Annotated in this window: 45 protein-coding genes and 1 tRNA gene (1 of these 46 running past the window's edge); 16 read left to right on the top strand and 30 right to left on the bottom strand. The window is 56.5% G+C overall.

Annotated elements, in window-relative coordinates; all coding sequences use genetic code 11:
* Nucleotides 1–206 precede the first annotated feature (206 nt).
* The 7 genes from KI367_RS07850 to KI367_RS07820 form a co-directional block, all read right to left on the bottom strand.
* A complete protein-coding gene (locus KI367_RS07850) occupies nt 207–1031 on the bottom strand; it encodes a M15 family metallopeptidase (protein ID WP_373316214.1) in 825 nt (274 codons plus the stop codon).
* Between the two features lie 169 nt (nt 1032–1200).
* A complete protein-coding gene (locus tag KI367_RS07845; RefSeq protein ID WP_212948844.1) occupies nt 1201–1932 on the bottom strand; it encodes a hypothetical protein in 732 nt (243 codons plus the stop codon).
* Between the two features lie 41 nt (nt 1933–1973).
* Nucleotides 1974–5057, bottom strand: a complete 3084-nt coding sequence (locus KI367_RS07840; protein ID WP_212948842.1) for a DEAD/DEAH box helicase — start codon at nt 5055–5057, stop codon at nt 1974–1976.
* A 239-nt stretch (nt 5058–5296) separates the two neighbouring features.
* The gene (locus KI367_RS07835) at nt 5297–7747 is read right to left on the bottom strand and encodes a glycoside hydrolase family 31 protein (RefSeq protein WP_212948840.1); all 2451 of its coding nucleotides are present in this window, start codon (nt 7745–7747) and stop codon (nt 5297–5299) included.
* Nucleotides 7748–7900: 153 nt separating this feature from the next.
* Nucleotides 7901–9187 carry an ABC transporter substrate-binding protein gene (locus tag KI367_RS07830; RefSeq protein WP_212948837.1) on the bottom strand — a complete coding sequence of 429 codons (1287 nt, stop codon included), beginning with the start codon at nt 9185–9187 and terminating at the stop codon, nt 7901–7903.
* A 170-nt stretch (nt 9188–9357) separates the two neighbouring features.
* On the bottom strand, nt 9358–10194 hold the full coding sequence (locus tag KI367_RS07825) for a carbohydrate ABC transporter permease (RefSeq protein WP_212948836.1): 837 nt from the start codon (nt 10192–10194) through the stop codon (nt 9358–9360).
* Nucleotides 10194–11075 carry a carbohydrate ABC transporter permease gene (locus tag KI367_RS07820; RefSeq protein ID WP_212948834.1) on the bottom strand — a complete coding sequence of 294 codons (882 nt, stop codon included), beginning with the start codon at nt 11073–11075 and terminating at the stop codon, nt 10194–10196. The genes KI367_RS07825 and KI367_RS07820 overlap by 1 nt, the downstream gene beginning before the upstream one ends.
* 153 nt (nt 11076–11228) lie before the next feature.
* Here KI367_RS07820 and KI367_RS07815 point away from each other — a divergent pair, with 153 nt between their 5' ends.
* On the top strand, nt 11229–13034 hold the full coding sequence (locus KI367_RS07815) for a cache domain-containing sensor histidine kinase (protein ID WP_212948872.1): 1806 nt from the start codon (nt 11229–11231) through the stop codon (nt 13032–13034).
* On the top strand, nt 13034–14647 hold the full coding sequence (locus KI367_RS07810; RefSeq protein ID WP_036708906.1) for a response regulator: 1614 nt from the start codon (nt 13034–13036) through the stop codon (nt 14645–14647). The genes KI367_RS07815 and KI367_RS07810 overlap by 1 nt, the downstream gene beginning before the upstream one ends.
* Nucleotides 14648–14760: 113 nt before the next feature.
* Here the strand turns inward: KI367_RS07810 and KI367_RS07805 are convergent, their stop codons facing one another.
* Nucleotides 14761–15450: an oxidoreductase gene (locus tag KI367_RS07805; RefSeq protein WP_036708902.1), complete on the bottom strand. Its 690-nt coding sequence runs from the start codon at nt 15448–15450 to the stop codon at nt 14761–14763.
* Between the two features lie 230 nt (nt 15451–15680).
* On the opposite strand from KI367_RS07805, the gene KI367_RS07800 reads away from it, so the two are divergent.
* The 5 genes from KI367_RS07800 to KI367_RS07780 are packed head-to-tail and all read left to right on the top strand — an operon-like array spanning nt 15681 to nt 19731.
* On the top strand, nt 15681–16088 hold the full coding sequence (locus KI367_RS07800; RefSeq protein WP_036708729.1) for a GntR family transcriptional regulator: 408 nt from the start codon (nt 15681–15683) through the stop codon (nt 16086–16088).
* Nucleotides 16085–16798, top strand: coding sequence for an ABC transporter ATP-binding protein (locus KI367_RS07795; protein WP_036708726.1), 714 nt, complete (start codon nt 16085–16087; stop codon nt 16796–16798). Before KI367_RS07800 ends, KI367_RS07795 begins: the two co-directional genes overlap by 4 nt.
* On the top strand, nt 16798–17562 hold the full coding sequence (locus KI367_RS07790; protein WP_036708723.1) for a hypothetical protein: 765 nt from the start codon (nt 16798–16800) through the stop codon (nt 17560–17562). Before KI367_RS07795 ends, KI367_RS07790 begins: the two co-directional genes overlap by 1 nt.
* Nucleotides 17563–17573: 11 nt before the next feature.
* The gene (locus tag KI367_RS07785; protein WP_246536748.1) at nt 17574–18545 is read left to right on the top strand and encodes an ABC transporter ATP-binding protein; all 972 of its coding nucleotides are present in this window, start codon (nt 17574–17576) and stop codon (nt 18543–18545) included.
* A gap of 43 nt (nt 18546–18588) precedes the next feature.
* Nucleotides 18589–19731 carry an ABC transporter permease gene (locus KI367_RS07780; protein WP_212948833.1) on the top strand — a complete coding sequence of 381 codons (1143 nt, stop codon included), beginning with the start codon at nt 18589–18591 and terminating at the stop codon, nt 19729–19731.
* A gap of 174 nt (nt 19732–19905) precedes the next feature.
* Here KI367_RS07780 and KI367_RS07775 read toward each other — a convergent pair whose 3' ends face one another.
* From KI367_RS07775 to KI367_RS07760, 4 genes are all read right to left on the bottom strand, one after another.
* Nucleotides 19906–20208, bottom strand: a complete 303-nt coding sequence (locus KI367_RS07775; RefSeq protein ID WP_212948831.1) for a hypothetical protein — start codon at nt 20206–20208, stop codon at nt 19906–19908.
* 171 nt (nt 20209–20379) lie between these two features.
* Nucleotides 20380–21918, bottom strand: a complete 1539-nt coding sequence (locus KI367_RS07770; protein WP_212948829.1) for an HD domain-containing phosphohydrolase — start codon at nt 21916–21918, stop codon at nt 20380–20382.
* Between the two features lie 197 nt (nt 21919–22115).
* Nucleotides 22116–22805 (bottom strand): ArsR/SmtB family transcription factor, encoded by a 690-nt coding sequence (locus KI367_RS07765; protein WP_212948827.1) that lies wholly within the window; start codon nt 22803–22805, stop codon nt 22116–22118.
* Nucleotides 22806–23320: 515 nt separating this feature from the next.
* On the bottom strand, nt 23321–24307 hold the full coding sequence (locus tag KI367_RS07760; protein WP_212948825.1) for a polysaccharide deacetylase family protein: 987 nt from the start codon (nt 24305–24307) through the stop codon (nt 23321–23323).
* Between the two features lie 123 nt (nt 24308–24430).
* Between KI367_RS07760 and KI367_RS07755 the strand changes: the two genes are divergently transcribed.
* Complete coding sequence (locus tag KI367_RS07755) at nt 24431–24769, top strand: L,D-transpeptidase (RefSeq protein ID WP_212948822.1); 339 nt, start codon at nt 24431–24433, stop codon at nt 24767–24769.
* Nucleotides 24770–24857: 88 nt separating this feature from the next.
* Here KI367_RS07755 and KI367_RS07750 read toward each other — a convergent pair whose 3' ends face one another.
* Nucleotides 24858–25226 (bottom strand): sensory rhodopsin transducer, encoded by a 369-nt coding sequence (locus KI367_RS07750; RefSeq protein ID WP_036708709.1) that lies wholly within the window; start codon nt 25224–25226, stop codon nt 24858–24860.
* Nucleotides 25227–25329: 103 nt separating this feature from the next.
* Nucleotides 25330–26067, bottom strand: coding sequence for a glycoside hydrolase family 73 protein (locus KI367_RS07745; protein WP_212948821.1), 738 nt, complete (start codon nt 26065–26067; stop codon nt 25330–25332).
* Nucleotides 26068–26366: 299 nt separating this feature from the next.
* Between KI367_RS07745 and KI367_RS07740 the strand changes: the two genes are divergently transcribed.
* Nucleotides 26367–26921 carry a GNAT family N-acetyltransferase gene (locus tag KI367_RS07740; RefSeq protein ID WP_246536747.1) on the top strand — a complete coding sequence of 185 codons (555 nt, stop codon included), beginning with the start codon at nt 26367–26369 and terminating at the stop codon, nt 26919–26921.
* 79 nt (nt 26922–27000) lie between these two features.
* On the opposite strand, the gene KI367_RS07735 is transcribed toward KI367_RS07740, so the two are convergent.
* The 5 genes from KI367_RS07735 to KI367_RS07715 all read right to left on the bottom strand — a co-directional run bounded on the left by KI367_RS07735 (nt 27001) and on the right by KI367_RS07715 (nt 31284).
* Nucleotides 27001–28500, bottom strand: coding sequence for a SulP family inorganic anion transporter (locus tag KI367_RS07735; RefSeq protein WP_212948819.1), 1500 nt, complete (start codon nt 28498–28500; stop codon nt 27001–27003).
* A 483-nt stretch (nt 28501–28983) separates the two neighbouring features.
* The gene (locus tag KI367_RS07730; RefSeq protein WP_212948817.1) at nt 28984–29862 is read right to left on the bottom strand and encodes a DUF4097 family beta strand repeat-containing protein; all 879 of its coding nucleotides are present in this window, start codon (nt 29860–29862) and stop codon (nt 28984–28986) included.
* Nucleotides 29863–30003: 141 nt separating this feature from the next.
* Nucleotides 30004–30288, bottom strand: coding sequence for a YolD-like family protein (locus tag KI367_RS07725; RefSeq protein WP_212948815.1), 285 nt, complete (start codon nt 30286–30288; stop codon nt 30004–30006).
* A 124-nt stretch (nt 30289–30412) separates the two neighbouring features.
* Nucleotides 30413–30883: a 2-thiouracil desulfurase family protein gene (locus KI367_RS07720; RefSeq protein ID WP_036708700.1), complete on the bottom strand. Its 471-nt coding sequence runs from the start codon at nt 30881–30883 to the stop codon at nt 30413–30415.
* 188 nt (nt 30884–31071) lie between these two features.
* Nucleotides 31072–31284 (bottom strand): hypothetical protein, encoded by a 213-nt coding sequence (locus KI367_RS07715; RefSeq protein ID WP_036708697.1) that lies wholly within the window; start codon nt 31282–31284, stop codon nt 31072–31074.
* A 391-nt stretch (nt 31285–31675) separates the two neighbouring features.
* Here KI367_RS07715 and KI367_RS07710 point away from each other — a divergent pair, with 391 nt between their 5' ends.
* Nucleotides 31676–32836 carry a hypothetical protein gene (locus KI367_RS07710; RefSeq protein WP_212948813.1) on the top strand — a complete coding sequence of 387 codons (1161 nt, stop codon included), beginning with the start codon at nt 31676–31678 and terminating at the stop codon, nt 32834–32836.
* Nucleotides 32837–32906: 70 nt separating this feature from the next.
* Here the strand turns inward: KI367_RS07710 and atpF are convergent, their stop codons facing one another.
* Nucleotides 32907–33347, bottom strand: coding sequence for a F0F1 ATP synthase subunit B (atpF, locus tag KI367_RS07705; RefSeq protein WP_212948811.1), 441 nt, complete (start codon nt 33345–33347; stop codon nt 32907–32909).
* A 345-nt stretch (nt 33348–33692) separates the two neighbouring features.
* Between atpF and KI367_RS07700 the strand changes: the two genes are divergently transcribed.
* Nucleotides 33693–33842: a hypothetical protein gene (locus tag KI367_RS07700; RefSeq protein ID WP_212948809.1), complete on the top strand. Its 150-nt coding sequence runs from the start codon at nt 33693–33695 to the stop codon at nt 33840–33842.
* On the opposite strand, the gene KI367_RS07695 is transcribed toward KI367_RS07700, so the two are convergent.
* Nucleotides 33834–33905 (bottom strand) — tRNA-Thr (locus tag KI367_RS07695). The genes KI367_RS07700 and KI367_RS07695 overlap by 9 nt on opposite strands.
* Before the next feature lie 101 nt (nt 33906–34006).
* Nucleotides 34007–34309 (bottom strand): MTH1187 family thiamine-binding protein, encoded by a 303-nt coding sequence (locus tag KI367_RS07690; protein ID WP_036708885.1) that lies wholly within the window; start codon nt 34307–34309, stop codon nt 34007–34009.
* 519 nt (nt 34310–34828) lie between these two features.
* Between KI367_RS07690 and serS the strand changes: the two genes are divergently transcribed.
* Nucleotides 34829–36121 (top strand): serine--tRNA ligase, encoded by a 1293-nt coding sequence (gene serS / locus KI367_RS07685; protein WP_212948807.1) that lies wholly within the window; start codon nt 34829–34831, stop codon nt 36119–36121.
* A 278-nt stretch (nt 36122–36399) separates the two neighbouring features.
* A complete protein-coding gene (locus tag KI367_RS07680; protein WP_212948805.1) occupies nt 36400–36924 on the top strand; it encodes a DUF1572 family protein in 525 nt (174 codons plus the stop codon).
* A 248-nt stretch (nt 36925–37172) separates the two neighbouring features.
* On the opposite strand, the gene KI367_RS07675 is transcribed toward KI367_RS07680, so the two are convergent.
* Complete coding sequence (locus tag KI367_RS07675) at nt 37173–37388, bottom strand: UbiA prenyltransferase family protein (protein WP_212948803.1); 216 nt, start codon at nt 37386–37388, stop codon at nt 37173–37175.
* A gap of 280 nt (nt 37389–37668) precedes the next feature.
* Here KI367_RS07675 and KI367_RS07670 point away from each other — a divergent pair, with 280 nt between their 5' ends.
* Nucleotides 37669–38142 (top strand): hypothetical protein, encoded by a 474-nt coding sequence (locus KI367_RS07670; RefSeq protein WP_212948801.1) that lies wholly within the window; start codon nt 37669–37671, stop codon nt 38140–38142.
* 23 nt (nt 38143–38165) lie between these two features.
* On the opposite strand, the gene KI367_RS07665 is transcribed toward KI367_RS07670, so the two are convergent.
* The 5 genes from KI367_RS07665 to KI367_RS07645 form a co-directional block, all read right to left on the bottom strand.
* Entirely contained in the window at nt 38166–39788 is a 1623-nt protein-coding gene (locus tag KI367_RS07665) for an NAD(P)H-hydrate dehydratase (protein WP_212948799.1), read from the bottom strand.
* Between the two features lie 98 nt (nt 39789–39886).
* Nucleotides 39887–40519, bottom strand: a complete 633-nt coding sequence (locus KI367_RS07660; protein WP_212948866.1) for an NAD(P)-dependent oxidoreductase — start codon at nt 40517–40519, stop codon at nt 39887–39889.
* A 386-nt stretch (nt 40520–40905) separates the two neighbouring features.
* On the bottom strand, nt 40906–42588 hold the full coding sequence (locus KI367_RS07655; RefSeq protein WP_212948797.1) for a glycerol-3-phosphate dehydrogenase/oxidase: 1683 nt from the start codon (nt 42586–42588) through the stop codon (nt 40906–40908).
* A 158-nt stretch (nt 42589–42746) separates the two neighbouring features.
* Entirely contained in the window at nt 42747–44222 is a 1476-nt protein-coding gene (gene glpK, locus KI367_RS07650) for a glycerol kinase GlpK (RefSeq protein WP_212948864.1), read from the bottom strand.
* Nucleotides 44223–44253: 31 nt separating this feature from the next.
* Nucleotides 44254–44817, bottom strand: a complete 564-nt coding sequence (locus KI367_RS07645) for a glycerol-3-phosphate responsive antiterminator (protein ID WP_212948795.1) — start codon at nt 44815–44817, stop codon at nt 44254–44256.
* A 417-nt stretch (nt 44818–45234) separates the two neighbouring features.
* Here KI367_RS07645 and KI367_RS07640 point away from each other — a divergent pair, with 417 nt between their 5' ends.
* Both KI367_RS07640 and KI367_RS07635 read left to right on the top strand, forming a co-directional pair.
* Nucleotides 45235–45888, top strand: coding sequence for an MgtC/SapB family protein (locus tag KI367_RS07640; protein ID WP_212948793.1), 654 nt, complete (start codon nt 45235–45237; stop codon nt 45886–45888).
* Nucleotides 45889–45959: 71 nt separating this feature from the next.
* Entirely contained in the window at nt 45960–46826 is an 867-nt protein-coding gene (locus KI367_RS07635) for a hypothetical protein (protein ID WP_212948791.1), read from the top strand.
* 140 nt (nt 46827–46966) lie between these two features.
* Here the strand turns inward: KI367_RS07635 and KI367_RS07630 are convergent, their stop codons facing one another.
* Together KI367_RS07630 and cysW are read right to left on the bottom strand one after the other, a co-directional pair.
* The gene (locus KI367_RS07630) at nt 46967–47194 is read right to left on the bottom strand and encodes a YezD family protein (protein WP_212948789.1); all 228 of its coding nucleotides are present in this window, start codon (nt 47192–47194) and stop codon (nt 46967–46969) included.
* A gap of 173 nt (nt 47195–47367) precedes the next feature.
* Nucleotides 47368–47685 carry the final stretch of a sulfate ABC transporter permease subunit CysW gene (cysW, locus tag KI367_RS07625; RefSeq protein WP_212948787.1) on the bottom strand. It continues 543 nt past the right edge of the window, so only the last 318 of its 861 coding nucleotides appear in the window; the start codon falls outside the window, past its right edge; the stop codon is at nt 47368–47370.

The following is a 47685-nucleotide window of genomic DNA, read 5'->3' as shown; positions in this document are numbered from 1 at the left end:
CAATTGAGCCTGAACATCTCAATTTTATCGGGATGGTCTTGTTGGTCAAACCCTCGTTCCCTCCACCCGCATAGCGGGTGGTTTTTTGTTTCGCACGCTTCGCGAGCTCAACTGGCTAAAGCCTAAACAAAAAAGGACGGATCAGGCTAACATGCCTGTCCGTCCTTTTCCTATATCCAAGAAAGCGATACCTTCCATCCTCTTGCCTACAGCTTGATATTCGCCTCGTCGAAATACTCCTCCAGCGTCAGGCCGCTTTTCGCCACGTCTTCCGCCAAGTCCACGCCGATGTAGCGGATATGCCACGGCTCGTACACATACCCCGTAATGTCCTCGCGGCCTTTAGGATACCGGATCACGAAGCCGTATTCCGGCGCATGCTCGGCAAGCCACTTGCCTTCCGGCGAGTCGCCGAACGTTTCCTCCAGCTCATTGTTGACGCTCGGGCTGGATACGTCGATCGTCAGGCCGGTCTGATGCTCGCTCGTTCCCGGCACCGCGCTTACGCGGGAAGCATATTCTTCGCCTTTGGTCCGTACGTTGTTTTCGTAAATGGATTTTTGCCGCTTGTACGAACGGTACCCCGAGACCGCCCGAAGCTCGATGCCGTCCTCTTTCGCGCCCGCAAACAGCTTTTCGAGGGCCTCGGCCGCCTCTTTGCGCATATGCCGTTTCTCGTGCGGCCCGTCGAAGGAAAACGGCACGTTCGGCTCCACAAGGTCGGACGGTTCGTATCCTTCCGGCAGGCTCCGCTGCTTGTTGACGATGACCGTCATCGCCTCCGGATTCGTGACCACTTCTTTTCCGTCCTCTTCCTTGATCGTCGCCTGCAGCGAGCTTTCGCTGCGTTTTTGCATGACGGGATCCGCCGGAACCTGATTTTCCTGTTCGCTGCTTCCCGCCCCTTTCAGGGCTTGTCCCTGCTCGCTGCCGGAACCGCCGGTCTTCTCGCAGCCGCTCAGCACGGCGGTCGGAAGCACAAGTGCGGTTACCAGCAGGCACGTCCATAATCCCTTTTTCCATGTTTGCATGCTCATGTCCATTCTCCTAACTCTGCCTCGCCAGTCATTTATGTCCATTGTACTTGATTCTTGGGGTTGCGGCAAAACAAGTCGAATTTTGGGAACAAGCGCATCGCGCATGGATCGTCGCGGGGCCGTTCGTCAACACCGAAAGCAGACTGCGGAACCCGTCAGCGGGTCATGGAGCCGGATTGTTTAATTTGTCCGCGCGTTCCCGCGCTTTATCGGCTGCATCGGACGCGATTTGACGAATGATCTGCTTCACGTTTTTCACCCGGGGCAGGAGCGCCGCCCAATCGTCGACTTCGAATTCGTCAACCGGCTCCGTCCGCAATGAAACAGCCACGTCGCGAAACCCCGCTCCCGGCTCATGCAGTTTCCCCTGCTCCGCAGCCTCGGCCAGCCATTCTCCCGCCAGCGGACCGCCTTTTCCTTTCTCCTCAAGCTTGCCCAAGGCATCGCCGTCCGAGGATTCGGCGGCCGGAGGCACCCGCTCGGCCCAATCCCGGAAGACGGCGTTCAGCAGCCGGTCCCTCGGCAGCCCCAGCAGCGCCAAACGGAGCAGCGGCTCCGCCCGGAACTTTCGCTCCGCTTCTTCCAAGACCAGCCGGATATGATCGCAGCCATCCTGCCCGCATGCGCATGTCGCCCGATCCAAATCCGGCACATACCGCGACATGACGTCCTCCTCGAGCCATAAAGGCATTTTCCCTTTCAGCAAAGCATGCAGTTCAAGCGGATGTCCGGCAAGCTCCCTAAGAATGTCCGCGGTTTCCTCCGCGGCAAAAGGAGCTGCCGGTATATGGGCCTCCCAGGGCGCACCTTGCCTGTTCTCCTTGGCCGGCGCCGCTGTGGCATGAATCCAGCCGGGGACAATGCTCAGCTCGAACGTATCCATGTTATTGGTCACCCGTACCCCTCCCGGTCTGCTGTGTTCTTACTTCTTGAAGGCTACATCCAATCTTCTCCCTGAAGCGTAATCAGTTCCCTGAGCTCGCTGTCGGACATTTCGGTCAGCCACGTTTCCCCGGAGCCGACGACCTGCTCGGATAACGCCTTTTTATGTTCGATCAGCTCGTCGATCCGCTCTTCCAGCGTTCCTTGACAGATCAGCTTGTGGACCTGGACGTTTTTCTGCTGGCCGATGCGGAATACGCGGTCCGTCGCCTGGTTCTCCACCGCCGGGTTCCACCACCGGTCGTAATGCAGCACATGGTTCGCCCGGGTCAGGTTCAAGCCGACGCCCCCCGCTTTCAGCGAAAGCACGAAAAACGGCGAACCCTTCCCGTTCTGGAACGCGCTGACCATCTGGTCCCGTTCCTGCTTGGAGACGCCCCCGTGCAAAAAGAACGGTTTGACGCCGTACCGCTGCTCCAGGCGCGCCACGATCAGATGCCCCATCGCCACGTATTGCGTAAAAATCAAAGCGGCTTCCCCCGATTCCTGAATCTGGTCAAGCAGCTCGCAGAGCCGCTCCATTTTGCCGGAGGATTCGCCCTTGGACCCTTTTTCTTCCCTGCCGAGCAGCTGCGGCGAATCGCAAATCTGCTTCAGCTTGGTCAGCGAGGACAACACGAGTCCTTTGCGGGCAATGCCGGTTTCGTTCCCGATTTGCTCCATCACCTGCTCGACGACGGCCTGGTACATGGCACCCTGAACCGGCGTGAGCGCGCAATACGACTTGATTTCCAGCTTCTCCGGCAAATCCTTGCGAATATCCGGGTCGCTTTTGAGGCGCCGCAGCATAAAGGGAGCGACCAGCTTATGAAGCTCCTGCAGTTTCTCCGTCCCTGCATCGCTGGCCGTATAACGCTGCCGGAACGATGTCGCGGTGCCAAGGTATCCCGGATTCAAAAAGTGAAAAATCGACCACAGCTCGCCCAGGCGGTTCTCCACCGGCGTTCCCGTCATCGCGATGCGGTGGGGGGCCGACAGCTTCATCACGCTCTGCGCCTGTTTGGTGCGGTGGTTTTTAATGTATTGGGCTTCATCCAACACGACGGACGTCCAGGCCATGGCGGCCAGGTCTGCTCCGTCCCTTCCCGCCAAGTGGTACGTGGTCAGCACCAGGTCGTGTTTGCCGGCTTCCTGCAAAAACTGTTCGCCGTGCAGCCGGCGGTTGCCGTGGTGGATATACAGGTTCAAATCCGGGGCGAACCGCTGCAGCTCGCGCTGCCAGTTGCCGAGCAGCGACGTCGGGCATACGATCAGGACCGGATTCATGCCCTTCCGGTGCTGTTCCAGCAAGCAGGTAATGACCTGAATCGTTTTGCCCAGACCCATGTCATCCGACAGGCAGACGCCGAAGCCCATGTCCCTCATGGCGGACAGCCATTGAAATCCCCGCTCCTGATACGGGCGCAGCACGCCGTGCAGCGATGCCGGCACCGGTCTGGCCGGCACTTTGCGCGGGCCGTCTTCGCCCAGCAGCGACTCAAGGTACCCTGCCGTTTCAAGCCCGAGCACCGGAATGCCTTTCCAGAACCGCTCCCCGCCTTCTTCCGCCGATAAATGAAGCCATTCCGAAAGGTCCATTTCGCCTTCGTCATGTTTTTTCAAATAGCGGAGAACCTGGCGGATTTCCTTCAAATCCAGCTCGATCCATTCCCCGCGGAACTTGACGTAAGGCAAGGAAGCTTCGGCCAGCTCGGCCAGCTCCTCGCTTGACAGCGTTAGCCCGTCAAGCGCCGCCTCCACGCGGAAGGAGACCAGCTGCTCCATGCCGACCACGGGGAGGCCCGGTTTATGGTCGTCGGTTTGCATTTTTAAGGACAACCCGACCCGCCGCCGGCCCTTCCGGCTCCATTTGGACGGCATCTGCACGGCCATTCCCGCCTTGTTCAGCCGCGGAACCGAATGCCTTACGAACGCCACCATTTCTTCGCTCGACAGCTCCAGCCCCTGGGGCGCAGGCACGGTAAGCGCCGCTGCGATTTCAGGGGAGAATTCGGCTGCTTCCCCCAGCAGGGTCAGCATTTGCTCCTGCACGTTTATATAGGTTTTCCCGCGCCGCTCAATGTCGCGTTCCTTGTATCCCCAGATCGCCGCGGCCGGCAGCCAGGCGCCGAATTCGTCCTGAAATTCCGCCCAAAAGGTAACCTTCCAGCGCTCCTGCTCCTCCGTATGGTTCGGAGCGAGGCGAAATCCGAGCCGCAGCCGGCCGGATCGGGAACGCTCCTCGTCCTGCGGGCCTTCGGGAACCGAAGTAAACCCCGCGGCCGCCACGTCCTCGGCCAAACCCGCGATTTCTTCCGTCGTTCCCTGAACGGAAATCGTCCGGCTCGCCGTCAGCAGGCTGTTCCACCAAAGCTCGGCCAGCGGCGACGTTCCGCGCCGGTAGTCGGCCTGGTATCGCGACAGCTTGCCTTCCTGCGCCCGCACGATTTCCTGCACGCTGGCATGGATCATCGCGCTGAGAAACGAATGCAGCACCGCTGCCCCCGCCTCATGTTTCGTCATCGGCTCGCTCCCAAGAAGCGCGGGCACGCCAAGCCCGACCGGCGGCATGGCGCCGGCAAGCTGCCTGAAACGCTCCACGTCATGCGGCTCGCGCAGCCTTGGCTTCCAGCTGCCCGTCAGCGCAAGCACGCCCGCGCGCCGCCGGGTGCCTCCCGCGGATACCTCGGCCGTTCCCGGCGCGATTTGGCCGCGAAGCAGCAGCTCCAGCGCAAAACGCGCAGCCTTGGCCCAATAGCCCATCTCCGCTCCCGGCCGAAGGCCGAGGCGCGAGCAGGCGGCTTCATCCAAAGCGAGCAGCATGTGAAAGGCATCGGCCGGCGAAAGGGCCAGCCCCTCCAGCGTTCTGCCCATCAGCTGCCGCTTTTCGCCGCGCCGGGCCGTTCGCTGGCCGGCGGACGGCGAAGGGTACCGAAGCTCCGCCAGCCGGAGAACCGCCTGCTTAAACGGCTTCGACCCGTCCGGAAGCTGGAGCGATTTGACGACCTTGCTCCACGCGTCTACCTTCGGTTCGGACATTTCTCCCGAAAAACAAAAAAACACGTCTCCTAGCCATACGCCATATAGCGGTTGATTCATGGTTGTCTCCTGTCGTTTCCGTGATTAAACATAATATCTTCATCTTATACGAAAACCTCCGAATTTAAAAACCTCAATCGTTATTTTTCGGCGCGTGACGAAGTTTTGTTTGGGAGCGGCGGCGCGGCGGGGCCCTGCCTCTGCAAACGGCTTCGAACGCGAAAGGGAAACGGTCTTGCATAAAAAAACCAAGCCTGTTCTCCCCGGGATTCCGGTTCAAAACAGGCTTGGCTCATGCGTTAGTTTGCGGCTGTGATCATCCAGCTTGCTCCGGACGGCCGGTCCGCCGCCTGGATGATCAGGCTGCCTTCTCCGTCCACATGCCAGCCTTCGGCTCCTTCGCCGAGCTGCTCGGCCGTAATGGCAGGCAGCCCCTGCACCCCGCTCGGAGCGAATTCCGGACGGCAAAGCTTAAACCGCAGCAGGCTCCGGTTCGCCTCGTATTGTCGATGCGCATAGGCATACGACAGCTTGAGGCCTCCCTCTTGGCCTTCAAGGCGCACATTCAAACGGGAGTAGGTTTGGTCGCGGTAATCGTAGGTGGCGCCGTCATCCTCGTAAAGGCTGTACTCCGCCTGGAATCCGCTTAGGGCTTCCGCGCCGTAGATATGGAACGTCAGGTTCCCGTCCGTCTGGTCGTCCGCATGCTGCGCAAGCGCGCCCTCGGGCACGATCGCCCCGGATTTGACGTACATCGGCATCGTATCCAGCGGGCAGGCGGCCAGAATATGCCGTCCCCCTTCGAGCTTTTCGCCCGTCCAATAATCGAACCATCGGCCTTCCGGCAAATAAACGGCGCGGTGATCCGTATCGGGGCGATAAACCGGCGCGATGAGCACGGCATCGCCGAGCAGGAATTGGTCGCACAGGTTCGTCACGTTCGGGTCATCCGGATATTCCAGCACAAGCGGGCGGATCACCGGCAGGCCTGTGGCCGCCGCTTCCTGGAACAGGTTGTAGATATGCGGCAGCCAGCGGTAGCGAAGACCGATGTACTTCCGGATGATCTCCTCCGTCTCCGCACCGAACGCCCAAGGCTCCTGACGCAGCGTATCGATTGCGGAATGGTTGCGGAAATACGGGAAAAACGCGCCCATCTGCGTCCACCGCACAAGCAGCTGTCCCGACGTATGGTGGGCAAAGCCGCCGATATCGGGACCGGCGAAAGGCAAACCCGACAAGCCCATGTTCAGCACCATCGGCATCGCCAGCGCCATATGCTCCCAGAAGCTGCGGTTGTCTCCCGTCCATACCGCCGCATAACGCTGAATGCCGGCATACCCCGCGCGGGTGAGGACGAACGGGCGGCGGTTGTCCAGCTGCCGCTTCAGCCCCTCCGCCGTCGCCTTGGACATCAGCAGCCCGTAAAGGTTATGCAGCTCCTCATGCGTCTTCAAATCGCCGTTGTTACGGTGGATGACGTCCAGGTCCATCGTTTTGCTTTCATTGAACACGGCCGGTTCGTTCATATCGTTCCAAATGCCTTCGATTCCGTTCTCCGTGTAAAAGGAATGGAGATCCCCCCACCACTTCGACGTCCGGTCATCGGTGAAATCCGGGAACGCGCTTGTTCCGGGCCATACCTCGTCGAAATAAATGTCGCCTTCGAGCTTGGTGCAAAAATGCCCCTGCTGCACGCCTTCCCTGTACACGCCGTATTTCGGATCCTTTTTGACGCCCGGATCGACGATCGGCACGATGCGGATGCCCATGCCGCGCAGCTCCCTGATCATCGCTTCCGGATCGGGGAAACGCAGCGGATCGAACGTAAACACCCGGTACCCGTCCATATAATGGATATCCAAATAAATGACGTCGCACGGTATGTTTTTTTCGCGGAAGGTGCGCGCGAGCTCCAATACTTCCTCCTGATCCATGTAGCTGTAACGGGATTGATGGTACCCGAGCGCCCATTTCGGCGGCAGCTCGATGCGTCCGGTCAGCGCCGTATAGCGCGTGACCACGTCCTTCACCGACGGCCCCGCGATGAAGTAGAGATCATAATCCCCGGTGCTGCAGCCCATCGTAAACGCATCGGCATGCGTTCTCATATCCACCTCGGTCCGGCCCGGGTTATCCAAAAAGAGGCCGCAGCTCGTTCCCCCGGCCATGTGGATCACGAACGGGATCGATTGGTACAGCGCCTCGATTTCCGGCACATGGGGCGCATAGACGTCGGTGTTCCAGTTCGTGTAACGCTCGCCGCGTTTGTCGAGGAAGCTGGATTTCTCCCCGAGGCCGTAAAAATGCGAATCCTGCGGCATGTCATATACCGCGTGCACGCCGCTCCGCGGTTGGCACACAAGGCGGGTCTGCCGGCAGAGAACCTTCCCTTCCTTGTCGCGGACCGTGAACGCAAACGTGGGTTTGTCGATTTCAAGCGCGATCAGGGAAGTACGAAGGATCACCCGGTCGCCGGTTTCCTCCAGCCCGATCCCGCTTTCGCTTTTTTGCCTGAACGCCGGGTCGATCGCCACCGTCGACGACAAGTCCGGTTCTCCCTGCCAAAAAAATTTGATCCGGAATATTCCGTCCGCCGGGAACAACACCGCCGCTCCGCCGCGTTCGGCCCGCAAAACAAACGTATCCCCGCGCCGCTCCACCCTTTGGAACGCGCCCAAGTATCTCCCTGTTTCCGTATGACCCGCCTCCGTGTATTTGTCCGGGCGGATTGCTTCGCTTCCTTCCATGTCTCTCGCTCCTTCTTCTTGATGCACATGATGCCGATTCCTTGCGTTTACCGTAGTTGTGACGCCTTTGTACGGATGCCCGGGATGGAAAGAGGCTCCTTTCGAATGTTCAAAGGGAGCCTCCTCTTATCGGCCGATGCCGCTTCGTTCTTTTTATTTTTTCAGGTTATCCCATGTTTTTTGGAAATCCGCCAGCAGCTGGTCTTTGTCCGATTTGCCTGCAATATAGCTTTGCATGCTCGAACCGAATTCATTCCAAGCGCCTTCAGGGAATCGGGCGAACTGCCAGCTGAGCACTTTGTTTTCTTTGCTGTATTTCAGGATTTCCGCGCCGAGCATGCCGAGATCCTGTTCCGTCGCGTCGATGCTCTTGAATGCCGGGATGAACTTGAATTCCTTGGTGATGTAGTTTTTGCCTTGATCGGACGTCACGAGCCAGTTCAAAAATTCCTTCGCGTCGTCTTTGACTTTGGAGTTTTTGTTGACGACCCAGTTGTTCGGCACGCCGACGAGCAGCTTGTCGTTTTCTTCCGCGTTATCGCTGATCGGCATCGGCAGGAGTCCGATGTTCATGTTCGGCGTAATGCCGTCGATTTGCACCTGCGTCCAGTTGCCCTGCTGCGTCATCGCGGCCTGGCCGTTTGCGAACATGGTCATTTCCGTGTTGTAGTCGGTCGTCAGCGGGTTTTTGTTGCCGTATTTCAGCGTCAGGTCAAACAGCTTCATCAGCCCGTCCATCTGCGGGTTGCCTGCGAATTTTTCCGTCCCCTTGTTCAGGCCTTCGATATAAGCGCCGGGGTCCTTCTGATGGGAAAACGCTACGTTCAGCGTATGCTGTCCCAAAATCCAGCCTTCCTGGTAGCCGTTGACGAACGGCGTGATGCCGGCATCCTGCAGCTTTTTGGCGGCTGCGTCCAGCTCCGTCAGCGTTTTCGGCGTTTCGGTGATGCCCGCCTTTTTGAACAGGTCCTTGTTGTAGACGAAGCCGTAGCCCTCAAGGTTCATCGGCATGCCGTAAATTTTGCCGTCTTTCGTGATTTGGTCTTTGGACACGTCCACCATGTCGCTGACCCATTTTTCGCCCGACAGATCCTCAAGCTTGTCCGCCCAGGTGTTCAGGTCCGTATACCCGCCGACGTTGAAAATGTCGGGTTCTTCGCCGGACGCGAATTTCGCTTTCAGGGCCGCGCCGTAGTCGGAACCGCCGCCGACCGTTTGGATATCCAGCTTGATGCCGGGATGGCTTGCCTCGTAATCGGCCTTCAATTTATTGAGCGCTTCCGCGATTTCGACTTTGAACTGGAAAATATGAATCGTTTTGGTGCCGCCTTGCCCTTCGCTTCCGCCGTCGGCCGTTTTGTCCGTTTTCGAGCCGCAGCCCGCCAGAACAACGGAAAGCGCAAGCATCGAAGCAAGCGTGATTTTGGAACGTTTTTTCATGAATGAGTCCTCCCTTTTTGCGGTGTGAACCGAAATCCTGCCATGTTTTTATCTTTGTAATCGTTTACTTCTTCATTATAAAAACCGGCGTCGCCAATGAGCACTTACGATATTGATCAAACAGGGGGAGCGGATTGACCTGTGAAGCCCCGCCCCGTTTCATGCATCCATCAGCCCTTGACCGCGCCCTGCGTAATGCCCTCCACGATATATTTCTGCATCGCCAGGAAAAATATGATGACCGGCAGGATGCCGAGCACAAGCGCCGGCAGCGCCAAGTCCCACTGTTTCGTGAACTGCCCGAAAAACGCGAACGTCGCGATCGGAATCGTCCGCAGATCGGCGCTTTGCAGCACCAGGGACGGCAGCAGGTAATCGTTCCAGATCCACAGCGTATTTAAAATGATAACCGTAACGAACATCGGTTTCAAAAGCGGCAGCACGATCCGGAAAAAGGTGCCGTAGGTGTTGGTGCCGTCCACCCGCGCGGCCTCCTCGATCTCCAGCGGAATCGACTTGACGAACCCGTGGAACAGGAATACGCTAAGCGGCACGCCGAAACCGAGGTAGCTCACGATCAATCCCGGTATGCTGTTCATCAGGCCCAGCGAACTCATCACTTTCACGAGCGGGATCATGATCGATTGGAACGGGATGACCATCGCCGCGACGAAAACGGCGAACAAAAACCGGTTGAAACGGCTGTTGTGGCGCACCATCCGGTACGCCGCCATCGCGCTGAACAACGCGAGCAGCAGGTTGCTGAACACGGTGACGATCAGCGAGTTTTTGAAGGCCGTCGGGAAATTCGTCATGTCCCATGCCTTGGCATAGTTATGCCATTCGAAGCTTTTCGGCCAGCTCGCGGCATTCGTGAGCAGATCGCCGAACGTTTTGACCGAATTCACGAACAGGAAGTAGAACGGAATCAGGAAGAGCAGCGCGATGACGACCATGACGATTTCGGTCGCAAGCGTTCCGAAGCGGTATTTTTTGGATACTTCCATCAGGATTCAACCTCCTTCGATTTCGTCAATTTCACCTGCAGGCTCGTAATGACCGCCACGACGACGAAGAATATGATCGCTTTGGCGGTGCCCAGCCCGTAACGGTTGTTCTGGAACGCCTCGTTGTAAATGTTCAGCGCCACGGATTCGGTCGAGCGGAACGGCCCGCCTTTCGTGAGCGACAGGTTCAGGTCGAACATTTTGAAGGACCAGGAGATCGCCAGGAACAAGCAGACGGTAACGGCCGGCATGACCAGCGGCATAATGACCGTTTTCAAAATTTGCAGCCTGCTGGCCCCGTCGATTTCCGCCGCTTCGATGATGTCCTTCGGAATGTTGTTGATCGACGAAATGTAGATGACCATCAAATAACCCGCGGTTTGCCAAACGAACACGATCACGATGCCCCAGAAGGCGGTCGTCGCATCGCCAAGCCAAGGCAGATTGAAGAAATGCCAGCCGGTGGCGCTGCCGACCGCGGCAAACCCTTTGACGAAAATAAACTGCCAAATGAAACCCAGCAGCAGGCCGCCGATCACGTTCGGCATAAAAAAGACGGTGCGCAGCACGTTGCGCGTCTTCAGCGGCTTCGTCAGGAAATAGGCCAGGAAAAATCCGAGCAGATTGGTTAAAATAATGCCGATTACCGTAAAGCGGACCGTAAACCAGAAAGCCTTCCCAAAGTCGGGATCTTTCGTTAATATTTGTTTGAAATTGTCGATGCCGACCCAGGTGACCTCGCCGGATACTCCATTCCAGCTCGTGAAGGAGTAATAGAGGCCCAGCAGGAACGGAATCACAATAATGACGGTAAAAAAGAGCGTGGACGGCCCCACGAACACCAGCTGCTGAAGCAGCCCGGACGTTTTTTTGCGATTCATCCCGATTCTCCCCTTTGCAAAAAATACTCTGACTGTCTGTAGGTTAAGTATGGAGGAATGCGTTTACAAAAAAAACGGAGGATCGTGAACCGTTAGGGGGAAAATATTGATATGCCGAAAAGAGGCCATTATGTAAACGAAAGGGACAAACCGATGAAGTTCCGCAGCATCCGCTCGCGGCTGATCCAGTTCATGCTGCTGGCGACGACCATACCGCTGCTGCTGTCCATCAGCATCACGTATATCCATACGAAGGAAACGATTAAGGAGCAGGCGCTGGAGGAAAACCGGCATTTGATTTTTCAGGGGAAAACGAATCTGAGCAATTATTTGGACAATATCAACAAGGCTTCGCTCGTCGTGTATAACGACGCCAATTTTTTGCGGAACCTGCGCAAAATTCCCGAGGATTACCGCGCCGTGGCCGAGGTGTTTACGCTGCTGCAAAACATACAAAACACGGTGAGCGGCATCGAGCGGATCTACCTGCATGCTTCACAGTCCAACCAATCGACGCTCGTGACGCCGGCCACCTTTCCGAAAAGGGAGTTCCGTCCCGTGCCTTACGTCAGTACCGTGCCGTACGAAAAATTCACGACCGCCGTCGAGCCGACCCATAACAGCCATGATTATGGTTTTCCCCCGTCGCCGACCTCGTATACGAAGCGCCAGGTGTTCACCTTCCACCGGACGATCACCAACATCCCTTCGGAAAAGGTGCTGGGGGTGCTGGCCATCGACGTCAGGCTCGATTCGGTTGCGGCCATTTGCGAACAGCTGTTTAATAAAAAGAACGAGCAGCTGGTCATCGTCGACCAGGGAGGCAGCGTCATTTATTCCGGCAACGACGAGCAAATCGGCCAAAAGCTGCAGGATCAAGCCGTGCTTGACCATATCGGCCAAAACGTCAGCGGCTATTTTGAAATGAACGGCGCGATGCATGTGTACGAAAAGATGCAAACGCCTTATACCGACTGGACGATCATCAAGCGGATCCCGAACGCGACGCTGTATGAGCGGGCCACCGAGCTCACGAAAATCAACACGGTGATCGCCGTCATCGCCCTGCTCGTGATCATCTTCGGCACGCTGTTCATTTCGGTGCGCATCACCGAGCCGATCAAACGTTTGACGAGCTACATGAACCGGATCCAATCCGGCCAGCTGAACGTCGATATCGATTGGAGCAGCCGCGACGAAACGGGCATCATGTTCGCCAGGTTCAGGCAAATGATGGATACGATCAACAACCTCATTTTGCGCGAATACAAGCTGGAATTGGCCAACAAAACCAATCAGCTCAAGGCGCTGCAGGCCCAGATCAATCCGCATTTCCTATACAACACGCTGCAGTCGATCGGCACGCTGGCGCTCCATCACAACGCGCCCCGGATTTATGCCCTGCTCACATCCCTTTCGAAAATCATGCGCTACAGCATGAACAACAACGACGCGCTCGTCACGCTTCAGGATGAAGCGGAACACGTGAAGCTGTATCTTGATTTGCAAAAGGAGAGGTTTGGCGATCAGCTGGAATTTTCGCTCCATCTGGAGCCGGACACGCTGGGGGTACCGGTGCCGAAAATGATTTTGCAGCCGCTCGTCGAGAACTTTTTCAAACACGGGATGGACAATCCGGAAGGCGGGAAAGGAAAACTCGCCATCATAAGCCGGATGGAGCCGGCAGGCGTCCTCACGGTTACGATCGAAAATAACGGGGAGCCGATTCCGCCCGACGTGCTAAGCCGCCTCGCCGCCGGGCTCGAACGCCAGCAAAACCGGACGCAGGCCGACGGAAACGGGGAGTATGGAATCGGGCTGCACAACGTCATGATGCGCCTTCAGCTGTACAACGAGCACGGATCGGCGCTGCATATCGAAAACATGGAGCCGCAAGGCGTCCGGATCATCGCCCGAATACACACCAAAGCGAAATATACGAAGGAGACGAACGAATGATGAAGGTTTTGATAGCGGATGACGAAAAGCACGTGAGGGATGCGATCAAAATGCTGGCCGATTGGGACGAACATGGCGTGACGGGCATTCTTGAAGCGTCCGACGGGCAAGCGGCCGTGGAGCTCATCGCGGAGGAATCCCCGCAAATCGTGATGACCGACATGCGCATGCCGAGGATGGACGGCACCAAACTGCTCGAATGGATCAAGGACAACCGCCCCGACGTCAAAACGATCGTCATCAGCGGATACGACGATTTCGAGCTGGTGCGGCACACGATCCGGAGCGGCGGCCTCGATTATATTTTGAAGCCGGTCGATCCGGATGCGCTGAACGAAGCGCTGGAAAAAGCCGTGGAGGCCGTACGGAAGGAAGCGCTGCAGGACCGCCTCAGCACGCGCCAAAACATGGAACTCAACCGGATGCGGCCCCATTATGCGGACAAGCTGCTGACCGACCTCATCGGCGGCCCCGGCGGCAAAGAGGAACTGGCCCGGCAGCTCCGGGACGAGTTCGGCCTGCCGGATTCCGCGGGCTCCTGCCGTGCCGCCGTCATCAGCGCCGCCCAGCTCGATCACGAGGTGCTGGATAAATTCGGGCAGATGCCGGAGCTGCTGTACTTTACGCTGATCAATATCTGCAATGAAGTGCTGCTGTCCGGACAAAAAGGCATCGCCTTTCACCATTTGGGACGCCCCGAGGAAATCGTCATGCTGCTATGGGACGAAACGATGCCGCATCAGGCCGTCCTTGAAAACATCCGGCAGGGAATCGACCTGACGCTGCACCGTCAGGTGCATATCGGGGCCGGATCGTGCCTGCCTTTTCCGCAAGGAACAGCCGCTTCCTATCAGGAGGCCCGCCTGGCCCTGTGGCGGCGGAACGCGTTAAGCGGTTCCGGCTGGCTTCACGCCGACGCGCCGCAGCCCCCGAAACCGCTTCGTCTAAGCTCGCACGAAGAGAGCTTCCGGCTGGCCGCGCTCAGCGGCAGCGCGGAAAAAATCGGTGCGGCGGTGGACGCCTGGATGAGCCGGGTCGGGGAGCTCGGCGCGGTGACGCCGGAGCAGCTCGAGCAGTGGAATGCCGAATGGGACTGGATGCTGAAGCAGTGGATGGACCACAACGATAGCCCGTCCCCAGATGGACCCGAAAAGGACGCGCTGCTCGAGCTCCCGCGGTCGCTTCCGCTCGACCCGCAGGGAAGGCTTTCCTTCCCGCTCTGGAAAGCCCAATACGAAGGCCGGCTGACGGCGGCCAGCCGGATGCTCACGCAGCGGCATTCCCGGGAAAACCACATCATTTACGACATCGCCGCGTATTTGGAAAACCATTATGCCGAGGATATCTCGCTGCAGGACATGGCCGCCCGCTTTTTCCTGAGCCGCGAATACATCTCCCGCCGCTTCAAGCAGGAATTCGGCGTGAACATTTCGGATTTCCTTGCGGGCGTGCGCATCGAAAAAGCGAAGCTGCTGCTGCTGAACCCGCAGCTGCGCATCGCGCAGGTTGCCGAAATGGTCGGCTACCAGGACGAAAAATATTTCAGCAAGGTCTTCAAAAAGCAGGAAGGCCAAACCCCTAACGAGTACCGGAAGGAGCAGGCCGTGCGCTGAGTCTTCCCCTCATTCCGCTTGCTGATCGGCGAAAAAACAAGCGTCCCTCGGATCCATGACGGATCCCGGGACGCTTTGTTTTATGCTATCGCTATCAAAAGAGCGCGAGGGCTTCAAGCATTCACGCAGCCATCTTCCGCCTCCATGCCAAGCACGCGAATCACGTCGTTCGGGTATACATGGACGCCGGCCGTCCCCGTTAAAGCGATGTTTACCATGGCACGCGCAAGGGTCCTAGCCGGCATCGCCCGGTATTTGGCCGCCCTGCCCCGCATGAGGGGATCCAGGCTTTTCATGACCCAGGCCCCTGCCGCCTCGCCGAAGCGGAATTCGTTTCGCTCGCCGAGCAGCAGCGACGGCCGAAACAAATGCACGCCCTGGATGCCCACGGAAGCCATGGCTTTTTCGGCCTCGCCCTTGACCCGGTTGTAAAAGATTTTGGAATTGGGATCGGCCCCCATCGCGGTGACGGCCAAAAACTGCCCGGCGCCTTGACGTTTCGCTATTTTCGCCGCCCGCAGCGGATATTCAAGGTCGACCTTGCGGAATTTCGCCTGCGATCCCGCCTTTCGGATCGTCGTGCCAAGGCAGCAAAACACATCCCTGACGCCCCGGAACGTTTCCGCATGATCCTCCAACGTCTCCAAGTCGATGATCGTTTCCCGCAGCTTCGGATGGCGAACCGCCAACGGACGCCTCGTCAGCACGACAACGGCGTCATAGGCTTCGCTGCGCAGCAGTTCCGCAACCAGCTCTCCGCCCACAAGCCCCGTGGCGCCAAGCACCAATGCCTGCAATCCGATCTTCCCCACCCCGCTTTCTAAGTCATCCTTTTTTCCTCATTCTACCTGTTCCAGGTATCCGGTTTCAACAGGCCCCCGCCTGTCCTTTCCCACCCGGAAGCAGACTGTTTTTTGCGTTGGATAAACCCTCCATTTCAAAAAAACAGGTTCTGCCTATTGTATTAAGTGTATTAAGTGATATAATACACTTAAATCACTAATCGTACTTCGGTACGGTGGGAGGAACCTCTATGGAAGAACAGCAGGTTGGCTCGCTGCATTTTCAGATCGATTTCAGTCAACCTTTATATGAACAGATACTGGACCAAGCCAGAAGCGCAATAGCAAAAGGAGAGATTGCTTTGGGAGAAAAAATGCCATCGGTCAGAGAGCTCGCGCAGGAATTGCGGATTAATCCGAATACCGTGATGCGGGCCTACCAGGAGCTGGAACGGGACGGATTGACGGAGAAACGCCGGGGTCAAGGCACGTTCGTGACCTCCTCCGCCGACAACGTGGCCTCCTTTCGAACGGCTCTGGCCGCCAAATATATCGACAGTTTCATGGAGCAGATGGAAAACCTCGGACTTTCATGGGAAGACATCGAGAAATACGTCCGGGGGAAAAAAGATTCGGGAACGGGAGGAGACGGTTTATGATCCCAAACATTGTGGAATGCCATCAGGTAACGAAGCGTTACGGCCAAAAAATCGCGCTGGACCGGCTTGAACTTGCGATTCCCGCGGGAAGGATCACCGGCATACTGGGCCCGAACGGCTGCGGCAAATCGACTTTATTCCGTACGTTGACGGGCATGGTGAGACCTGACGAAGGACGGGTCGAGGTGCTGGGGAAAACGCCAGGCTGGCGGACGAACCAAAGCATCGCCTATCTTCCCGACCGCGCCCGATGGTATCCGAATCATACGGCCCGGCAAGCGCTCGAATGGGGAAACTCTTTCCTTCCCGGCTTCTCCATGGAACGCGCGATTCAGCTCGCGGATGAAATGGAGATCGACCTCGACATGCGCGTAGGCGGCATGAGCAAAGGCCAGGAAGCGCGGATCATGCTCATTTTATGCCTCGCGCGGGACGTGGATCTTGTCGTGCTCGACGAGCCGTTTACAGGGATCGACGTCATGTCCAGGGAAGCGATCGTCGCCAGTCTGATCGATTTTCTGGAAGAAAGCGAGCAGTCTATCCTGATCAGCACCCATGACATCCAGGAAGTGGAGGGGCTGTTCGATTACACGGTCATGCTGAAGGAAGGCCGTGCCATCTGGTCCGGCAATTCCGAGGATTTGCGGGCGGAATACGGCTCGCTGCGGAACGTTTTCCGCAAATTGTACGCGAAGGAGTGGAACGATTAATGTTTTCCGCAGTTTTCCGTGATTTGGTACGGCACGAGTTTAGAAGCAAAGGAAACTGGAAAAAGCAAAACCGGACCCGCATTCCCCGGGGTTGGTGGAGGGCCTACTTTTTATGCATCCTGGTCGCCATGATCGGTACCGCTACCTATTTCGCCCTGCGGAACGATCTTCAGGTTAATGCCATTTGGAGCATTACCCTGGGTTTTCCATACATCGTATTTTTTCTTGGATTCGGGTCCGTCAAAAACGAATGGGGCAACGAAACCTACGGCTGGTGGCTCACGATTCCCGAATCCCGCATGCGGCTCATCGCCGCCAAATGGCTGGGCAGCTGGCTGAAGGTATGGGCAGCGATCCTGATGCTATTTGTCATCGCGTCCGTATACGTCATGATTCTTTCCTTCACCATTCCCTACTACTCGTTCGAAACGGCCCGGGAGTTTATGGCAACCGGCATCCAATGGCTGTCGCTAATCGTCACGCTGAGCCCGCTGATCATCGCGGCCGGCATCCTGATGGGCATTCTTCAACACACCGTCATCCGTCCTTTGGCGCCGATCCTGTGGGTTGTTTTCATGGCGGCCCTCGGCCTGACGTATTCCTTGACGGACATCGTCATTCCCGAATCAAGCTTTTCTCCGCAGCAAAGCCTTTGGGTTTCTTATCCGCTGGAGCTTCCGGCCATCGTCGCGGTGGACTGGATCCTGGCCTTTGCAGTGCTTCGGATCACGGCGTTTTTGCTTGAAAAGAAACTGGATTTATAGGAGGAAAAAACATGGTTCAAACGATTCATCCGCCAAAGGCGGCTGACCACGATGCATCTAACAACGAGTATATGCTAGAAGTCAAAGGGCTGCGAAAAGCGTACGCCAAAAAGCAGGCGCTCGAAAACGTCACTTTTTCGCTGAAGCCCGGCACCTCGTTTGGTTTTCTTGGCCCGAACGGCGCCGGCAAATCGACGACGATGAAAATATTGACGGGCATCGTCAAGGCCGACAGCGGCACCGCGAAGCTGTTCGGCAAAGATGCCGCCAGCGAAACGGATGCCGTCGCCAAATATATCGGCTACGTTCCGCAGGACATTACGCTGTACGAAAAGCTGACCGCTTACCAGAACCTTGAATTTTTCGGGGAAGCCTATGGGGTCAAAGGCAAGGAGCTGAAGCAAAGGATCCATGAGGTGCTTGCCAAGACCGGGCTTCTCGAGCGGGCAAACGAGGCGGTCAGCACCTTCTCGGGCGGCATGAAAAGACGGATCAACATTGCCGCCGCCCTGCTCCACCGGCCCAAGCTCCTTATTCTCGACGAACCGACGGTGGGGATCGATCCTCAATCGCGCAACCATATCTTCGAGATAATCCGCGAGCTGAACCGCGAAGGCGTGACCATCATCTACTCCACGCACTACATGGAAGAGGTCGAAGCCCTTTGCGACGAAATCGCGATCATGGATCAGGGCACGGTCAAAGCGATGGGCCCGCTGGGCCAACTGCTTGAGCAATACGGCCAAAAAGCGATTTATCTGGAAGTTCCCGGCTTGACCGAACCGCCTCAAGATCCTTATATCGCCTCCTCCCGCAAGGAGGGGTCCGGATGGCTGCTGGAGACGGAACAGCCTTCGGCCCTTATGCAGCGTCTTTTGCGCCAGGCTTCGCAGCAGGCATGGGACGTCAAGCAGCTGGAAATCGTCCGCCCTTCGCTCGAAAGCGTGTTTTTGAAGGTCACCGGAACGGCGCTTCGCGACTAACGAACATTCGGTTCCAAACTTTGAACAAAGGAGATTCCCAACGATGAGATCGATGATTATCAAAGAGCTGCGGCTCATAGGCAAGGATAAAAAAAGCTTCTTTTTTCTCCTCTTGATGCCGATTATTTTTATCGTCATGTTCGGTTCCGTCTTCAATCAGGGCGAAGGCGGAGCCTCCGTGACGCTGCGTACGATCGATCAGGACCAGACCGCCGCGTCCAAGGCGCTGATCGGCCAAATGAAAGGCATCATGGACGTGGAACAGCTTCCTGCGGATGACGTAAGCGGGCAGCTCGACAAAATCAAGCAGGGGCAATTCTCGGCCATGCTCGTCATCCCGAGCGGATTCGAGCAGGCGATGAAGTCGGGGAAAGCGGCTGACGTCAAGCTGTATCAGGACCCGTCCGCCCAGATGGAGGTCGCTCCCATCCAGGCCATTCTCGGCAGCATTTCCACCCAATACCGCGAGCAAAAGCTGACGGACCTGCTGATCGCCAAAGGCGAATCCCAAGCGCAGGCCGAAGCGGCTCTCGCCTCCCCGATCCGGATCGAAAACGTGACGGCGTCCGCCGATAAGTTCAGCGTGATTGATCAGGTCGTGCCCGGCATGACGGTCATGTTCGTCTTTTTCATCATGATCACGATGGCCCGCCGCTTTTTCGAGGAAAAGAAAACCGGACTGCTGTCGCGCATCCGAACGACGCGCATCAAACCGCTGCATTATTTGCTCGGCATGTGGTTTCCGTTCGTTTTGACCGTCATCGCCCAGTGCGTCATTTTGTTCGCCTTCGGCCATTTCGTATACGGCCTGGCGCTGGGCGACGTCGCCGCGCTCGCCGTCATCGTGGTATCCCTCAGCATTGCCGGCACGGGCATCGGCCTGGCCCTCTCCTTCCTCGTGCCGGGCGAAGGCGCGGCCATGGTCATCACGCAGGTCATTTCCATGGGGGGCGCCATGCTGGGCGGTTTGTGGGTCCCTTCTTATCTCCTGCCGAAGGCTGTGCAAACGGTCGGCCATTTCCTGCCGCAATTTTGGGCGCAGCATTCGCTGCAGGATATTATCGCCCATGGCGCACATCTAGGGGACGTATGGGGCGCAGCCCTCATTCTTCTCACGTTCGGTTTGGCCGGACTTACCGTGGCCATGCTCAGACTGCCGGGTTTTCTCCGTTCGGCGGCCAACTAGCGTCGCCGACCGAGGCCCCCGATAAAAGACAGCGGCCAACGCACTTCCCAAGAAAACGGGCCGCGTAGGATGGAGGTTCCCCCAAGAAGCAAGAAGCTTGCAACAATGAAGGGCTGTCCCGCCGATTTGCCGGCAGGACAGCCCTTTCGCTTGATCCCTATCATGCTCTTTGAGTCAAAATACGCTTACGATGAAAATGGCAACACACGCAAACCCGATGAGCGCCACCGTCTTTGCCCCGGACAGTTTCGGTTTTTCCGCGGAACGGTAAAACCGGCGCTGCCCGAACCAATTGCGGTGCAGCACATAAAGAACCGTCAAATTCGCGGCGAGAAACAGCAGCATCTGGATCGGCGCCAGCTCCTTCCCGTCCGTCAGCGGCCTTTCGACGGCCCCCAAAGCAAACAATCCCACGGCCAAAAACATGATGCTGCGCAGCGCTTCAAGCGTCCACGCCGCAGCTTTTCCGATCCCCATATCGCCCGCCTCCGCCTTGATCATTTTTCAATCCAGCCCGTTTTGTTTTCGCTCAAGGATGTCAAACGGCACCCGATACGTCATGGCGCCGCCTCTTTGTTGACATTGTATCAAAGAAGCCTGCCTCTCCACAAGAAAACGCCTGCCGTTCCGGCAGACGTTTTCTAGCCTTCAGGCCCCCCATTTGGGAATCGAGGGCAGCTGTTTTCGCATATGGTCCACAAAAACCTTGGCGAACACCGGGTCCCACTGGCTTCCCCGTCCTTCATCCAAAATGGACAAAGCGATGGACGGCGCCATGCCTCTGCGGTAAGGGCGGTCGGAGGTCATCGCGTCATAGGCGTCGGCTACGGCGATGATCCTTCCGAGCACCGGAATCTCTTCCCCGGCGAGCCCATCGGGGTATCCTTTGCCGTCGTAACGCTCATGATGCGAACGGACGCCCGGAAGCAGCGGCGCCATCACTTCCTTCGGTTCGATCTGGAGCAGGATGTTTTCTCCAAGCTCCGGATGCGCTTTGATCTGATCGAATTCTTCATCGGTCAGTCGTCCCTCCTTCAGCAGGACGGTATCGCGAATGCCGATTTTGCCGATATCGTGCAGCAGCGCCGACTTCCGGATGATCGCCAGTTCCTCGGAGGACATGCCGCACAGCCGGCCGATTTTTTCCGAATATTCGGCGACGCGCAGCGAGTGGCCCGCGGTGTACGGATCGCGCGCATCCAGCGCTACGGCAAGCGTGACGAAATAACTGTCCAGCATGGCCCGGCTCTCCTTTTCCCGCATTTCCAAAGCGCTGACCATCATGTTGAAGCCGGTAACCAGCTTGGAAAATTCATCGGAATATACGTTCTGGACCTTGGTCAGCCGCCCTTCCTTAATTTCGTTCATCGCATCGTACAGCTGCGAAATCGGGCGCTCGATGTCTTGGGTGATCAGCCTCGCCCCCATGTAAACAAAAGCCGAATCGATGAGCAGGATCAGCCCGGCCCAGCCCCAGTAGTTTTGGAACATGCCGCCGTCGAGCTGCTCCAGCCGGATATGCGCGGCAAGGCTGAACAGCAGCAGCGGCAAGGTGCCCATCAGTATGCCGCTGACCAAAAATTTGGGACGGATCGACAACAACACATGGTCATCGGCATCCAGCTCCACCCGGAACTTTTTTTCGGCGAGCATTTTGAATTCGATCAGCATCGGTCGGATAGCCGCCGTCGTCAGGAAAAAATCCAGCATCGCATGCATCCCGGCCACCAGCAGCGCCCCCAAAGCCGCCACCAGGATATAAGACCCCGGAAAGGTCAGCAGGCCTTCGTGCAGCATCCATGCCGTCAACAGCAGCGCCGGAATCGAGAAGCTCAGCTGATGCGGCACCAAAATCCGAAAGACGGTCAGCAGCGGCAGCCGCTGCGTTTGGATGAACGCTCTGCGAAGCACGTCCAGGCTTGCGCCCGCGGCAATCCCCTCCCGGATGGAGCGGATATGGCGGTTAAAAAAAATCCATTCGGCGGCCCCCATGGAAACGAGCGAAACGAGCAAAACGAATGCAAGGCGCTTATACTCCCCCGGCGCGATGCTCAGCGTCGCCGGCACGATGGCGATGCCGACGACGAGAACCGTAAGCAGCAACCCGATCAAATAATTGCGCAGCAATTTGCCCAGAAACGACCGGTATACCTTCCGCGTCTCCAAGCAAGAAGAATCGGTATTCATACAGCAAAGCCTTCCTTATTCGTAAAATGGCTAGTCCAATACTACTATCATTATCGGACGAAAGAACGGAATATGTGACAATAACCGCAAGAAACATCCCGCTTTCGGAAACATTTTGTGACAAAGGCAAAAAAAAGCCCCGCCAAGCGGGGCAAGCATGAAAATGTATGACTTTTTTCATAGGATCACTTTAAAAATCATTTCCATTCCAGGTGGAAATATCTCTTGATTCCCTCCCTGCCCTGTTCGGTTACGACGACCGCCCGGCCGGAAGCCGCCCGTTCGATCCAGTTCATGTCGAACAAACGGGCAACGATCGCTTGGCCCAGGCTTCCCGCCAGATGATGCTGCCGCTCGCTCCAATCCAGGCAAATTCGGCCGAACGACCGCCGCTCCTTGCGCAGCGCAGGCAGATCCAACCCCAAGTCGGCAAAAAAACGCCCGCCGGCCGTCGTCACGACATATTCGCCGTCGCCTTCTTCGATCCACCCCTGCTCGAGCATGGCCCGGGTCAACCCGACGCCCAGCTTCCCCGCCAGATGGTCGTAACAGGTTCTGGCCTTGCATAAGGCCTTCATCTGTTCGGATTGGCGCAGCGACCTGATTTCGGCGGGCCGGGAAATCGAGAGCAGCGTCTCGAGCGCCCGCGCGATTTCTTCGTTCGCCAGTTTGTAATAACGATGCCGTCCGTGCTTCTCGGCGGCAACCAGCATGCCGGAAGCCATTTTCCCCAAGTGAAAGCTGGCCGTCTGCGGGGTTACGCCTGCCGCAAGCGCCAATTCGCTGGCCGTATGGAAACGGCCGTCCATCAAACTCGTCAGGATCGCCGCCCGGGACGAATCCCCCAGAAGAGATACCAGTTCCGCAAGGTTAGGATTTGCGCTCATGTCCGTTCCTCCCTCAAACACATTCATACTTCGATTTTAATCGAAACGTTAAGGTGTTGCCATCCCCCAACCAACCCATTGTCCACTACAATCCAGAATACTTTTGCATAATCCTGGTTTTTGTGATATAGTATAAGAATGTACAATTTCATTTAACCCCTTTTACGTTCCTCGCAAGAAGAATAACCCTTCAGATCCATGCAACCTTCATTCGGATCGACGAAGCATTAAATTCCTATTTTGAATGACCCTAACGAAGTAAGAGTTTATGAAAGACGCATTCTGATTCACACTGGCGCGGTCATCGGAGCCGCAAGGACAAAAGAGAGGCAGGGCTTTTGTTGTTTTGGAAAGGTCATTATTCTGTTTACCGACAAGAATACTTAAGGAACCGGCTGCAGTCTGCCATGTTCGGGCTGTCAGGGGTTAAATAATAGACGGCGTCATGCTGCGCCTGACAAAATACACAGAACCCCCGGGAGCTGCCCTTCGCAGTCTTCGGGGGTTCGTCCATTTTAGAGGTGATAGCCTTTGATCGGCGTTTTGACCGGGGCGCCGCGCTTCATGTATTCAAGGAGGGTGACCGGATTGTTGTCCATGCCTCCCGCGTTGACCCGGTAGCCGATATACTGGCCCGGGCCGTTGATGCCCGGTTTGACGGAGAACGTCACCTGAACGCCGAGCTTGCGGCAGATGTCGATCACGGGTTTGGAATAACCGCCGTACGGAAACGCCAGGATGTCGCGGTCATTTCCGATTTTGGCGCGTAAAATTCGATTGGATAAGTCCAGGTCCCGCGTGACCCTCCGCGTATATTCTTCCCGCGTCTCGACATGGTGCAGCGTTTTGTTGTCTTCCGGCCCCATCAGCATCGGTTCGGCACGGTCCTTGTTTTTCCCAAACATCCGAATATAACCGTAAGCATGGGAGTCGTAGGTGTGGCTGTAAAAATCGATTCCCTTGCGGTGCATCTCCTGCACTTGCTGCCAATTGAGCTTCGGCAGTCCCGGATGTTTGGCGTTGCCGATGGTCGCGACGATCAGAAAATTGGTTGCTGGCGCGCGGTACTCCTGCAGAATGGGGAAAACATGTTTGTAAAACGTCTCGTAGCCGTCGTCGAACGTCAGCAGCACCGCGTTGTCCGGCACGGGGCGGCGTTTCCTGATGAAGTCGGCGTATTGCTCCATCGTGATCCAGTGAAAGCCGTTCGCCTTCATCGCATCGAGCTGCTGCCTGAATACGGCCGTATCCAAGCTCTTGATGTCGGTGGGGTGGGGCTGCACGTCGTGATACATCAGGACGATCACCTTATTTTTATAATAAATGGCGTTTGGCGTCGGCCGGGTCGAGAAAAAGCCGTGAACGCGGGCCGCTCCGGCCCCTCCCTTAAGCGGGGTCCGCGCCGGATGGTAAACGTACGGGCCCTCTCTCCATAAAAACAACACAGCGATCAACAATAAAATGCCGAAAGTGCCGTACGATAATATTTTTTTCCGGTGCATGGCTTGCTTGAACTCCTTTATTGCTAATGATGGCAAAAGCTTTATTTTTGGATGATTTTCGCGCTTGTCCGGTGATACCTTCCCTGCATAATAAACATACTCTGAAAACAAGGAGTGATGCAAATGCCCAACTATCGGATCATCGTCGACCTTTCGGACCGCAAGCTGCATTTGCTGGACGAAAACCGGGTCGTGAAAACCTATCCCGTCGGCATCGGCAGAATGGTAACCAGCACCCCGACGGGCGAATTTACGATCATCAACAAACAGGAAAATCCGGGCGGGCCGTTCGGAGCGTTATGGATGGGCTTGTCCAAACCGCACTACGGCATACATGGAACCAACGATCCGGCTTCGATCGGCCATGAAGTGTCGCATGGATGCATCCGGATGCACAACGAGGATGTGCTCGAACTTTCCTCTTACGTGCCCGTCGGCACGCGCGTGACGATCCGGCCCTAGCTTAAAGTCCCGCATCATGCCGCCCGAATAAACAAATCCCTGCAAGAAACTGCCGTTTCCGCAGGGATTTGTTTTTAGAGCCGATAGGCTAGTCTTTGACCGGATACGCCATGACGCTCATCAGCGCGTTTTCGGCTTGCGTGGAATCCAGCCTGCTGTACTGCACATACACGGGACCGCTGCTGACGACTTCCATGGCATAAGGCACGCCCTTGGGGATCAACCGTCCTTCCGCTTGCAGCGACGCGGTTCGGATATGCTTCGTTCGTTGGCCCGGAACGGTCGTCTCCATGCCGAGCAACGGCTCGCGGTCCTCAAAAAAAGCGTTGACGGTAACCGTGACGTCTTCCCGGTTCAAATTCAGCACGCATATCGATTCATGGCTTTCCAGTCGTCCGCTGCTGTCCGGCGGAATGTACCCGTCCGGGATGATCCACTGCAATTCGCCTTTGGGCATGATGGTTTACCTCCGCTTTCATCAGGTATTGATCTACCCATTCTGCGGATGAAACCGATATTCCTTCCTATTTCCGTAAAAAACGCTTTGCGCCGCAGGTTGTTTATTGCCGGGAGCCGTCCGCGTCCGGGCCGTCGGGGTTGACCCGAATTCCCTTTTCGTGCCGGTATTGAACGACGAGCTGCCGCCAAAAATCATAACTTCCTTTTCCATCCGAGATATACGGCTTGTAAAAGTCGTAAGCATCCTGCGCCCAAACCGGGCAGGGCATATTCAGCAGGATTTCCTGCTGCTTGATCCAGGCGGCTTGCTGCGCGACCGTTGCCTGCAGCGCTTGGAACGCCGCCTTTTCTTCTGGGGTCATGGGTTCGCCCTCCTCCTTTTTGCGATCATAACGATACAAATCGTACCGGTCCATGAGTTGCATCAGCTTTTCCGCATAGTTCGGATCCGTCGCATAACCGGCTTTCGCTACCGCTTTTGCCGCCGTTTTGCCGTCCGCATGCAACGCCCCGCTGTACCGCCGGTCCCCGGCAACCCCGTTCAGGATCAGGCGGGAATGGTCTTGGATGGACTCCTCCCAGCTATGATACTTTCGGAAATAAGCAAACATCTCCACCCAAGCGCCCCTTACATATTCCGAGGTCGGCATACGGATGCTCCCGGCGGGTCCTTCGCCTTTGATGCCGAACAAATTATTCGCTTGCGCCGCAAGGCTGCTTGCCCCCCATGCCGATTCCAGCGCCGCCTGGGCAATCGTAAGGGATGCGGGGACTCCCGTCTTCGCCTGGTCCGCAACCGCAAGCGGAGCTATTTTGGCGATGAACTCCTCCTGTTTCACCTAAAAACACCCCCTCTTCGTTCTTGCAAATATGACATTTGGAACCCTCCTCATACCATTCAATGCCGACCGGCTTCAGGCGGCCTGTACGGCCATACCTTGCCCGAATCTCATACAAGCCCTTTTCGTGACGGATGGAACGTACGCCCTCCCGGCGGCATGCGGCGCATGTATTGCTTAAAGCCGCGAACTTTTTTAAGATAACAGAAGCAATAATCCCGAAAACGAGCATGCAAGCCGATGGCGAACGTGTATGCTCTATATACGCATCTTATTGGTTACGGAGGGGAGAGATGAATATGAACGATATGAAATGCCGCATCATTCGCGGCGAAGTCAAGCCCGGAATCCGCGCCGTTCAGGCGGGAGCGGAAGATAAAGCAGCGGTGAACGGCCTGATGGTACAAGCCGCGGCCTGGCTGCAAAGCAAAGGTTCCAAGCAATGGCACGAGCTGCTTGCGGGAGAGGACCGCCACGGCGTGCCCGAAGCGATCGACCGCGGCGACGTATTTATATTCAAGAAAGGCGAGGCGCTCGCCGGCATGGTCATTCTTCAGCAACACGCCAGCGCGTGGGACCGTTCGTTATGGGGGGATGAGGGGCATGAATCCTCCGTTTACCTGCACCGGCTTTGCATCAACCGGGACTTTGCCGGCGAGCAGCTTGGCAGCGCCATTTTGGACTGGGCGGTAAACGGCATCCGTTTTCCCCGCAAGGATCGGATCCGTTTGGACTGCATCGCCTCCGTGCCGGCCCTCAACCGCCTATATAGCGGGGCCGGGTTCGAGTATCGCGGACCGGCCCCGGGAGCTTCGTTCAATCTTTATGAAAAGCGGGTACCGGCCGCAGATTAACGCACGGAATAAGCCATGCCAGGACACAAAAAGAGGCGGCCTCCTGCCAAAGGAGAACGCCTCTTCGTTGATTTCGCCGCTATGCGGATGAATCCAGCGTACGGCCGGTTTTATCCAGAATGACCCGGCTTTCTTCATTGAGTCCTTGTACGGTAACCCGTTTGCCGAGCGCCTCGTATTTATCGATCACTTTGGTGAGGGCGCTGGTTGCCGATTGGTCCCACAGATGCGACCCCGTAAAGTCGATGACGACATGTTCGGGATCCTCGTGATAGGCAAACAGCTGGGTAAAATGCGACATGGTTCCGAAAAACAGCTGCCCATGGATACGATATATTTTGGCTCCCTGCCCGGTTCGTTCCGTGGAGGCATGGATCCGCGCCATTTTCCAGCCGAACCGCAGCGCGCTCAAGATCACGCCCGCCACGACGCCAAGGGCCAGATTCGAAGTCGCCACCACGATCGCCACGGTCACGACCATCACGATCGTATCGCCGATCGGCACCTTATGCAGCGTCCGCAAAGAATGCCAATCGAACGTTCCGACGGACACCATGATCATCACGCCAACCAGTGCAGCCATCGGAATCACCTTGACCACGCTGCCAAGGGCGATAATGAGAAACAGCAGGAACACGCCGGCCACCAACGTCGACAGCCGGGAACGGCCGCCGGATTTTACGTTGATCACCGTTTGTCCGATCATTGCGCAGCCCGCCATGCCTCCGAAAAAGCCGGAAACGATATTGGCAATGCCCTGCCCTTGGATCTCGCGGTTTTTGTCGCTTCCCGTCTCGGTCAGCTCATCCACCAGATTCGCCGTCAGCAGCGATTCCGTCATTCCGACCACCGCCAGCGCCAGGGCGTACGGCAATACGGTTATGAACAGATGGAACGATATCGCGACCGACGGAATATGAAAGGACGGCAGCGTCTGCGTGATCGTCCCCATGTCGCCCACCGTTCTGACGTCCGCATGCGTCAATACCGAAATCACCGTCATCACGATGATCGCCACCAAAGCCGAAGGAACGGCCTTCGTCAGGAACGGGAACAAATAAATGATGAGCAGCGTGCCCGCCACCATCAGATACATGACCCAGGTCGCGCCGACGAAGTTGGGAAGCTGCGCCATAAAAATGACGATGGCCAGCGCATTAACGAAACCGACAATCACCGGCTGCGGCACGAAGGTAATCAAACGACCGAATTTCAGCGCGCCCATCACCCACTGCAATATCCCCGTCAATATGGTCGTCGCGAATAAATATTCGATGCCGTATTTAGCTACGATCGGTCCCATCAGGGAGGCCATGGCGCCCGTCGCCGCCGAAATCATGCCCGGCCTTCCGCCGACAAACGAAATCGTGAAGGCGATCAGGAAAGATGCGTACAATCCGACCATCGGATCCACGCCGGCCATCAGGGAAAAGGCGATCGCCTCCGGAATGAGCGCAAACGCCACCGTCAAGCCGGATAAAATATCTTTTCTGACATTACTAAAGAAACCTTGTTTCAAGCCATTCAAAAACAAAGAAATAATTCCCCCTATCCTATGTTGTGCCGAGCGTCCGTACATAATCCGAAAGAAAGCATATAAACAAAATGATAGCTCCCCACTCTCAGGTTCGCCGGGTCCGATTTTCACTGATCATTATTATAAACATAAATTGAATCGATCCCAAAATGCCATGTAAGCGATTAAATACGGCGTTTGCTCTCCTATCGTCCCGATTCCTTGTTCTTATCTGCCATCCCCCCCCGCAATAAATGAGCTTTTTACCTGCTGTTTCTATCACGAAACATCTCAAACCTTTTGAATATATTACTAGAAACGAAGATGTTATAAACATTTTCGTTTTCCGCCAACCTCATGCTTCACCCATCACTCCCCTTACTTGGCAAAAAGCCTGCGGCCCCCGCTCATCCGCAGGCTTTTTGCATGGCTTCAAACAACCAAGGCAAACGAAAAAAGCCAAACCCTGCCTCTCTCGCGAGGTGCATGGATTTGGCTTGGCCGCAAAACCGCTGTACATACGTATCAACGAAACGAATGATTCCCTTACTCGACGGTAATTTCTCCGGCGGAGGTCTGAAGCAAAATCTCCGCTCCTCCCCCGTTAAACTCCCGTTTTCCGTCCGGCACGCCGGTGACCGCCCCAAGGTCGCTTTCCGCCTGAAGCGTATATTTCATCGTATCGGCAAAGGAGGCGCGGATGCTCCCCACATCGGTCCGGGCCGTCAGACTGCCGCCTTCCTCGATCCCGTTCATTCGGAGCTGCAGGCTTCCGGCATCGGCTTCAATCTCGGACGAACCCAACGCGTGGCCGTCTAGCACGACGATATTCCCCACATTATTGCGGATTCGGTAGTTCCCTTTAAACCCTTCCACGTTCACTTCCCCGACGTCGCTCGCGATATCGATGCCCGTCACCGATCCGGGAACTTCGATTTCATAGTCGATGACGAAGTCGGAATAGCCGTATTTGGATTCCGCCCAATCCCATAAATTCCGTTCCGGGTCGTCTTTCGGGCTGGTTGCGAGCCTCAGGTTGCCGCCCTCCGGAAGGAACGAAGTCTCCGCTTGTTCCGCCAAGTTTTCGTAAGACCTGTCTTTCAAAAACCAAATCGTCGTCTTCACCTGGACCGCGTCCCCCGCCACCGGCACGAGGCGAATGTTTCCGACCTTATGCTCGATGCGCAGCACCGTCTCTGAGCCGGATTCATGCTGAGCCGTTAACTCGAGCGGTTTACCGCTCCGCTTGATTCGGTCCGCCATCCCGGAAGCGGCGTTGCCGATCGAATCCCCCGCGGCGGCCGTAACCTGCTGCAGGTCCTCCTTAACGGATTGCGCGGCTTCGTTAACGGAAGCGCAGCCCGTCAAAAGCAGCCCTGAAAGGATCGCCCCGGCCGCTGCCCACTGATATGATCTCTTCATCATGAGTTCCCTCCGATACCCCTCTGGTTATATCTGGTACTCATTATACGGGTCGGAGGCGCCACTCGCGCCGAGCCTGAGACTAGTCGCTCCCTGGACTTTGGTCTGGGAGGGGAGCCGACCTGGCCGCCTGGATATGAAAGTTTAGACGTGCACGGCCCGGATATCCTCGAATCGGATCCACTGCCAGTCATCTTCCTCGCGCAGTTTGATTTCCTTCAAATATGTATTGACGACGGTCACAAAACCGCGCAGCTGGCGGCTTCCGTTCGGCGTGTCGACCGTCATGCCGATTTTGACGTGCGCTTCGAGCGAATGCGTAAGCTCGCGTTCGATGCTTGCCCAATCCTGATGCTCCTTCTCCGGGCGGGATGCCTCCTTGCGTTCCGGCTCCGGTGTCATCAAAGCGGATGGATGCGGTTTGTTCATCTATCATCATCTCCCGTTAATCAAATAAGAACACACGTTCTTATTATACCCCAAATCATTCCCTTTTGGCAATGTGAAATAACTCCCGGCAAAGTCTGACTCCGCCGCCGTAAATGCATTCGCGTCATTCGCCGCGAAGCCGCAAGCGTTCAAGAAACTGCTCTTCCGAGATGACCTCGATGCCTTCCCGCTGCAGCAGCGCGGCCGTCACTCCGCTTCCGGCCACTTTGCGGTTTTCAAACTTGCCGTCGTAGATCATCAAGCTGCCGCAGGAAGGACTGTATTCTTTCAACACGACCAGGCGGGCACCCAACCCGCGTATCACCTCCAGCGCCGCATAAGCGCCCTTGACGTACATCTCGCTGACGTCCCTGCCCGATTTTTCGATGACCCGGGCTTGTCCGTCCAGCACGTCGGCACCGGTTCCGCCTTGAATTTCGGCCGGCTCCCGCGGCGTCGCGAATCCGCCCATCAGCTCCGGGCAAACCGTCACCGCCTTTTTTTCCCCGACCAGACGCCGAATCGTTTCATCCAAGCAGTCCGTTCCGTTATATCTCACTTTCAATCCTGCCAGGCAGGAACTGACCACGATCATACCAATCACTCCTTAACTTCATTATACAAGACGAACGGCCTCGATGGTCAGGTTCAACAAATTGCTTTCTGAGCGCACCAGCTGGGCCCGGGCCAACAGCAACAAAAAAAGCGCAAGCCCACTTTCGTGAACCGCGCTTTGCCTGGGTTGAGCCGTGCCTAGAACGCCTCTTCGATCCTATAAAGGAATCAGCCGCTCCCCGGAATCGTCTTGTCGCTTTTTCTCTCGAACCCCGGCTCGTATACGCTGAAAAAGGAAATGCTCGATGTTTTGACGTGATGTTCGTTCAGCACGACCCATTCCTCGCTTTTCAGCCGTGCAATGATTCCCGGAACGTCGCCCGAAATGATATTCAATGACTCCCCGCCGACAAAATGAATCGTAATGCTGCTTTCGCTCAAAATGCCTCCACCTCCAGAAATTCGCTCCATATCATGGAAGTATTCCCCGTTCCTTCACTTCTTATATACACGGGACGGAGAAAGGAAAAACGGGAGGAAGGAACTATATCCAAAATGTTTATTTAATATCATTAAAATTCCATTTATAATCATTTCAGGCGGTAAATTGTCGTTTTATTGAAACCAACCGATTGTCTGCCCCGTAAAATAAGTCAAAAGAATGTCGAATATGCTTGAAATGATCGGTAGTCCGTTAGACTCACTATTATTCAAGCCGCAGCAAGCCGGGAGGTGACGAAACAAGCCAATCGTTGCATTGAGCTTATGCTTCCTACAGGACGATGAAAGCCAATCTCCCAGCCGACGGGTACGACAAAAGGATGGAAACACTTTGAAAAAATCAATCGTATTATTGCTGTCCCTGTGCCTCGTAATGACTGCTTGCAGCTCCAAAGAGAAGGAAAAAGCAGCCGAGGAACCGAAGACGACCGCCACCCAAGAAGCGCCTAAGGAAACGCCGAAAGAAACCCCGAAAGAATCGGAAGATCAGAAACTGGCTACCGCCGAAACCGAAGAATTCACCTTTTCGTACCCGGCTTCCTGGCAAGCCTACGATTTGTCCCAGCTTAACCAGCCTGCGATCAAAGCAGCCTATGCAGATCCCGCGCCGAAGTCCGCCTTTGCGGATAATGTGAATGTTGCCGCCGACAATTCCACGTTTACGGCCAAAGAAAACGCCGATATGGTCGTTGCCCAATATGAAGGCGGTGCACTGGCAAATGCCATCAAGGATTTCAAAAAAATCAGCTATACCGAGGGGGCCCATAACAGCGGAATTTTGGTGGGCGAATATACGCAGGCGCAATCGGGAGTTCCAGTCGTTTTGACGCAATACATCGTTCCGACGGGCAGCTCTACCTATACGCTCAGCATTTCTTATACCAAGGAATCCTATGAAAACGGCGGCAAGGAAACGGTACAGAAAATGGTCGATTCCTTCAAATTAAGCAGCAAAGCCTTAGCTGCTGCCGATACAGGGAAAACGTCCACCGGCCAAGCTAACGCCGCAGCAAATGCAGGACAAACGCAATTGGCTGACATGATGGCTCAAATCATTCCGTCGATAACCGATAATGCCGGCCAAATGACCGAAAAGACTTATAACTACATAGTGAGCCATAAAGACCTGTTCCCTGCCTTGACGGCAGAAAGCAAAAAAGCCGCCAAATCTTCGGTGGATGCCAGCGTCACGTCCCGTCATCTGTTCAAAAACATCAACCCGTATTTGGATAAAATGGTGCAGGTAAGCGGTCCGGTCATCGACATCGAGGAGGAAGAAACGGAGATCGGAACGATCGCCATCATCCATGTGGGGGATGAAAACGACAATTCCTTTGTCGGCCTATACATGAACTCCACCGGCGACATCCTGGAAGGCGATGAGGTCACGATGGTCGGGCTTCCAACCTCTCTGTTCTCGTTTGACAATATCGGCGGCGGAACCACCAACGCCATTCTGATGAGTGTTTCCACGGTGCAGAAAACGAAATAATTCCAAAAACAAAAACGCAGAACCTTCGGGATCATTACCGATGGTCTGCGTTTTTTCCATGTACTATAGATCAATGAATCCGGTCCGGAATAAGCTTCTGCACGATTTGCTTCGAAAGATCCTGCGTCTCCCCTTGGATGGCTTCCATCGCTTTTCGTTTTTCCAGCTCCAGCTCCGCCAGCGCCTCTGCCACATGCCGATCCGACTCGTCCCTTGCTTCCTTGATGACTTGCTCCGCTTTCGCCAAGCTTTCCCGGATCGTACGCTGTACGGCGTTATTCGCATCCTGCACCGCGGACTGCAGCACCGCGTTTCTTTCGGCTTCGAGCCTTCGCATCTCCTCCCGAAGCTGTTCAGCCGACTCCAGACGTTGTTTCGTGCGGGTCTCCCTTTGCTCCATAACCTTAAACAGCGGTCCAAATGCATACTTGCTTAACAAAAAGTATAAAACCAAAAACGCAATGAGGGTCATCACCATCGAAGGCAGGGATGTTGCACTGAAAAAATTCATCGTTTCCGCTCCTTTGCAGCCAAAGTTCTGATCTCATCGACATGCAATGCGTCATAACATGGTGCCGGTTCGCCTAGAGATGTTTCTAACGTACCATAATTTTCCTTATGATAAAGATAGGAACGGTTTCGATTATTTGTATTTTTTGTGAAATGCAATTATCGATTAGGATGGTGTCCCTTCCTGATATACCCAAACATAAATGTCAGCACAACGGCGAAAATATAACACGCCTTAAGGATAATAGGGACTTGCACGGCCATACTTAAAATCAAAAAGATCAAGACAAAACCGCTTTCTTCCCTGAGATACCGCGAAAATGTCTTGGCCAGGATACGATAAACCATGATTCCGACGTACAACAACATGGAGACGGTGTACCCGATCGTGACGAGCATGATTTCCCCCTTCCGAAAAGACGTGGTTAAGCAAAAAGACGCGGTCTCCGAAATCCGGAAACCCGCGTCCTGTAAGGCTTATGAAAGATGCTGGTGAAGGGAATTGAACCCCCGACCTACGCATTACGAGTGCGTTGCTCTACCCCTGAGCTACACCAGCTTAACAAGGCGTTTCATTCAAACAATCAAACGAAACATAGACTATTATACAGCTTTTGCGGGGAAATGCAATAGTTTATCCCAAAAAAAATTTAGGAGGCGCTATTGCAGCTTCGCCCGCACCGATTGCAGCTTCTGCGCGCTCGAGGAGGGTTTGTCGCGCCGGTCGTCGATTTTGACCGATGTCGATACCCGCTGCGCTCCCGCAAGGAACGGAGCTTCATGAAGCGCCGCAATGGCTTTCCATACGTCCTCCAGCGAACCCTCGATAATCGTGCTCATCGACGTTAATTGATAACTGATGCCCTGCTGATTCGCCAGCACCTTTTGCATATCGGCCACGTAAGCGCTCAGGCTGGTCGTCGCCGTTCCGATCGGAATGACCGTCACTTCCGCAATCGCCATGTTATTGCCTCCCTATCCTTTGCTCGGGCAAACCTGGATCGGCCCGTTCATCTCCCCCTATTGTATCCAACTCCGGAAAAGATAGCAAAGCCACCGAAACATCGATTGACCGTGTGCAAAGCTTTACGAGGCGCCCTTTTGCCCAAAAGCGGCAATACCGGTTAGGAATGTCCCCCATCCCGCCTGTAACGGGATTCGCGCATTTGGTTTAATGCAAGCAGCAAATGCATATTGCGCGGGAAAACGGATTACGCTATACTAAGCGACAAGAATTGAACACCGATATTATGCCGATGACCAGCATCCAACTGCGAGGCGTTTTCGACCGGAGCAATAACATGTGTTGCTCTCTAAGTTAACCGGCTTTCCGTCCGTTACCGCGGAACCAAGGGGATCGGTCCCTGCCGCTTTAATGCAGCGTCAAACCGGTCAATTTGGGTGGCACCGCGAGCAAGCGCTCCTCGTCCCAAAGGATGAGGGCGCTTTTTGTATTTTTCGGACAAAGGAGCTGTCAAAATCATGTTAAGCATGCAATTTATCCGCGACAATCAAGAGCGGGTGCAGCAAACGGCCATCCACAAAAACATCCCCTTTCAGGTGGAGGAGCTGCTCGCGTGGGATGCCAAACGGAAGGAGCTTCTCCGGCAAACGGAAGCGATCCGGGCCCGGCGAAACCAGCTGAGCAAGGAAGTCGCTCCCCTCATGAAGCAAGGGAACCGGGGGGCGGCAGAACCGCTGATGGCACAGGTGAAAGACATGAACGAAACGCTGGGCGCCCTCGAAACGGAACTTCAGGCGGCCGAAGGCCGGGTATCGGAGCTGCTTCTGCTCGTTCCCAATATCGTGTCGGAGGATACGCCGATCGGCAAGGACGACGGCGACAACGTCGAGGTTCGCCGTTTCGGCGAAGCGCCGGTTTTTGATTTCGAGCCGCGGGACCATGTCGCCCTCGGGGAAATGCATGATTTGTTCGACATTCCGCGGGGCGTAAAAACGGCAGGGACGCGCAATTATTATTTGAAGGGCGCAGGCCTTTACCTTCACCTTGCGGTGCAGCGGCTGGCGCTGGATTATTTGGCGGCGCACGGGTTTACGCCGATGGACGTACCGGTCATGGTCCGGCCGGAAGCCTTGACCCGCACAGGGTTCTTCCCCGCAGGGCAGGATCAGACCTTCGGGATCGCGGACGAAGGAAAATGGCTTGTCGGCACGTCGGAGGTATCGCTTGTGTCGTATTACAGCGACGAAATCGTCGACGTGGGCGAGCCGATCCGGCTGGCAGGCATGTCGGCCTGTTACCGGCGCGAAATCGGCTCGGCGGGCCGGGACGTCCGTGGACTGTACCGGGTTCATCAGTTCGCCAAAGTCGAGCAGGTCGTTCTCTGCCAAAACGACCCTAGCGTATCGGAGGCTATGTTGCAGGAGATCACCGGCCATGCCGAAGCGATTTTGCGGATGCTGGAGCTTCCATACCGGGTGATGGCCGTGTGCACCGGCGATATGTCGCAAAAAACGTATAAACAATATGATATCGAGACGTGGATGCCAAGCCGCGGCGCCTACGGCGAAACGCACTCGTCGTCGAACCTGCTGGATTTTCAGGCCCGGCGTTCGAATATCCGTTACCGGGACGCGGACGGCAATCTCCAGTACTGCCATACGCTAAACAATACGGCCGTCGCTTCGCCGCGCATTCTGATCCCGCTCCTCGAAAACCATCAGCGGCCGGACGGCAGCATAGATATCCCGCAAGCGTTGCGGCCGTACATGGGCGGCATCGATCGGCTCACGCCGCCCGAACCCGAGGAATAACTTTAGGACAGAAAAAGTATTCAACCGGCATTTACCAGGATCCCCCTCATACAATACTAACAACGCGCTGCACCCGATGCGGCCGGGGATTTTGGCTTTCCCATGAAGGTTGCCGTTGATCCTGAACGATGAAGTGCATAGCCGACCTGTCCGGTTACGACCGGTACCCAAAGCATTTTCCTGTTGTTGCAGACGCCGGACCTTCAGGAATATACTGGTTGTACACAACAACAAGTCACCGCTTGCGAACGTCTCACAATCATGCTGGAGGTGTCGGGATGGAAAATCCTTCGAACGTACAGGATGTGGCAAATCTATATCTTCAAATCGCAACCGAAAATTTCAAGCAGCTCAAAGCGTCGGCCGAAAAGGCCATTAGCCAAATCAAGGACGATGCCAGGCTGAATTGGGCTCCGGGGGAAGAATCCAACAGCATCGCGGTGATCGTCAAACACGTTAGCGGCAACATGATCTCGCGCTGGACGGATTTTCTGACGACGGACGGCGAAAAACCCGGACGTAACCGGGATGAGGAATTCGAAGGCACGCTTTCGTCCCGGGAAGAGCTCCTCGCCGTGTGGAACCGGGGCTGGGGCGTATTTTTACGGACGCTTTCGGAACTCAAAGGCGAGGACCTGCTGCGGACCGTCTATATTAAGCAGAAGCCGCATTCCGTGCTTGAAGCAATCGAGCGCCAGATGTCGCATTATTCAAGCCACGTCGGCCAAATCATTTATCTCGCCAAAATGATCCAAGGCGACGAATGGCAGACGCTTAGCATACCGAAAAGAAAAAAAGCGTGATTTTCGTACCGCCCGGTCCTTTTCGAATAAGGATATCCGGAACAACAGCCCAGGATCTTAAGAAAAAAGCCTCCCGCGCCTTTTTAGGCGGGAGGCTGCATTCTATGCGGTTCCATAATCGCGACGATTTCCCGGAACCCGGGACGAAACATTCTCAAAGATTTGACGAGTCCGATTCCATCCTGTCCATGTGAGGTAGGGATCGTCCGCCATCGGTCCATGATCCTTTCGTGGATTAGGCCCTGGTATTACAAATTCCGGTTCATTTGCCGGCGTTTCTCCGCCCTTTTTCTTGCATCCCGCTCCCGATGCTGGTTGTACAACATGACGCCCAACATGGCGATCACGATACTAAAACCGACGATCAGCACTATATCCGCCAAACCGCCCGCCAGCACATAAACCGTAGACAATACAACCGCCGTACCGCAAAAAAGGCCGACGCCTGCCATGAATTTCTTCATGCACCCACTCCCTTTTCATCAGCCGAATCCAAGATCCCGTTCCCGCAAAACAGACCCGAATCCAGGTTCCGTCCAAAAAGAACATATCTTCTCCATGTTCCAAAAACAGACATCGAGCAGCGTTTTGGCGGCAAGCACCTGCCCGCAAATCGGTTTGGGGTACGTAATCCCTTTAAAAGCCGGACTGCTCCTGTAACCATTCCCGCGGCTTGTGATTATGCTGTACCATGAGGATTGGCAAAATCCTGACGAGAATGACGATGGGGCAAGGTGAAAACGAATGATGAAACCGGATTATTCCTTTATCCATGCCCGGCTGAAGTCGGGAAAATATACGATGAACAAGTTGGCCTCCGCGGGATTGACGCTGCTGATGTTCCTGCTGATTTCCCGGATGTTTCCCGTTCCGGAAACGCCTTGGAACGCGGCGGACCCCGAAATGTCCATTACGCCCGAAATTTGGGTTTACAGCTACGCCATGCTGATTTCCATCGCCTCCGATGCGATCCTCGCCGTGCTGCCGCCGCTGAGCAAAATGAAGCAGGCCGCCTTGTATGCGGCAGCGGCGTATAGCGCTTTTTACGGCCTGTTCGCCGCTAATCCCGCGTTTGACGGTTACCGCGACATCGGGGCGGCCGCGGGCGTATGCACGGTGCTCGTTTTTTTCCTGGGAAAGCGGATGTTCTCCGACCGTTCCCTGCTTACCCCGCTGTTTGCGCTGGTCGTTCCGCTCATCTGCCTGTTTTGGCTGTAAGTTGAGCACGGTTTTTCCGTCGATTAAAGCGCCTCGATCAAATCGCCCGCGATCAGGGAGGACGGGTGTCCGCGTCTTTCGGCCGCAGCTTCGCCGGCAAGTCCGTGCAGGTAAACGCCGTAAGCGGCGGCTTGGACGCCGTCCAGCCCCTGGGCCAACAATCCGGCGATGATGCCCGTCAGGACGTCTCCCGATCCGGCCGTCGCCATGCCCGCATTGCCCGTCGCATTGACATAAACGGTACCGTCCGGCCCGGCAATGACCGTTCGGGCCCCTTTGAGCACCAGCGTAACCCGATGGGTTGCCGTATACAGCGAAGCGGCACCGATCCGGTCCCGCTGGACTTCCTTGACGGACAAGCCGGTCAGGCGGGCCATCTCGCCTGGATGCGGCGTCAGCACCGTATCCGCCTTCCTTCCCTGCCAGACGGGCAAGTCTTTGCAGTCCGCGAGCATATTCAGCGCATCGGCATCGACGACAAGCGGACGCTCGGACTGCTCCCATATGCGCCGCAGCCAGCGGCCGTCTCCTTCAAACCGCCCCAGCCCGGGGCCGATGGCCAGCACGCTGCGGCTTGCGGCCAGCTGAAGCACCGTTTCGGCCGAAGCCTCGTCCCAGTCCCCGTCCGCAGCGGGGGCGAGCATAATTTCCGGCGCGGCCCCGGCCATATGCGGCAGCAGCGGTGCAGGCAGCGCCCAGGTCACGAGGCCGCTGCCCGCGCGCAAAGCCGCCCGGCTGCACAGCAGCCCCGCGCCGCTCATGCGCGGGCTTCCGGCCGCCACAAGCACGTGGCCGTACGTGCCTTTGTGGCCGTCCGGCGAGCGGCGGCGCGCCGTGTCTACGCGCAAGCGGCCGCGCAGCACCGCTTCGGTCAGCAGGTAGGCGCCCCCTTCCTGCTGACCGCACAGCTCCGAGGGAATCCCGATGGAGCGCACCACCACCTCCCCGGCGGCTTCCGCGCCGGGGTACTGCGTCAAGCCTCGCTTCAGGAACGCGAGGCAAACGGTCAGCCGGGCCGCGATGCACGGCCGGCCGGCTTCCCCCGTGTCGGCGTCCAGCCCGCTGGGGATGTCCGCCGACACGATGGTCTTGCCGCTGGCATTCGCCGCGGCAATCATGTCCGCGTAAGCGCCCCGCGGCTGGCCGTGGGCGCCGGTCCCGAGCAGGGCATCGACGATGCCCGTGCATCCGCCATAGTCCACGGCATCGCGCCCGTGGACAAGCAAGGGGATGCCAAGGGCAGCGGCGGCGTCCCGCTGCAGGGCGGCATCCCCTTGCAGCTGCTCCGGCGGCAGGGCATAGACCACCGTCACGCGGATGCCCGCCTCGCGCAAATGACGCGCGGCCACCAAACCGTCGCCGCCGTTGTTGCCCTTGCCGGCGAGGATCAGCCAATGCTCGCGTTCCGGCTGATCCAGCGCAAGGCCGGCGTCGCCCCGGATGCATCCGCGCCCTCCTGCTTGCCGGCCGATGCCTTCCGCCTCATTCCTGTCTGCCCGCGCAGGCTGCCGCTCGCGGCAAAGCCGGATCACTTCCTCCGCGATCGCCTTGCCGGCGTTTTCCATCAGCGCCATGGAAGGAATGCCGATCTCCTCTATGGCGCGGCGATCAAGCTCCCGCATCTGCGCCGAAGTTACGATATGCATTCATGTCTACCTCCTTGTCAGCAGGTCCGCGACCCATCATTTTCGCGTAAACCGACCGCATGCTCCGCCTTGAGGGAAGCCGAGCCCGCTTGCTTGCCTTAATACCCCACCGTAAACCTTGAACGGACGAAATAAGGATCCTCCAGTTCATCCACGAGCGCCGCGGCCAAATCGGCGATCGTGATCCGGCTGCTGCCGAGCTCGTCGGTGATCAGCCGGTCGATGCCGATTCTGAAATTGCCGCTGCGGGGGCCGTCTTCCAGTGCGGCCGCCGGACTCAAATACGTCCAATCCAGGTCGGAACGGCTGTAAATCACGTAGGCGTCGGCATGCGCCGCAGCCAGCGGAAACCATTCTTCCGGAAACGAAGGCGTATCCATCAGCCGGGTGCCGTCATCGGTCAGCAGGCTGCCGGCGCCGCCTACGACAAGCAGGCGTTTCGTTCCCGAACGGCGCACCCCTTCGATCAGCGAACGCGCCGCTTCAAGCAGCTCCTCCTCTTCTCCCGGCTTCGGTCCGTAGGCGCTGATCACCGCCTCGCGTCCTTTCGCATTTCTTTCGACCGTCGCGGGGTCCAACAAATTCCCCTCCACGACATGCAGACGTTCATGCTCTATCTTTAACCGGGAGGCGTCGCGCACGACGGCCGTTATGTCATGGCCGCGGTTTAGCGCCTCCCGGACCAAGGCCTGCCCGACTTTGCCGGTGGCTCCAAAAATCGTTATGTTCATGGGGTGAATGGTTTCTGTCATGAAGATGTCTCCTCTGTCTCAATTTGCTTTGAACCTGCCGAAGCTTCAGTCCAAATGATCGCTTTTCCGCTATTCCTATATTACCCTCAAAAGCCGTTTTATGCCCGCAAATCTTCGATGGCGTTCAATAAGATCATTTGTTGTTTTGTGCAACGTCTGCCGAATGACCAAGTGCGCTTCCTCGAAGCGGTATCGAAGATTTTTTTCCTATCCCTCGCAAAAAAGCGCCGCGCTCCCGGGTACGGGAGGCGCGGCGCCTTGGCCTTCGTTGGCCTTGCAAGCCCATGTATTCGTTTATGCCGCGGCGTCCGTTCCGGCGCCATCGCATACCGCTTCGGAGGAGGAAAGAGCCGGCGAACCCTGCGTTACGAATACACCGGTTCCAGCTCTTCCGACGGCACGACGGCCGCTTTCAGTTCCAGCTCAAGCTCTTCCGCGTATTTCCGAACCTGCTCGTCGCTATAGCCCAACTGCTCCGCCATGAAGCTGACGACGGGTTCTTTCCACTGCCGCACCCATGCGATATCGAAAAACAGCGCCCCGGTCCGCCGGATGAAAAAGTCGACGGGTGTTGCCGCCATTTCCTCTTCGATCGCGTACAGAAGCATCGCCTGCACTTCCCGGGACAGTCCGCGGCCCGTTCCGGCCTGTTGCGCCGAAAGGATCCGGTCGAATACGGCCGGAACGTTCGAGCCGTAACGGAGCGCGAGCCGTTGGGCGGATTCCGGCGCGAGGCCGATTTGCTTGCCTTTTTCCGTCATTTCGCGAACGAATTCGGGAAAACGCGCCGAGCCGCCTACATCCCCGCCGGAAATGGGCAGTGTCCGCGTAGCGCACGGGGCGAACGGCCCGAACCCTTCGGCCTGGAGCTTCCGGGCGAGCAGATCCGTGATGGTTTCGGCCATTTTACGGTAACCCGTCAGCTTGCCGCCGGCGATCGTCAGCATGCCCGAAGGCGAAACGAAGATTTCGTCGCGCCGCGAGACTTCCGAAGGCGATTTGCCTTCCTCATAGATCAGCGGACGCAGGCCCGCCCAGCTGGATTCGATATCCTTCGCCGTCAGCAGCAGCTCCGGAAACATATGATTGCAAGCAGCCAACAAATAATCCCGGTCCTCGGCCGTCGCGCGCGGATGAACCGTGTCTCCCGCATAGTCGGTATCGGTCGTGCCCACGTACGTTTTTCCGTCGCGGGGAATGGCAAACACCATCCGTTTGTCGGCCGTATCGAAGTAAATCGCCTGCCGGAGCGGAAAACGCGAGCCGTCGAAAACCAGATGCACGCCTTTGGTCAGGCGCAGCGTTTTGCCGGATTTGGACCGGTCCAGCTCCCGCAGCGTATCGACCCAAGGCCCGGTTGCATTGACGACTTTCCGGGCCCGGATCTCGTATACGCCCCCGCCGATGACGTCTCTTGCCTTCGCCCCGACCAGTTTGCCGCCTTCGTATATAAGCTCCTCCGCTTTGGCGTAATTGACGGCGCTCGCCCCGGCTTCCACCGCTTTTTTCATGACTTCGATCGTCAGGCGCGCGTCATCCGTGCGGTACTCCACGTAATAACCGCCGCCTCTTAAGCCCTGCTTCCGCAGCAGCGGCTCTTTGCCGAGCGTCTCTTCTTTGCTTAACATTTTGCGTCGTTCTTCGGGTTTTACCCCTGCCAGGAAATCGTACACGCGCAGCCCGACCGACGTCGTAAACGCCCCGAACGTGCCGTCTTCGTAAAACGGCAGGAGCATCCACTCCGGCGTCGTGACGTGGGGCCCGTTTTCATAAACCACGGCGCGTTCCTTGCCGACCTCGGCCACCATCTTCACCTCGAACTGCTTCAAGTAGCGAAGCCCGCCGTGGACCAGCTTGGTCGATCGGCTGGACGTTCCCGCCGCAAAATCCTGCATCTCGATCAAGGCCGTTTTCATTCCCCGCTTCTGCGCATCCAGGGCGATGCCGGCCCCCGTGATGCCGCCGCCGATAATCAGAACGTCATACATCCCGTTTGCCATTTCCTCAAGCTTGGTTCGGCGATCCATTCCGGAAAACCTATGCTTCATATCGCAGCCCCTCTTTCCATAAAGTAAAAAAACCACGAAGATCCCGCGGCTTTCGCGTGCAAAACGCGAAGCGCGGGCGTTCGTGGTTGTCTCAAACGTCTCCTACCATCGTATGAACTTGTAATCATTATAGCATGCAAACGGCGATCGCAGTATCCCTATTTGTAAGCCATGGCCGCCCGAACCGCCTTTTGCCATCCTTCGTACAGGCGGCGCCTCTCATCATCGGGCATGGCCGGTTTAAAAGACCGGTCGAGCCTCCAGCTCCCTTTGATCTCGTCCTTGTCCTTCCAATAGCCGACCGCAAGCCCGGCCAAATAAGCGGCGCCCAGCGCCGTCGTTTCGTTGACGATCGGCCGCTCCACTTCCGTATCGAGCAGATCGCTTTGAAACTGCATCAGAAATTCGTTGCGCACCGCGCCCCCGTCCACGCGCAGGCTGGTCAGCTTCAGTCCGGAATCGACGGCCATCACGTCCAGCACGTCCTTGCTCTGATACGCCAGCGATTCCAGCGTCGCCCGAACGAAATGCTCTTTTGTCGTTCCGCGCGTCAGCCCGAAAACGGCTCCCCGCATGTCGCCGTCCCAATAGGGCGTGCCCATGCCGACGAATGCAGGCACGACGTATACGCCTTCGGTCGACGGGACGCGTGCCGCATACTGCTCGCTGTCCGCCGCGGTTTTCAGCATCCGCAGCGAATCCCGCAGCCACTGCAAAGCCGATCCGGCCACAAACACGCTGCCTTCAAGCGCGTATTCGATCCGGCCGACGATCCCCCAGGCAATGGTCGTCAGTAGGCCGTGTTTGGAGTCGACCGCCTCATGCCCGGTATTCATCAGCATGAAGCAGCCGGTTCCATACGTGTTTTTGGCCATCCCTTTCTCGAAGCAGGCCTGACCGAACAGCGCCGCCTGCTGGTCGCCCGCGATGCCGGCGATCGGCACCTGCCTGCCGAAGAAATGGGGCTCCACGGTGCTTCCGTATACCTCGGAGGACGAACGCACCTCCGGGAGCATCGCTTTCGGAATATCTAAAATTTGAAGCAATTGGTCGTCCCAAGCAAGCTCGTGGATGTTATAAAGAAGCGTCCTCGACGCATTGGAATAATCGGTCACATGCGCCTTGCCGCCGGTCAGCTTCCATACAAGCCAGGAATCGATCGTGCCGAACAGCAGCTCGCCTTTTTCCGCCTTTTCACGGGCTCCCTCGACGTGGTCGAGGAGCCATTTGATTTTCGTTCCTGAAAAATAAGCATCGATGACGAGGCCCGTCTTTTGGCGGAACAGTTCTTCATATCCCCGGCCCTTTAAGTCTTCGCAAATGTCGGCCGATTGCCTGGACTGCCATACGATCGCGCGATGGATCGGCCTCCCCGTATTTCTGTCCCACACAACCGCCGTCTCCCGCTGGTTCGTAATGCCGATCGCTTCGATCTGCTCGGGCCCGATGCCCGCCATCGACAACGACCCGGCAATCACGGCCAGCACCGAAACCCAGATTTCGTTCGCATCGTGCTCGACCCAGCCCGGTTCCGGAAAATACTGCTTGATTTCTTGCTGAGCCGAGCTGACGACCTGCCCGTTTTTATCGAAAATGATGGCCCGGGAGCTGGTCGTCCCTTGATCGAGGGCCATAATATAGGTTTGCGGCAACCTAGTCCCCCCCTTACTCCTTCTGCTCAAAATGTTTCCACAGTTCGACGTTCGACGTCGTCACGGCCGACGCTCCCGCGGCAATCGCCTGTTCCACGTCGTTCACCGTGCGGATCAGTCCGCCCGCGAACACCGGAATCCCGGTCCGTTCGGACACTTCGGTAATCATGTGCGGGATGACGCCGGGAAGCACTTCGATGTAATCGGGCTGCGTCCGTTTGAACATCGCGTAGCTTTTCTCCAATGCGTTCGTATCCAGCAGGAATAAGCGCTGAATGGCAAGCAGCCCGTTTTGCTTCGTTTTCGCGATGACCCCGGCCCGGGTCGAAACGATGCCCGCCGGCTTCACGACCTGGCACAAATACTCCGCCGCGTATTCGTCGTTTTTCAGTCCCTCGATCAGATCCGCGTGGAGCAGCGGCTTTTTGCCGTGCGATTTCGCGAGTTGAACGATCGAACTGATTTGGCTGATATGCGTATCCAAAATGACGATATGCTCGTACGACAATTTCATCAGTTTTTCCAGGTCCTTCACTTTACGGGCGGCCGGCAAAATGCGTTGATTCGTAAAGGTCATATCGCTCCCCCATCCCTGTTCCTTTTTACGATAAAACGAAAAAGAGAAAAGAAAAACACCAAACGGTCCACAGAGGGACTTCATTCGCGTGTTCTCCTTTTCTCCGCCACTTTTATGAACTTGCGATTCATTATAAATCAAAATGTAAGCGGTGTCTACCCGCTTCGGCCGGCGGCGAAAGCGGTTCGCCGGATATAAAAGCGTTCTTTATGTTTAAACTTTCTTATAATCATAAAAATATAGACACCCGTTATCCGCGCTAATTTTTCTTCGGATACCAGGACGGCCGTCCTCGAAGCTTGTTCTTTTCTGTTATCATATGGGATAACCCATTTTTATCCACATGGTGCGCCGCCGACAAAACCAAAAGCGGCGATCAGGAGCGATTCTTTATTTTGCAAAGGAGCTGATGAATGCATGGTTGCAGAGTACATCATCCGTTTGGCGGTAGCCGGGCTGCTTGGCGCGGTCATCGGCCTGGAGCGGGAGCTGCGGGCCAAGGAGGCGGGGCTCAGAACCCATTTTCTCGTCGCGGTCGGCAGCGCGCTTATTATGCTTGTGTCGCAATACGGCTTTTCCCAGGTGCTGGAACATGATCATGTCTCGCTGGATCCGAGCCGCGTCGCGGCGCAGGCGGTCAGCGGCATCGGTTTTCTCGGGGCAGGCATGATCATCATTGAACGGAAAATGGTGCGCGGATTGACGACGGCCGCCGGGGTATGGGCGACCTCCGGCATCGGCCTGACGATCGGTTCGGGCATGTATGCCGCGGGCATCAGCGCGACGGTCCTTGTCATGATCGGCCTGGAACTGCTCAGCATGATTTTCAAATCCGGGCGGGCGCTGCAGATTTCCTTCGAGCTGGATTCCAAATCATCCGTCAAGCCGATATTGGAGTCGCTAACGTCGCGGAAAATCTCCATATCGTCATACGAAATGGAGCAGGACCCCGAACGCCTTGGCATTTACCACCTTAAAATCGATGCCAAAACGAAATATAACGGAACCCTGCAGGAGCTGCTCGAGGATCTGGACAGCTTGCCGCATATTTTGTCGGCGAAGCTGGAATAATTCAGGAAATATTGAAATCCGGAGCCTATTGTGCAATAGTGGAATCAAAAGCGATGAAGGAGGGTTGCGCATTGCCGTTTGCGGCTTGGATTCATGCAGATGATCTCACCGGTACGCAGTCCGGAATCATCTTTACGGGGTTTGCGGTGATCGCGTTCATATGGATATACGTCCGCACCGCCCGCTCTTTTCGAAAGGCCGCCTCGGAACGGCTTGAAAGGCTGCGCCAGACGCTTGATCCGTACTGCCGCGCGGCGGGCATGCTGAGCGGCGATGCGGATGCCGCTCCGGATGAAGCGGAGCATGAGCCCGAACCGCTGCATCTGCTCCTGCAGCAATGCAAAGCTGCCCCTCTGGTGACGACGGAGATGATCGAAGCCATCGACGCTTATGCCAGGGAACGGGACGCCTCGCGCCATGCCCAGCTTGAACGGCTGCTGGACCGCGAGATCAAGAAAAAAATCGCCGAGCAGGCTTCCATTATCCGCTCGTTGGACAACCCGGGGTGGGGAACGGCCTTTTGGAAGCTCGTGCGGCCTGCGGTGCCTTTTTTCCTGTTGGCTTGCATCGTCTATTGGAGCCTGGGGCTTTACGGGCAGTTCCATGATCATCGTATTCCGGCGTTTTCCTGGACCGGAGTCGAGCTGTGGATGCGGTATGTTTCATGCCTCGTGGCCGTCGTTTCCTTTCATTTTGCCGTCATGACGCCCCGCAAGGATTCGCCCAAATACGCTTATCGGATGCTGGCCTTATGCATCACCGCCGCGGCAGCAGCCCATCTTGCCGGCCTGGAGGCTGCCCCTTACATATTAGCGGTTCAAATTCTCTTGTTTTTGTGCGGTTTCGGATTGGGACCGAAACGTTCGCGGAGGGACCGTCCGTACGCGGGTTCCGCCGACTTGTTGGAGCATGGCGACCCGACGCGGCACAACAAATAACCCGCTGACGGCAAGCCTTCGTTTACGGCTTGCTGCATCAGCGGGTTTTGACTTTTCCGTTCCGTCCTTCCGTGTCTGTTTCTGTTCGGGTGCTCGCCTGGGAAGATTCCGGGGGCTGAAGCAGATTTGCCCGGCCGCCGCTACCTGCGGTCCGGCGCGGCCTTTTTCAAATCCTGCCTCGCCCTGGCCGCGATTCCTGCCTTCGCCGGCTTGGAGGGCGTATTCTCAAAGCGCTTCCGCTCCGTCCGTTCCATTTGCACGATTTGGCCTTCATGCACGACGATATGCAGGGAACCGAATTCCATGTCGTTTAGCTGGCCGGCGATCCTCTCAAGCCATACCTCATTTAACTGGAGCCCTTTTGCCATGACAAGCGCCTCCTTTGCTTCAGAACGATATTCATGAATTCCATACACAATCAATTCATTCTTTTCCAACCAATTTACTTTGTTTTATGATGTTACAGTTACATTATCATGCCGCCAAAATCGCTGTCAATCCGGATTTTGCAAAATTTGCTCCGGCCGCTCCCGGGGCCGCGTCAATGCTCATGTTTTCTTGCATACAGGCTCTTGATCAGCAGGGTCGCGAGAGCCAGCAGCAGAAGCAGCGAAGCGACGGCAAACGAGGCCGAAAACTGGTACTCGTTGTACAGGATCTCCACATGCAGCGGCAGCGTGTTCGTCTCTCCGCGGATATGTCCCGACACGACCGATACCGCGCCGAATTCCCCCATCGCCCTCGCATTGCAAAGGATGATTCCGTAAATCAGGCCCCATTTGATGTTCGGCAGCGTCACCTTCGTAAACACGGTCCAGCCTTTCGCGCCGAGCGTGATGGCCGCCTCCTCTTCCTGCTG

It is taken from the genome of Paenibacillus cookii (genome assembly GCF_018333375.1).
Taxonomy (GTDB): Bacteria; Bacillota; Bacilli; order Paenibacillales; family Paenibacillaceae; genus Paenibacillus_AQ; species Paenibacillus_AQ cookii.
This window is presented reverse-complemented; position numbering and strand designations above follow the sequence as displayed.

Bases quoted from the DNA above. Each gene is read 5' to 3' on its own strand.
- KI367_RS07825 (WP_212948836.1), bottom strand. From the start codon at position 10,194: ATGGAAGTATCCAAAAAATACCGCTTCGGAACGCTTGCGACCGAAATC.
- KI367_RS07680 (WP_212948805.1), top strand. From the start codon at position 36,400: ATGGAAAATCCTTCGAACGTACAGGATGTGGCAAATCTATATCTTCAA.
- KI367_RS07840 (WP_212948842.1), bottom strand. From the start codon at position 5,057: ATGAATCAACCGCTATATGGCGTATGGCTAGGAGACGTGTTTTTTTGT.
- KI367_RS07780 (WP_212948833.1), top strand. From the start codon at position 18,589: ATGAGATCGATGATTATCAAAGAGCTGCGGCTCATAGGCAAGGATAAA.
- KI367_RS07755 (WP_212948822.1), top strand. From the start codon at position 24,431: ATGCCCAACTATCGGATCATCGTCGACCTTTCGGACCGCAAGCTGCAT.
- KI367_RS07790 (WP_036708723.1), top strand. From the start codon at position 16,798: ATGTTTTCCGCAGTTTTCCGTGATTTGGTACGGCACGAGTTTAGAAGC.
- KI367_RS07700 (WP_212948809.1), top strand. From the start codon at position 33,693: ATGATTCCGACGTACAACAACATGGAGACGGTGTACCCGATCGTGACG.
- KI367_RS07775 (WP_212948831.1), bottom strand. From the start codon at position 20,208: ATGGGGATCGGAAAAGCTGCGGCGTGGACGCTTGAAGCGCTGCGCAGC.
- KI367_RS07720 (WP_036708700.1), bottom strand. From the start codon at position 30,883: ATGATCGTGGTCAGTTCCTGCCTGGCAGGATTGAAAGTGAGATATAAC.
- serS (WP_212948807.1), top strand. From the start codon at position 34,829: ATGTTAAGCATGCAATTTATCCGCGACAATCAAGAGCGGGTGCAGCAA.
- KI367_RS07800 (WP_036708729.1), top strand. From the start codon at position 15,681: ATGGAAGAACAGCAGGTTGGCTCGCTGCATTTTCAGATCGATTTCAGT.
- KI367_RS07820 (WP_212948834.1), bottom strand. From the start codon at position 11,075: ATGAATCGCAAAAAAACGTCCGGGCTGCTTCAGCAGCTGGTGTTCGTG.
- KI367_RS07830 (WP_212948837.1), bottom strand. From the start codon at position 9,187: ATGAAAAAACGTTCCAAAATCACGCTTGCTTCGATGCTTGCGCTTTCC.
- KI367_RS07735 (WP_212948819.1), bottom strand. From the start codon at position 28,500: ATGTACGGACGCTCGGCACAACATAGGATAGGGGGAATTATTTCTTTG.
- glpK (WP_212948864.1), bottom strand. From the start codon at position 44,222: ATGGCCCTCGATCAAGGGACGACCAGCTCCCGGGCCATCATTTTCGAT.
- KI367_RS07760 (WP_212948825.1), bottom strand. From the start codon at position 24,307: ATGCACCGGAAAAAAATATTATCGTACGGCACTTTCGGCATTTTATTG.
- KI367_RS07725 (WP_212948815.1), bottom strand. From the start codon at position 30,288: ATGAACAAACCGCATCCATCCGCTTTGATGACACCGGAGCCGGAACGC.
- KI367_RS07690 (WP_036708885.1), bottom strand. From the start codon at position 34,309: ATGGCGATTGCGGAAGTGACGGTCATTCCGATCGGAACGGCGACGACC.
- atpF (WP_212948811.1), bottom strand. From the start codon at position 33,347: ATGAATTTTTTCAGTGCAACATCCCTGCCTTCGATGGTGATGACCCTC.
- KI367_RS07765 (WP_212948827.1), bottom strand. From the start codon at position 22,805: ATGAGCGCAAATCCTAACCTTGCGGAACTGGTATCTCTTCTGGGGGAT.
- KI367_RS07730 (WP_212948817.1), bottom strand. From the start codon at position 29,862: ATGATGAAGAGATCATATCAGTGGGCAGCGGCCGGGGCGATCCTTTCA.
- KI367_RS07660 (WP_212948866.1), bottom strand. From the start codon at position 40,519: ATGAACATAACGATTTTTGGAGCCACCGGCAAAGTCGGGCAGGCCTTG.
- KI367_RS07655 (WP_212948797.1), bottom strand. From the start codon at position 42,588: ATGAAGCATAGGTTTTCCGGAATGGATCGCCGAACCAAGCTTGAGGAA.
- KI367_RS07640 (WP_212948793.1), top strand. From the start codon at position 45,235: ATGGTTGCAGAGTACATCATCCGTTTGGCGGTAGCCGGGCTGCTTGGC.
- KI367_RS07630 (WP_212948789.1), bottom strand. From the start codon at position 47,194: ATGGCAAAAGGGCTCCAGTTAAATGAGGTATGGCTTGAGAGGATCGCC.
- KI367_RS07850 (WP_373316214.1), bottom strand. From the start codon at position 1,031: ATGCAAACATGGAAAAAGGGATTATGGACGTGCCTGCTGGTAACCGCA.
- KI367_RS07810 (WP_036708906.1), top strand. From the start codon at position 13,034: ATGAAGGTTTTGATAGCGGATGACGAAAAGCACGTGAGGGATGCGATC.
- KI367_RS07750 (WP_036708709.1), bottom strand. From the start codon at position 25,226: ATGCCCAAAGGCGAATTGCAGTGGATCATCCCGGACGGGTACATTCCG.
- KI367_RS07675 (WP_212948803.1), bottom strand. From the start codon at position 37,388: ATGAAGAAATTCATGGCAGGCGTCGGCCTTTTTTGCGGTACGGCGGTT.
- KI367_RS07795 (WP_036708726.1), top strand. From the start codon at position 16,085: ATGATCCCAAACATTGTGGAATGCCATCAGGTAACGAAGCGTTACGGC.
- KI367_RS07645 (WP_212948795.1), bottom strand. From the start codon at position 44,817: ATGACCTTTACGAATCAACGCATTTTGCCGGCCGCCCGTAAAGTGAAG.
- KI367_RS07665 (WP_212948799.1), bottom strand. From the start codon at position 39,788: ATGCATATCGTAACTTCGGCGCAGATGCGGGAGCTTGATCGCCGCGCC.
- KI367_RS07815 (WP_212948872.1), top strand. From the start codon at position 11,229: ATGAAGTTCCGCAGCATCCGCTCGCGGCTGATCCAGTTCATGCTGCTG.
- KI367_RS07670 (WP_212948801.1), top strand. From the start codon at position 37,669: ATGATGAAACCGGATTATTCCTTTATCCATGCCCGGCTGAAGTCGGGA.
- KI367_RS07835 (WP_212948840.1), bottom strand. From the start codon at position 7,747: ATGGAAGGAAGCGAAGCAATCCGCCCGGACAAATACACGGAGGCGGGT.
- KI367_RS07740 (WP_246536747.1), top strand. From the start codon at position 26,367: ATGAACGATATGAAATGCCGCATCATTCGCGGCGAAGTCAAGCCCGGA.
- KI367_RS07770 (WP_212948829.1), bottom strand. From the start codon at position 21,918: ATGAATACCGATTCTTCTTGCTTGGAGACGCGGAAGGTATACCGGTCG.
- KI367_RS07785 (WP_246536748.1), top strand. From the start codon at position 17,574: ATGGTTCAAACGATTCATCCGCCAAAGGCGGCTGACCACGATGCATCT.